The 57,671-nt window shown below is 39.8% G+C and carries 51 protein-coding genes (2 of these 51 cut by a window edge); 23 read left to right on the top strand and 28 right to left on the bottom strand.

From position 1 onward, the window contains the following. The 6 genes from metG to cmk form a co-directional block, all read right to left on the bottom strand. Nucleotides 1-418, bottom strand: the 5' end (the start) of a protein-coding gene (gene metG, locus ACYSN2_RS08210; protein WP_461749769.1) for a methionine--tRNA ligase. Its footprint begins 1,697 nt before the window's first position; the window shows 418 of its 2,115 coding nt (coding positions 1-418); it begins with the start codon at nt 416-418; the stop codon falls past the left edge of the window. 245 nt (nt 419-663) lie between these two features. Beyond that, nucleotides 664-1,137 carry a 2-C-methyl-D-erythritol 2,4-cyclodiphosphate synthase gene (gene ispF, locus ACYSN2_RS08215; protein WP_461749770.1) on the bottom strand — a complete coding sequence of 158 codons (474 nt, stop codon included), beginning with the start codon at nt 1,135-1,137 and terminating at the stop codon, nt 664-666. Then, entirely contained in the window at nt 1,128-1,898 is a 771-nt protein-coding gene (gene ispD, locus ACYSN2_RS08220) for a 2-C-methyl-D-erythritol 4-phosphate cytidylyltransferase (protein WP_461749771.1), read from the bottom strand. The genes ispF and ispD overlap by 10 nt, the downstream gene beginning before the upstream one ends. A 160-nt stretch (nt 1,899-2,058) precedes the next feature. Beyond that, nucleotides 2,059-2,364 (bottom strand): integration host factor subunit beta, encoded by a 306-nt coding sequence (locus ACYSN2_RS08225; RefSeq protein ID WP_461749772.1) that lies wholly within the window; start codon nt 2,362-2,364, stop codon nt 2,059-2,061. Nucleotides 2,365-2,595: 231 nt separating this feature from the next. Further along, the gene (gene rpsA, locus ACYSN2_RS08230; RefSeq protein WP_461749773.1) at nt 2,596-4,263 is read right to left on the bottom strand and encodes a 30S ribosomal protein S1; all 1,668 of its coding nucleotides are present in this window, start codon (nt 4,261-4,263) and stop codon (nt 2,596-2,598) included. 242 nt (nt 4,264-4,505) lie between these two features. Next, nucleotides 4,506-5,180, bottom strand: coding sequence for a (d)CMP kinase (gene cmk / locus ACYSN2_RS08235; protein ID WP_461749774.1), 675 nt, complete (start codon nt 5,178-5,180; stop codon nt 4,506-4,508). A gap of 284 nt (nt 5,181-5,464) precedes the next feature. On the opposite strand from cmk, the gene hemC reads away from it, so the two are divergent. The 4 genes from hemC to folP all read left to right on the top strand — a co-directional run bounded on the left by hemC (nt 5,465) and on the right by folP (nt 11,464). Beyond that, nucleotides 5,465-6,388 carry a hydroxymethylbilane synthase gene (gene hemC, locus ACYSN2_RS08240; RefSeq protein ID WP_461749775.1) on the top strand — a complete coding sequence of 308 codons (924 nt, stop codon included), beginning with the start codon at nt 5,465-5,467 and terminating at the stop codon, nt 6,386-6,388. Continuing rightward, complete coding sequence (locus ACYSN2_RS08245; RefSeq protein WP_461749776.1) at nt 6,381-8,732, top strand: uroporphyrinogen-III C-methyltransferase; 2,352 nt, start codon at nt 6,381-6,383, stop codon at nt 8,730-8,732. Before hemC ends, ACYSN2_RS08245 begins: the two co-directional genes overlap by 8 nt. Before the next feature lie 2 nt (nt 8,733-8,734). Then, on the top strand, nt 8,735-10,153 hold the full coding sequence (locus ACYSN2_RS08250) for a heme biosynthesis HemY N-terminal domain-containing protein (RefSeq protein ID WP_461749777.1): 1,419 nt from the start codon (nt 8,735-8,737) through the stop codon (nt 10,151-10,153). 369 nt (nt 10,154-10,522) lie between these two features. Beyond that, complete coding sequence (gene folP, locus ACYSN2_RS08255) at nt 10,523-11,464, top strand: dihydropteroate synthase (RefSeq protein WP_461749778.1); 942 nt, start codon at nt 10,523-10,525, stop codon at nt 11,462-11,464. Between the two features lie 139 nt (nt 11,465-11,603). Here folP and ACYSN2_RS08260 read toward each other — a convergent pair whose 3' ends face one another. Continuing rightward, complete coding sequence (locus tag ACYSN2_RS08260; protein WP_461749779.1) at nt 11,604-12,377, bottom strand: 3-oxoacyl-ACP reductase; 774 nt, start codon at nt 12,375-12,377, stop codon at nt 11,604-11,606. Between the two features lie 124 nt (nt 12,378-12,501). Between ACYSN2_RS08260 and ACYSN2_RS08265 the strand changes: the two genes are divergently transcribed. The 3 genes from ACYSN2_RS08265 to ACYSN2_RS08275 all read left to right on the top strand — a co-directional run bounded on the left by ACYSN2_RS08265 (nt 12,502) and on the right by ACYSN2_RS08275 (nt 16,696). Next, nucleotides 12,502-14,397 (top strand): ABC-F family ATP-binding cassette domain-containing protein, encoded by a 1,896-nt coding sequence (locus ACYSN2_RS08265; RefSeq protein ID WP_461749780.1) that lies wholly within the window; start codon nt 12,502-12,504, stop codon nt 14,395-14,397. 465 nt (nt 14,398-14,862) lie between these two features. Continuing rightward, nucleotides 14,863-15,609: an SDR family NAD(P)-dependent oxidoreductase gene (locus ACYSN2_RS08270; protein WP_461749781.1), complete on the top strand. Its 747-nt coding sequence runs from the start codon at nt 14,863-14,865 to the stop codon at nt 15,607-15,609. Nucleotides 15,610-15,769: 160 nt separating this feature from the next. Next, nucleotides 15,770-16,696, top strand: coding sequence for a dipeptidase (locus tag ACYSN2_RS08275; protein ID WP_461749782.1), 927 nt, complete (start codon nt 15,770-15,772; stop codon nt 16,694-16,696). Between the two features lie 143 nt (nt 16,697-16,839). On the opposite strand, the gene ACYSN2_RS08280 is transcribed toward ACYSN2_RS08275, so the two are convergent. The 3 genes from ACYSN2_RS08280 to ACYSN2_RS08290 all read right to left on the bottom strand — a co-directional run bounded on the left by ACYSN2_RS08280 (nt 16,840) and on the right by ACYSN2_RS08290 (nt 19,867). Next, a complete protein-coding gene (locus tag ACYSN2_RS08280) occupies nt 16,840-17,703 on the bottom strand; it encodes an outer membrane protein (protein ID WP_461749783.1) in 864 nt (287 codons plus the stop codon). A 172-nt stretch (nt 17,704-17,875) separates the two neighbouring features. Continuing rightward, complete coding sequence (alr, locus tag ACYSN2_RS08285) at nt 17,876-18,946, bottom strand: alanine racemase (RefSeq protein ID WP_461749784.1); 1,071 nt, start codon at nt 18,944-18,946, stop codon at nt 17,876-17,878. A gap of 261 nt (nt 18,947-19,207) precedes the next feature. Continuing rightward, nucleotides 19,208-19,867, bottom strand: a complete 660-nt coding sequence (locus tag ACYSN2_RS08290; RefSeq protein WP_461749785.1) for a glutathione S-transferase family protein — start codon at nt 19,865-19,867, stop codon at nt 19,208-19,210. A 203-nt stretch (nt 19,868-20,070) separates the two neighbouring features. Between ACYSN2_RS08290 and ygfZ the strand changes: the two genes are divergently transcribed. The 3 genes from ygfZ to ACYSN2_RS08305 all read left to right on the top strand — a co-directional run bounded on the left by ygfZ (nt 20,071) and on the right by ACYSN2_RS08305 (nt 22,423). Continuing rightward, the gene (gene ygfZ, locus ACYSN2_RS08295; RefSeq protein WP_461749786.1) at nt 20,071-20,763 is read left to right on the top strand and encodes a CAF17-like 4Fe-4S cluster assembly/insertion protein YgfZ; all 693 of its coding nucleotides are present in this window, start codon (nt 20,071-20,073) and stop codon (nt 20,761-20,763) included. An 8-nt stretch (nt 20,764-20,771) separates the two neighbouring features. Beyond that, nucleotides 20,772-21,803, top strand: a complete 1,032-nt coding sequence (locus ACYSN2_RS08300; RefSeq protein ID WP_461749787.1) for a 6-phosphofructokinase — start codon at nt 20,772-20,774, stop codon at nt 21,801-21,803. 230 nt (nt 21,804-22,033) lie between these two features. Further along, the gene (locus tag ACYSN2_RS08305; RefSeq protein ID WP_461749788.1) at nt 22,034-22,423 is read left to right on the top strand and encodes a RidA family protein; all 390 of its coding nucleotides are present in this window, start codon (nt 22,034-22,036) and stop codon (nt 22,421-22,423) included. A gap of 131 nt (nt 22,424-22,554) precedes the next feature. Here the strand turns inward: ACYSN2_RS08305 and ACYSN2_RS08310 are convergent, their stop codons facing one another. From ACYSN2_RS08310 to ccmC, 13 genes are all read right to left on the bottom strand, one after another. Further along, complete coding sequence (locus ACYSN2_RS08310) at nt 22,555-22,926, bottom strand: hypothetical protein (protein WP_461749789.1); 372 nt, start codon at nt 22,924-22,926, stop codon at nt 22,555-22,557. A gap of 231 nt (nt 22,927-23,157) precedes the next feature. Then, entirely contained in the window at nt 23,158-26,373 is a 3,216-nt protein-coding gene (locus ACYSN2_RS08315) for an efflux RND transporter permease subunit (protein WP_461749790.1), read from the bottom strand. A gap of 71 nt (nt 26,374-26,444) precedes the next feature. Next, a complete protein-coding gene (locus tag ACYSN2_RS08320; RefSeq protein WP_461749791.1) occupies nt 26,445-27,695 on the bottom strand; it encodes an efflux RND transporter periplasmic adaptor subunit in 1,251 nt (416 codons plus the stop codon). Nucleotides 27,696-27,794: 99 nt separating this feature from the next. Next, complete coding sequence (locus tag ACYSN2_RS08325; RefSeq protein WP_461749792.1) at nt 27,795-28,283, bottom strand: MarR family winged helix-turn-helix transcriptional regulator; 489 nt, start codon at nt 28,281-28,283, stop codon at nt 27,795-27,797. A 329-nt stretch (nt 28,284-28,612) separates the two neighbouring features. Further along, nucleotides 28,613-29,284, bottom strand: a complete 672-nt coding sequence (gene ccmB / locus ACYSN2_RS08330; protein WP_461749793.1) for a heme exporter protein CcmB — start codon at nt 29,282-29,284, stop codon at nt 28,613-28,615. Then, the gene (ccmA, locus tag ACYSN2_RS08335) at nt 29,277-29,921 is read right to left on the bottom strand and encodes a cytochrome c biogenesis heme-transporting ATPase CcmA (RefSeq protein ID WP_461749794.1); all 645 of its coding nucleotides are present in this window, start codon (nt 29,919-29,921) and stop codon (nt 29,277-29,279) included. The genes ccmB and ccmA overlap by 8 nt, the downstream gene beginning before the upstream one ends. A 3-nt stretch (nt 29,922-29,924) precedes the next feature. Then, nucleotides 29,925-31,373, bottom strand: a complete 1,449-nt coding sequence (ccmI, locus tag ACYSN2_RS08340) for a c-type cytochrome biogenesis protein CcmI (RefSeq protein WP_461749795.1) — start codon at nt 31,371-31,373, stop codon at nt 29,925-29,927. Nucleotide 31,374: 1 nt separating this feature from the next. Next, nucleotides 31,375-31,854 (bottom strand): cytochrome c-type biogenesis protein, encoded by a 480-nt coding sequence (locus ACYSN2_RS08345; protein ID WP_461749796.1) that lies wholly within the window; start codon nt 31,852-31,854, stop codon nt 31,375-31,377. Next, nucleotides 31,855-32,478: a DsbE family thiol:disulfide interchange protein gene (locus tag ACYSN2_RS08350; RefSeq protein ID WP_461749797.1), complete on the bottom strand. Its 624-nt coding sequence runs from the start codon at nt 32,476-32,478 to the stop codon at nt 31,855-31,857. Between the two features lie 9 nt (nt 32,479-32,487). Next, entirely contained in the window at nt 32,488-34,455 is a 1,968-nt protein-coding gene (locus ACYSN2_RS08355) for a heme lyase CcmF/NrfE family subunit (RefSeq protein ID WP_461749798.1), read from the bottom strand. A 50-nt stretch (nt 34,456-34,505) separates the two neighbouring features. Beyond that, nucleotides 34,506-34,997, bottom strand: coding sequence for a cytochrome c maturation protein CcmE (ccmE, locus tag ACYSN2_RS08360; protein ID WP_461749799.1), 492 nt, complete (start codon nt 34,995-34,997; stop codon nt 34,506-34,508). Next, a complete protein-coding gene (gene ccmD, locus ACYSN2_RS08365) occupies nt 34,984-35,154 on the bottom strand; it encodes a heme exporter protein CcmD (RefSeq protein ID WP_461749800.1) in 171 nt (56 codons plus the stop codon). The genes ccmE and ccmD overlap by 14 nt, the downstream gene beginning before the upstream one ends. A 255-nt stretch (nt 35,155-35,409) precedes the next feature. After that, nucleotides 35,410-36,186, bottom strand: coding sequence for a heme ABC transporter permease CcmC (ccmC, locus tag ACYSN2_RS08370; RefSeq protein WP_461749801.1), 777 nt, complete (start codon nt 36,184-36,186; stop codon nt 35,410-35,412). 241 nt (nt 36,187-36,427) lie between these two features. Between ccmC and ACYSN2_RS08375 the strand changes: the two genes are divergently transcribed. The 6 genes from ACYSN2_RS08375 (at nt 36,428) to ACYSN2_RS08400 (ending at nt 41,765) form a co-directional block, all read left to right on the top strand. Then, nucleotides 36,428-37,549 (top strand): NAD(P) transhydrogenase subunit alpha, encoded by a 1,122-nt coding sequence (locus tag ACYSN2_RS08375; RefSeq protein ID WP_461749802.1) that lies wholly within the window; start codon nt 36,428-36,430, stop codon nt 37,547-37,549. Between the two features lie 38 nt (nt 37,550-37,587). Further along, entirely contained in the window at nt 37,588-37,881 is a 294-nt protein-coding gene (locus ACYSN2_RS08380; RefSeq protein WP_461749803.1) for an NAD(P) transhydrogenase subunit alpha part 2, read from the top strand. Between the two features lie 3 nt (nt 37,882-37,884). After that, on the top strand, nt 37,885-39,282 hold the full coding sequence (locus ACYSN2_RS08385; RefSeq protein WP_461749804.1) for an NAD(P)(+) transhydrogenase (Re/Si-specific) subunit beta: 1,398 nt from the start codon (nt 37,885-37,887) through the stop codon (nt 39,280-39,282). A 226-nt stretch (nt 39,283-39,508) separates the two neighbouring features. Further along, nucleotides 39,509-40,198, top strand: a complete 690-nt coding sequence (gene yiiM / locus ACYSN2_RS08390) for a 6-hydroxyaminopurine reductase (protein ID WP_461749805.1) — start codon at nt 39,509-39,511, stop codon at nt 40,196-40,198. A 420-nt stretch (nt 40,199-40,618) separates the two neighbouring features. Further along, entirely contained in the window at nt 40,619-41,281 is a 663-nt protein-coding gene (locus tag ACYSN2_RS08395; RefSeq protein ID WP_461749806.1) for a hypothetical protein, read from the top strand. Continuing rightward, complete coding sequence (locus tag ACYSN2_RS08400; protein WP_461749807.1) at nt 41,274-41,765, top strand: hypothetical protein; 492 nt, start codon at nt 41,274-41,276, stop codon at nt 41,763-41,765. Before ACYSN2_RS08395 ends, ACYSN2_RS08400 begins: the two co-directional genes overlap by 8 nt. A 113-nt stretch (nt 41,766-41,878) precedes the next feature. Here the strand turns inward: ACYSN2_RS08400 and ACYSN2_RS08405 are convergent, their stop codons facing one another. From ACYSN2_RS08405 to ACYSN2_RS08420, 4 genes are all read right to left on the bottom strand, one after another. Continuing rightward, nucleotides 41,879-43,837 carry a DUF2207 domain-containing protein gene (locus ACYSN2_RS08405; RefSeq protein ID WP_461749808.1) on the bottom strand — a complete coding sequence of 653 codons (1,959 nt, stop codon included), beginning with the start codon at nt 43,835-43,837 and terminating at the stop codon, nt 41,879-41,881. 174 nt (nt 43,838-44,011) lie between these two features. Continuing rightward, nucleotides 44,012-44,647, bottom strand: coding sequence for a LemA family protein (locus ACYSN2_RS08410; protein WP_461749809.1), 636 nt, complete (start codon nt 44,645-44,647; stop codon nt 44,012-44,014). 228 nt (nt 44,648-44,875) lie between these two features. Beyond that, nucleotides 44,876-47,629 (bottom strand): DNA polymerase I, encoded by a 2,754-nt coding sequence (polA, locus tag ACYSN2_RS08415; RefSeq protein WP_461749810.1) that lies wholly within the window; start codon nt 47,627-47,629, stop codon nt 44,876-44,878. Nucleotides 47,630-47,880: 251 nt separating this feature from the next. Then, nucleotides 47,881-48,690: a sulfite exporter TauE/SafE family protein gene (locus ACYSN2_RS08420; protein WP_461749811.1), complete on the bottom strand. Its 810-nt coding sequence runs from the start codon at nt 48,688-48,690 to the stop codon at nt 47,881-47,883. Between the two features lie 880 nt (nt 48,691-49,570). Between ACYSN2_RS08420 and aspS the strand changes: the two genes are divergently transcribed. The 7 genes from aspS to ACYSN2_RS08455 all read left to right on the top strand — a co-directional run bounded on the left by aspS (nt 49,571) and on the right by ACYSN2_RS08455 (nt 56,432). Then, a complete protein-coding gene (aspS, locus tag ACYSN2_RS08425) occupies nt 49,571-51,349 on the top strand; it encodes an aspartate--tRNA ligase (protein ID WP_461749812.1) in 1,779 nt (592 codons plus the stop codon). Nucleotides 51,350-51,471: 122 nt separating this feature from the next. Then, a complete protein-coding gene (locus ACYSN2_RS08430) occupies nt 51,472-51,861 on the top strand; it encodes a hypothetical protein (RefSeq protein ID WP_461749813.1) in 390 nt (129 codons plus the stop codon). Nucleotides 51,862-51,940: 79 nt separating this feature from the next. Continuing rightward, nucleotides 51,941-52,291, top strand: coding sequence for an iron-sulfur cluster insertion protein ErpA (gene erpA, locus ACYSN2_RS08435; RefSeq protein ID WP_461749814.1), 351 nt, complete (start codon nt 51,941-51,943; stop codon nt 52,289-52,291). 166 nt (nt 52,292-52,457) lie between these two features. After that, entirely contained in the window at nt 52,458-53,378 is a 921-nt protein-coding gene (locus ACYSN2_RS08440; protein ID WP_461749815.1) for an SPFH domain-containing protein, read from the top strand. Nucleotide 53,379: 1 nt separating this feature from the next. Further along, the gene (locus ACYSN2_RS08445; protein WP_461749816.1) at nt 53,380-53,841 is read left to right on the top strand and encodes an NfeD family protein; all 462 of its coding nucleotides are present in this window, start codon (nt 53,380-53,382) and stop codon (nt 53,839-53,841) included. A gap of 26 nt (nt 53,842-53,867) precedes the next feature. Next, nucleotides 53,868-55,013, top strand: a complete 1,146-nt coding sequence (locus ACYSN2_RS08450; protein ID WP_461749817.1) for a DUF2868 domain-containing protein — start codon at nt 53,868-53,870, stop codon at nt 55,011-55,013. A 48-nt stretch (nt 55,014-55,061) separates the two neighbouring features. Next, entirely contained in the window at nt 55,062-56,432 is a 1,371-nt protein-coding gene (locus ACYSN2_RS08455) for a GTPase/DUF3482 domain-containing protein (protein WP_461749818.1), read from the top strand. A gap of 47 nt (nt 56,433-56,479) precedes the next feature. Here the strand turns inward: ACYSN2_RS08455 and ACYSN2_RS08460 are convergent, their stop codons facing one another. Further along, nucleotides 56,480-57,671, bottom strand: the 3' portion of a protein-coding gene (locus ACYSN2_RS08460; RefSeq protein WP_461749819.1) for a bifunctional 2',3'-cyclic-nucleotide 2'-phosphodiesterase/3'-nucleotidase. It continues 725 nt past the right edge of the window; the window shows 1,192 of its 1,917 coding nt (coding positions 726-1,917); its start codon lies beyond the right edge, outside the window; it ends in the stop codon at nt 56,480-56,482.

A 57,671-nucleotide genomic window follows, 5' to 3' on the forward strand; every position in this document is an offset into this window, starting at 1 on the left:
AGCGGTCCGGCAAGAACATTTTGCGTTCTTCATCATAGAACTGTTCAATCGTTTTAGTTTCGATTAAATCATTGGCTTGCAGTGCTAAATAGATCTCTTCAACGAGCGCTTGGTTCTCTTTGGAATGCGTTGTGTAGTAGTTATCAAAATCGATATGAAAGCGATCAAAGTCATGAAGATGCGCTGCATGTGCTTTTGCAATCAATTCTTCCGGCGTAATGCCTAATTGATCTGCTTTAAGCATGATAGGAGTACCGTGCGTATCATCTGCACAGATATAGTAGACATTATTTCCAAGCATTCGCTGAAAACGCACCCAAATATCGGCTTGTGCATATCCTAAAAGATGCCCAAGATGAATATCACCATTGGCAAATGGCAGTGCATTTGTGACAAAAATATCTCTCTGTTGTTGCATACTCTACTAATTCCTATCTTCGATTAGATGATTCAGGGAAATCCCTAACTCTACATTTTTCTATGTTTTTATATCGGCGTTCTGAATATTTAGAACACTGATTTCAATTCTTGTATTAATCTCTTAATATTGCTTCTTCTTGAAGCTTCTTATAAGTTGTCTGTATAAGTTTTTATATAATTCTTTATATAGTTCCTTTATATAAACCTCAGATCATGTATCACTGATATGATGAACGCTTTAGATTACTTGCGTTTTAAAAGGACTGCAACTTGCGCCGCAATTCCCTCTTCACGACCGACAAATCCTAATTTTTCCATCGTCGTGGCTTTCACATTAATATCATCTTGGCTAATTAAAAGATCGCCGGCAATCACACGCTCAATCGCTTCTCGATGCGGCAATATCTTTGGTTGTTCCGCCATAATCGTAATATCAATGTTCCCGATCTCATACCCTTTATTGAGCACCAATTGATAGGCTTCTACCAATAATTTACGGCTATCAATATCTTTATACGCAGGATCTGTATCTGGGAAAAGTGTTCCGATATCCCCAAGCTTTACCGCACCTAAAATCGCATCTGTTAACGCATGAAGCACAACATCGCCATCTGAATGCGCTTTAAATGATTTAGTGTAAGGAATTTTCACTCCGCCAAGCATCAGATGATCACCCTCTTTGAAGGTATGTACATCAAATCCAAATCCTATTCGCATTGTTTTCTCTCACTAAAATAGAGGTTCATTAATTGTAGATCTTCAGGATATGTGATCTTGAAATTATGATGATAACCTCGGTAAACTTTTGGGAAGAAGCCATTATACTCTAAAACCGATGCTTCATCCGTCACATTTGCACCTTCATCCATAATTTTTTGAGTCGCAGATAACAAAAGACTTAATGGCGCCATTTGCGGTGTTTGCGCAAGCCAAATATGATCGCGGTTTAAGGTTTTTTCAATATTGCCATCCGCATTGACTTGCTTAATCGTATCTTGCGCCGGCAATGCCATAATTGCGCCACCTTCAGGTGCATCTTCCACAACTTGCTGTAAAAAATGCGAAAGTTCCATTTCCCGAAGTCCCGGTCTTGCGGCATCATGAACAGCGATCCAAATATCTTCTAAGTTTTTTCCCTCAGAAGATAATTTCTCTGCCAAAAACTGTAAGCCATTAAACACCGAATCTGTACGAGTAGCGCCACCCACGGTTTGCCATAAACGTGGATGCGTAATTTCAAGCGACGTTTGATCTTCCGGCGATAACACCACAACGCCACCATTCACGGCTTCGCAATGAATCCATAAATTTAAGGTATGCGTTAATATCGTTTTGCCGGCAATCTCTAGATATTGCTTAGAAATCTCCGCTTCCATACGATTCCCAACGCCGGCAGCCGGAATAATAAAGTAGACTTCTTTCCCTTTCACGACATTTTCATTAGAAATTATTTCATCCGGCAATACTGCTTGATTCATGGTTCTTTTCGCTCATATATTTCATACAGAGCTCTATTCTACCTGTAATTTGTGATAAAAAAAGAGCGTTTAACAAAACGCTCTTTTTGATTTCTGTAATTTTTGTGATGATTCACATCCTGTGAAAGATCTTTTGATTACTGCTTTTACCGCTTTTTTACTATTTTGGTAATGGGTAGCTTGCACTACTGTCATCTACTCTTTCACGAAGTAATTTTCCTGGTTTGAAATGCGTAGTATATTTACCGCTTAATTCTACTGCATCACCAGTTTTTGGGTTACGACCAATTTTCGGCTCACGATAACGGACTGAAAAACTTCCAAAACCACGAATCTCAATACGACCACCTTCTCCAAGTGTATCTGTAATGTGCTCTAAAATTTTCTTAACACTCTTTTCAATCTCGGTAGATGAACAATGAGGATATTTAGCACTGAGTCTTTGAACCAACTCTGATCTAGTCACGATATTTTCTCCTTAAATCTAGACTTTGTTTGTAACTGTACTTCACCATTATTTGGTAAATAAATGTATATTTTGATAAATAATACAATCTATTAAGTCATTAAGCAAGAAGATCTCGTTTTATTTTTGTTTTTTAGTACTTTAAAATCAAAGGCTTTACAAAAAAACCGCAAGGACTATTCATCCTTGCGGTTTTCAACAAATACTTTTTTTACATATCGTAAAAATGGATTATTGTTGTTTCATTTGCTCTTTAAGAAGATCACCAAATGTTGTAGCTACTTGGCTTTCGTTCGCATATTCAGCTATATCTTGTTGGCTTACTTCGTCAACTGCTTTCACAGAAAGAACGATTGAACGGTTACGACGATCAACGCTCATGAAGCGTGCTTCAAGTTCTTCGCCCACTTTGTAGATGTTACGAACATCTTCAACACGATCAGAAGAAATTTCAGCTGCACGAAGGTTACCTTCAACGCCGTTACCTAAGTCAACTACTGCATATTTAGCATCAACTTCAGTGATAAGACCTTTAACAAGTGAACCTTTCTCGTGTTCTGCTAAGAATGAAGAGAATGGGTCTTGGTCAAGTTGTTTGATACCAAGTGAGATACGCTCACGCTCAGAATCAACTGCAAGCACCATTGCTTCAATCTCATCACCACGGCTGAATTCACGGATTGCTTCTTCACCAGGAACGCTCCATGAGATATCAGAAAGGTGAACAAGACCATCGATTCCACCGTCAAGACCAATGAAGATACCGAAATCAGTGATTGATTTGATAGTACCTTTGATTTTGTCGTTTTTGTTGAATTTAACTTCAAACTCAGACCATGGATTCGGCATGCATTGTTTCATACCAAGAGAGATACGACGACGCTCTTCATCGATGTCAAGAACTACAACACCAACTTCTTCTCCAGCTGTAACAACTTTTGAAGGGTTAACGTTTTTGTTCGTCCAATCCATTTCTGAAACGTGAACAAGACCTTCGATACCTGGCTCGATCTCAACGAAGCAACCATAATCAGTAATGTTAGTAACTTTACCTTTAGTTTGGAGGCTTGCTGGGAAGCGCATTGCGATATCTTTCCATGGATCTTCACCAAGTTGTTTAAGACCAAGTGAAACACGGTTACGCTCTTTATCAAATTTAAGAAGTTTAACTTCGATTTCTTGATTGATTTCTACGATTTCAGATGGGTGACGAACACGTTTCCACGCCATATCTGTGATATGAAGAAGACCGTCGATACCGCCAAGATCAATAAACGCACCGTAGTCTGTAAGGTTCTTAACGATACCTTTAACCACATCGCCTTCCTCAAGTGTTTTGAGGAGTTCTTCACGCTCTGCAGAATACTCTTCTTCAAGCACTGCACGACGTGAAACAACGATGTTGTTGCGCTTTTGGTCTAACTTGATCACTTTAAGCTCAAGTTCTTTACCTTCAAGGTAAGCAATATCACGAACAGGACGAACGTCTACTAATGAACCTGGTAAGAACGCACGCTCAGTACCGATATCAACAGTGAATCCACCTTTAACGCGACCTGAGATAATACCTTTGATGATTTCATCATTTTCAAGTTTTTTCTCAAGGAACGCCCAAACTTCTGCTCGTTTCGCTTTTTCACGAGAAAGACGAGTTTCACCGAAACCATCTTCAAGTGACTCAAGTACCACGTCAACTTTATCGCCAACCTGAACTTCTAACTCACCATTTAAATCTTGGAATTGATCAGCTGAGATACGGCCTTCACTTTTAAGACCAGCATCTACGATTACAAAACCGTTTTCGATTTTTACAACCGTTGCTTGGATAATTCCACCGATTTCACGCGCTTGTTCTTCGGCAATTGATTGTTCAAATAATTCTGCAAAACTTAATGACATATAATTAAAAATGCATAGATACTTTGGAGTTTAATATCAAAGCTACTTCAATTAAAACATTGGAGTAATCAACCTTTGATTTCCTACCTACGACTTGTTTAAAGTAAATAAAAAATTCACAAAGCTTTTTGAATCCTCATTGTTAGATGAGATTTTCAAAATTCAAACTTTGTGATACCAGAAAAATTCTTGATATTTTATCAGGTTTTCAAATAATTGCTTCTATTAAATTCGATTAAAATTTAGTTTTCTGCAAATTTCTCAAGAACCTCAGCCCATGCCTTTTCAAACACTTCATCAGCATTCAAATTGGATGTATCAATGATGATCGCATCCTCTGCCGGCACTAAAGGAGAAGCACTTCGAGTTCGATCTCTCTCATCTCTTGCTTCCACCTCGGATAAAATTTGATCTATATTAGCGTAAATACCGCTTTCTAACAACTGGTTATAACGTCTTTTTGCACGTACTTCGGCGCTCGCAATGAGAAATAATTTGAGCTTCGCTTCAGGAAAAACCGCTGTTCCCATATCTCTGCCATCAGCTATAAGCCCAGGCGCTACTGCAAAATCTCGCTGTCTTTGCAGTAAATTCTCACGAACCTTCCCATGTTTTGCCACAATCGATGCCAAATTACCGGTAGTTTCCGCACGAATGATTGCCGTGACTTCTTCATTATCTAAAAAGATCAAGAGCTCTTGCCCTTCTACTTTAAATGTCAGCGGTAAACGCTCAGCTAATTCAGCAACCTGAGGCTCATTCTCTAAATCTACCTGTTCTCTTTGTGCATACACCGCAAGCGCTCTATAAATTGCACCAGAATCTAAAAAGTGCCAGCCTTGCTGAGTGGCAAGTTTTAATGAAAGCGTGCCTTTGCCAACGCCACTTGGGCCATCCACTGTAATAATATTTTGCATCGATATCTTCCTATTTTAATTTGTATCTCTTTGGCTTTTAAATCCCTAACTCTTTAAAAGCTCTCAGGAAATCACTTTATGCTACGCTAATCCTGTAAGTTTCACCCAAATTATTATATATATAATAGGATTTTGATTAAACTATAGCGATGATTCAAAATTCATTGATCACCGCAGATCATTTCTATCGCTCACAAAAGGCGATATATAATACCCAATGCATTCATATCAACATGCAAAATGATCTACAAGAATCACTATTTCAGAATAACAGGATACATTGAATGAAATTAACTATTGCAACACGTGAAAGCCCATTAGCCCTTTGGCAAGCCAATCATGTTAGAGATGAACTTTTAAAGCATTTCCCAGAGATGAATGTGGAACTTCTAGGAATGACCACAAAAGGCGATCAAATGCTCTCTTCTCCCCTCAGTAAAATTGGCGGGAAAGGCTTATTCATTAAAGAGCTTGAAGTTGCAATGTTAGAAGGTCGTGCGGATATTGCCGTTCATTCGATGAAAGATGTACCGATGTCTTCACAATTGCCGGAAGGTTTCAGCGTGCCGGTCATCCTCAAACGTGAAGATCCTCGTGATGCATTTATTTCTCACAATTACGCATCGTTAGAAGATTTACCACAAGGTGCTGTTGTGGGTTCCTGCTCGCTTCGTCGCCGTGTTCAGCTTCTTGCGATCCGCCCAGATCTGCAATTAAAAGATCTTCGCGGTAATGTGAATACTCGTTTGAAAAAGCTCGAAGATGGCGAATATGATGCCATTATTCTTGCGGCTGCGGGATTAATTCGTTTAGGTTTTGAGGATAAAATCACGCAATATTTAAGTGATGATGTGTCTCTTCCGGCAGTTGGGCAAGGCGCGATCGGCATTGAATGTGTCACTGATAACAAAAAAGTGCGCGATATTATCGAAACGCTCAATGATACCGATACTTCCATTTGTGTCACGGCAGAACGTGCGTTTAATGCAAAATTAAATGGCGGTTGCCAAGCGCCGATCGCAGGATTTGCAGAGCTCACAGATAAAGGGCTTCGCTTACGTGGATTAGTGGGCGATCTTGACAATGGCACCATCATTTTCCATGAAATGTACGGCTCGATTGATGCGCCAGAAGCATTAGGAACGGCGCTTGCTGAAAACTTACTTTCACGTGGTGCGAAAGAGATACTAGAAAAAATTTATGGCTAATAGACAAGATACACCTTCCTCTTTAGGCAATATTGGCATTATTGTGACTCGCCCCAAAGGGCAGTCACAAAACTTTATCAATCGCCTGACAAAAAAAGGCTTTACGGCATTTGATCTTCCTGGCATTCATATTGCGCCGGCGATGGATCAAGCAAAAGCCATCGAAATGCTGAGTAACGCTTCGCAATATGACTATTGCCTTTTCACAAGTCCCAACTCTGTGAAATTTGCAAAACAGTTGCAACTCGATTTCCAAAAGATTCAGGCCTTTATCTCTATTGGCTCAGGAACAGAGCGAGCATTGAAGCCCTATATTGGTAAGCGAAAGGTGATCACAGCGCCAAAACCCTATACTTCTGAAGCACTCGTTAAAACACTTCAGAAAAAAGGGATGAAGGATCAATCCGTTCTCATTATTAGTGGCGAAGGTGGCAGACGCTTACTTGATACGGCGATTAATGAGATGGGCGGACAAGGTCAATATTGCGATGTTTATCGCAGAACCGCGCCGGAAAATCCAGACATTGAACCCATTGTAAAATGGCAAACTACCGATGCCGCACACAAACTATATCTTGTTGTTTCAAGTCAAGAATCCTTTACTAACCTCTTACCATTCATTGAGAATCATGGTTTAAAATCTTCAATCAATGGTATATTTGTCGGCAGTGAAAGATTAAAAAGCATTGTCGAATCAGCAGGTTTTAGCAATATTATTGTTGCAAAATCCGCATTAGAAAATGATCTTTGGCAAGCGATTGAAACCACATTCTCATCTCAGGCTGTCACTATTGACGCCCCTTTAACGATCACACCAGATAGCAATAAGGAGCTCTCCATGAGTCAAGAGCAAGAAAAAAATGAAGATATCTCTAAAGAGAGCGTTGTAGATTCTACAAACGCCGAAGAAACAGCTTCCAAAGCGACATCAGCGCCGGAAGAGACGAATCCTTCTTCTCAGAAACCTGATCGCAAGAATCGAAGAAATCATAAAAATCTTGCTAAGGTTGAAGAATCTGTCGAAAAAATAGAAGAAAAAATTGAAGAGACAGTAAAAGAGGCTGCACACGATATTAAAGAGAAAGCGACATCTCTTCATTCATCTCAAGATTCTTCATCTTCTAAAAAAGGCGGTCAATCCTTAACCTATTTAGCACTTATTTTAGCTTTAGGTGGATTGGGCTTAGGCGGCTTTGGTTACTATAAAGGCGTGATTGAGCCAAACCCACAAATCACGGCATTATCAAGCACCGTTGAGAGCGACAAAACAACCATCTCTAATTTACAAAATGAGATTTCAAAGCTTCAGCAATCGCTCAAATCTCTGCAAGAACAAACAGAAAAATCCGCGCAAGTGGATAATAGCAGTCTACAAAATCAAGTTGCTGTTGTTGCTCAAAACCACGATACCTTAAATAATGCGCTCGCAAGCTCTTCAAAAGGTTTACAAAGCCAAATTGATGATCTCAAAACAGCGCAACAAGCGCTTATCACTAAGAGTAATCAGATTGATAATATCGCTTCTGTGAGCAATCAAGCAATCACGATTGCCAATGGTTTTGATAAAAAACTCGCAGCGCAAGAGTTAGAGCAACAAGTTGTACTGAATCAAGCAAAAGAGCTTATTTCTACAATCAAAAACATCACCGATTTAGAGATGCTTCGCACAGCAGAAGTGGATTATCTCTTGAAAGTAGCCCTACAAAAAGTAGAATTTGATAACGACTATCAAACTGCCGAAACGCTTCTTTCTACAGCGCTTGATCGATTATCACAAATCAATGGCATTAACTTCAGCGAAACGAAAACATTGCTAGAAGCAAATATTGCCGAGCTCAAAACTCTGCAGCCCATCGATATTCCGGCAATTACCGGCAAGCTTGAAAAAGTGATGGCGCTCATGCAACAAAGCCCGCTGAAAAGCGATAGCGCATTGATCGATCTTAAGAATCAAATTTTCAAACAAGGGGCTGTTGAAGGCGAAACTTGGACAGAAAAACTGACAAGCTCCCTAAAACATCTCGTTGTAATTGAGGATAAACGCACTGAAGTACCGGAACTTATGGCAAAAGAGGATCGTTTCTTCTTATTGCAAAACATTCAGTTAGAACTGACAGCAGCGAAAGTGGCTCTGTTGCAAGATCAGTTCACAGTGTTTGATAACTCCTTACAAACGGTACAAACATGGGTAAAAACCTATTTTGATGAAGATAATGCCGATGTTCGTGAAGCAATTCAACAATTACAATGGTTATTAGATGCGAAATTAGATGTCACACCGCCCAATATTAAACGCACTTTAACAGACTTTGAAGCAACGCTTCGAGCATATAAAGGAGCATAATCATGGGAAAATTATTGAAATCAATTGGTTGGATTATCCTCATTCCCATTTTAGCTATTTTGCTCTTTTTTATGGTGAAAGATGATACTGGACAAGTGCTGATTACCGGCACTTTCCCCTTAATTGGACCAAAAACCATTCATACAACGATTATTGGTGGTTTGCTTCTTGCAGCAATCACGATCGCAATCATCTATGTACTTATCCGCGTGATTATTACCATCATTAGAACGCCAAGTATTATGCGTCATTTCACGCTCAATCGCCGTGCGAAAACTGCCGAAAAGCAATTTGCAAAAGCAGAGCTTGCGCTATTAGAGAATAAGCCGGCAGTTGCCGAGGATCTCTTCTTAACAGCAGCAAAAGGCAGTAAAAGCCCAAATCTTTGCTATGTTGGTGCGGCAAAAGCGGCGCAATTGCTACAGAAAACAGATCGCCGAGATCGCTATCTGCGTGAAATTGATCTTTCAGATTCGAAGCATGATCGTGAATTTGCCGAAGTAAAACGCGCCGAATTACTGCTGGAAGTGGGTGAAAATGATAAAGCAGAAACGCTTCTTAAAGATCTCTTAACACGCTACAAAAGCTATCCGGCAACGTTACTTCTTGCGCTCTCTTTACAGCGTCAAGGCAAACATGAAGCGCTTTTTAGATTATTACCGAATCTGCAAAAAGCCCTTCCTCGCTTAACACCGAGCGATGATATTACAAAATCTACGCAAGATATCTATAAAGCGCTCTTTGATTACGCAAGCAGAATCAGCTCGGAATCCGATCAGCTACGTTTAGTTTGGAGCAAGCTTCCAAAATATCTGCGCCAAGATCCTGATCTTCTCATTCATTACGCAAATCGTTTATTAGATGTGGGCGATACAAAACGTGCAGAAGAGATTTTACGAAAAGAGATCAATAAATCTCAAGATGAAAAGCTCATTCTTGCCTACGCGCATCTCTATCGTGGCGACCAACCGCAGTTATTAAAACATGCGAAAAGATTCCACGAAACGCAACCTGATAGCGCAATCACGCAATATACAATGGCGCATCTTCTCTTTAGAAGTCAGCAATATTCTGAAGCGAAAAAGCATCTTGAGAAAACGTTACAACTCGATCCTCGTTTTGCAAAAGCATATCGTTTATTAGGCGAAATCAAGCTCATTGAAAACGATGATAAAGGTGCATTAACGGCATTTAAAGAAGCGATGAGTTTAATGATGGATGATCGTCCGAAAGATGTTAAACCTGTCGATGGCGATCTCTTAATCGCTTCTACCGACAAAATCGGACAAAGTGCTCTTCAAGCAGAAGCTGTGGATGCCGAAATCGTGGAAGAAGTGGAGGAAGTGATTCCTGAAGTTGTCACAGAAACCATCGTTGATCCTGACAAACCCAACAATCCCGATCCTCGTAGAAATCTATAAGTGAGTATCAGAATACTTTCCTGATCTAAAAACAGGAACGGAAATAAAATAGATTAAGGATAAGTAAGAAGAGTTATTGAAACACGCTCTTTTTCTTATCCTTTTTTATTCCTTGTTATCTGCCGAAATATCTTATGGATAAATACGATTTAAGAAATTTCAATTGCATAATAAGGGCTGATTCATCGCTGGTTCGAATGCTTGCATTCTTCCACTAATCCCGCGCCAGCAATGTTGATTCATTTGAAATTTCCAATCTGCGGGCACTCGATCGCTAAATGAGCGAGAACATTCCCTCCCGCCATGAACTAAGCTTTCTTACGTTAGAAATTCAAAAAATACACAGATAAGCTTTCATCGATGCTTTCGATGAATCCGCCCTTTCCATTCCAATTTCAGTATAATTACTCAATCATTCCTCTCTATTTCACAACAAACACTGCAAAAACCATCATTATGAATATTACTTTCAATCAGAAAACGCTCGATCTTTCTCAACCTAAAATTATGGGAATCCTCAATTTAACGCCGAACTCTTTTTCAGATGGTGGCGATTATTTTGATCCAGAAAAAGCGTTAGATCGAGCGTATGAAATGATTGAAGATGGTGCGGATATTCTCGATATTGGTGCTGAATCCACGAACCCCAAAGCAGATCCCATTACAAGCGATGAAGAAACGGCTCGTTTATTGCCGGTGATTCAGAAACTTCGAAAGCATCTAGATATTCCAATCTCTATCGATACCTTTAGAGCAAAAACCATGGCAATCATGGTGCAAGAAGGGATTGATATTATCAATGATGTGACGGCGCTCAGCGATGAAGGTTCTTTGGAGGTTCTAATCAATTCCAATGTCGCTATCGTTCTTATGCATATGCTCGGCAATCATGAAAAAATGCATATTGATGGAAACCTCGAAGCGTATTATCAATCTCAAGGTGGAATTACGAATGCCGTAAAAACAAAGATTCAGGAGAAAGCAGAACTCTGCCTTGAACACGGCATTGAAGCTTCCCGTATTATTTTAGATCCCGGCTTTGGGTTTGATAAATCCCAAGAAGATCAGCTTCTCATGCTTCATGAGTTAGAACAGCTGACAACTTCCCCATTCCCCTATTTAGTCGGCGTTTCCCGAAAACGCTTAATCGGCGCTGTCACACAAGTAGACAATGCAAAAGATCGCCTTGCCGGCAATCTCGCCGTTGCGCTTTGGAGCATTCAAAAAGGTGCGAAAATCCTACGAGTCCATGATGTCAAAGCCACAAAAGAAGCTTTCTTAATGTGGGAAGCCATGCAGTCTGCAAAATGATTTCTCAGTAGTACAAAAGGCTTGAAATTGGTTTAAGAAAAGCTGATTTGTGGCGGGAGAGAAAGTTTGCATTCTTTGAAAAATTTCTCGCCCGCATTTAAATGAATTTATTCCAAATAGATATTTAGCTTTTAAACTATTAGTTCATCACTAAACCGCCATCGACAATGAGATTTTGTCCTGTAACGCCTCGGCTCCATGGAGATGCGAAATAGAGTACCGTATCGGCAACTTCTGCCGGCGTTGTGACTTTTCCAAGCGGTGTGTTTTGTTCAATGATTTGAAAAATCTCGTCAGAAGTCGCACTGCTTGCATCCGTTGTTTGTAGTAATCCACCGCTGACCATATTCACATTAATGCCAAATGCACCGAGCTCTTTTGCCATGTTTCTTGTGAAAGAGAGAAGCGCTGATTTTGCCGTATTGTAATCATGATAAGGAACCACAGGATTTTGCACTAAGTTCGTGCCGATATTAATAATTCTCCCAAATTGATGCTCTTTCATATCCGCCAATCCTGCCTGAATCACGTTTAAAGAGCCTTGTACTGCCCCTTCTAATTGTGCTAAAAAATCACTCCAATGAATCTCTTCGGCATTTTTACGATTGATTGGATCAAACTTAAAATGTACCAATGCATTATTCACAATCGTTGTGATTGGCGAGCCTAACATCTCTTTTCCTTTCGCAAATAACAGATCCACATCAGAACGCTGACGAATATCGCCTTGAAGCGCGATTACAGTTGTTTGATACTCGCTCGACAACTGCTTTGCCAAAGTTTCTGCTTGCGCTTCATTTTGATAATAATTAATAATCACTTTTGCGCCTTCCTTGGCAAAAGATCTCGCAATTTCTGCACCTAAACCGCGATTACCGCCGGTGACTAATACTACTTGTTCTGCTAATTTCATCTGATTCCTTTCTTCTTTGATTCTTATCTTATTATTTTTCGATTTTTCGGTATAATTCCCATCTTACTTCACTGAAAAACAAAATATCACTGCTATGATCGAATTCCAAGGCCTCACTGTCCGCATGAATGCTAACATCTTGATTGATGGCTTTAGCTTCTCCGTTACTCCCAAGATGCGTATTGGTCTTGTTGGTAAAAATGGAACGGGAAAAACTACGCTGTTCAACACTATTTTAGGCAGATTAGAGCCCGATAAAGGCGATATCCAAATCCCTAAAACAGCGGTAATGGCGGAAGTTGCGCAGGAGATCACAAATACGGAACTTACGGCATTTGAATATATCTTAAGCGGTGATGAAGAACTCGCAGAGCTTCGCCGTGATGAGCTTATTGCGCTTGAAGAAGGCGATGGCATGAAAATCAGTGATATTCATACGCGCTTAGAGCAAATTGATGGATATCGTGCCGATAGCCGAGCGTATCAGCTTCTTGCTGGCTTAGGCTTTAAGGCGGAAGATTATCATAAGAAAGTGAAGGAATTCTCCGGCGGTTGGAGAATGCGCCTGAATATTGGTAAGGCGCTCATGTGCCGTTCAGATATTTTACTGCTCGATGAGCCGACGAACCACTTGGACTTTGAAACGGTGGTTTGGGTTGAAGATTGGCTAAAACAATATGCCGGCATTTTAATTGTGATCTCTCATGACCGAGATTTCCTCGATAATATCTGTACGCATATCATTCATCTCTATCAACAAAAAGCGACGGCTTATACCGGCAACTACACCGGCTTCCTTCGCTTAAAAGCAGAAAAGCTTGCGCATCAACAAGCGCAGTTTGAAAAGAATGAAAAAACTCGCGCGCATCTCCAAAAATTTGTGGATCGCTTTAGTGCAAAAGCCACCAAAGCAAAACAAGCACAAAGCCGTGTGAAAGCGCTTCAAAAACTCGAAGATATTGCGCCGGTTGTTGCTGAAAACGAATTTGCCTTTAACTTCCAAGAGCCGGATCGTTTGCCGGATCCGCTCATTCGTCTTGATGAAGTATCGTTTAGTTATGACGGCGAGCACAACATTCTTGAGAATATTAATATGACCATTACGCCGGAAACGCGTATGGGCGTTTTAGGTCGAAATGGGGAAGGAAAATCCACGCTCATTAAGATGATCGCCGGCGAAAACAAGCCGACTTCCGGCATGATTATTGCATCCGAACATCTTCGTGTGGGATATTTCTCACAGCATCAAGTGGAATATCTCAACTTAGATGCCGATCCTGTGTGGCACATTTTACAGTTAGATAAAGCCATTACCATGCAGGAAGCTCGAAACTTCCTCGGTTCTTTTGGGTTCCACGGCGAAAAAGTGCTCGAAAAAATTGCACCTTTCTCCGGCGGAGAGAAAGCACGTTTAGCGCTTGCGATGATTGTGTTCCAAAAGCCTAATCTTTTACTTCTCGATGAACCGACGAACCACCTTGATATCGAAATGCGTGAAGCAATCGCTCTTGCCCTGCAGGAGTTTAGTGGCGGTGTGCTCATGGTTTCCCATGATGCTTCCTTACTCGAATTATGTTGTGATCAATTTACGTTAGTGGCGAATAAAGGCTTAACGGAATTTAAAGGCGACTTAGAAGATTATCGCCAATATCTGATTGAGCAAAATCGAGAAGCGAATCGATCAGAAAAAAAAAGTCCCACAAAAAAAGAAGAAAAAACAATCGAGAAGCCTAAACAACAAATAGATCGAGAAGAACGAAAAGCATTGCAAGCAGAGCTTCGCCGTTTAACTCGTGAAGTTGAGCAAGCGGAAAAGAAGATGCCAAAACTGGAAGAAAAGGTTCAAGCAATTGATGAAATTCTCGGCGATCCGGCAACCTACGATACAAAATCGCCGGAAGAGATTCAAAAGCTCAACGATGAGAAACAAGCATTCGAAACAGAGCAAGAAACCTTAGAAGAAACATGGCTCTTAAACTCTGCAAGAATCGAAGAGATCAACGAGCTCTTTGAAGAGTAAATGCTTAGACATATATCATCAGACGATATGATTAAACCATACGATTGATAATACCATCGGATAAGATCACTTCAATGATTTTGAAAGATTCAAAAAGGCTCTGTTCATTCAGAGCCTTTTTCTTTGCTTAAAATATTACTTCGAATCTTCTTTATTGAAATATCTTTCCTCAAGATATCTTTTCTCGGGATATTTTATTTATTCAATAATCATTCATGATAGTATGAATTTCTGACATTTTTACGGCATTTCAGAAACGCTTACAAGTGCCAAAATGCCGAATAAGTCACGATCTTTTCTTAAAGTGAGAAATTCGAAAACCTCGATTGCGGGCACGCACTTTTAATAATCGTGCAAGCATTACATCCCGCCACAAATCAGCTTGTAAAAGAGATTCAAACTCATTTTATAAAAATTTCAGAGATAACATTTAAATATAACAACTTAAGGACGGAAAACACCATCATGAATATTTTAATTACCGGCGCATCTTCTGGATTTGGCTTAGAAGCATCAAAACTTTTCATTCAACATGGCCATACTGTGATCGGCTTAGCAAGACGTACCGATAAACTGCAAGAGCTAAAAGCAGAACTCGGCGAAAACTTCTACCCGCTAACGGCTGATATGAGTAATCTTGAATCCATTAAAGAAGGGGTTGAGAATCTTCCAGAACCTTTCGATCAAATCGATGTGTTAATCAACAATGCCGGCCTTGCACTCAATTTGAATCCGGCATTTGACGTGGATTTTCAAGATTGGGAAACGATGATTAATGTGAATATCCGCGGGCTTGCGTATATTACGCATCTGATTTTGCCACAAATGGTAAAACGTGATGATGGTTATATCATCAATATCAGCTCCACTGCCGGCACTTATCCGTATTATGGTTCCAATATTTATGGCCCAAGTAAAGCGTTTGTTTCAAGCTTCTCACAAAACCTAAGAGCGGATCTCATTGGTAAAAATATTCGTGTCACAAACGTAGAACCTGGGCTTTGTAGCGAAACTGAATTCTCCAATATTCGCTTTAAAGGCGATGATGGCAAAGCGGCATCAGTTTACGCAAATGTAGAAGCTGTGACCGGCAAAGAGATTGCCGATATTCTCTATTGGTTAACAACACAGCCAAAACATCTGAATGTGAATCGCATTGAGATTATGCCAACCATGCAAACCTTCGCCGGCTTAACGGTTCATAAAGGTTAGTAGCACCCTTTCGGTTTGTCATTCTAAAGAATGCTAAAAAGGATTAAGATCACTGGCACGGAATATTCATAAGAATACAAACATTCGACCAGCGATGAATCAGCCTATAATTTAGAATTAAAATAATATATTGATCAAAATAGATTTATGAGAGAAAAATATGAAAATAATTGATCTTCATTGCGATGCATTAATGAAGCTTTCGGATGCTAAAGGGAAACTCTCCTTTAAAGATGCGCCGGAATTAGATGTGAACCTTCAGAAACTGCAACAAGGCAAGGTAAAACTCCAAGCATTTGCCATATTTGTTTCTCCTTCTATTCCATCGAATAATCAATTTCAGGAAGTGATCGATCAAATCCACTACTTTTATGCTGAAGTGCTTGCGAAAAATCCGGAGATGAAGCTCATTCGTCATTGGAATGAATTAGCACAATTAAAGGATGATGAAATCGGTGCGATTCTGACCTTAGAAGGCGTGGATGCCATTGGTAATGATCTTCATAAACTGACGATTCTCTATGAACTTGGCGTTCGTTCCATTGGTTTAACGTGGAATAATGGCAATCTTGCGGCAGATGGTGTTGCCGAAGCGAGTGGCAAAGGTTTAAGCCATTTCGGGAAACGATTAGTGAAATGGTGCAATGAACATGATGTGTTTGTCGATGTTTCTCATCTTCATCCCAATGGCTTTTGGGATGTGATGGAACTCGCAAAATACCCGATTGCGAGCCATTCGAATGCGACCACCATTTGTAATCATCGCCGAAATCTCACAGATGATCAGATAAAGGCCATGATTGCGAAAGATGCCATGATTCATATTGTCTTCTGCCCGCCTTTCGTCAAAGAAGGTGGCAATGCCGGCATTGAAGATGTGATTGCGCAAATTCAGCATATTATTTCTCTCGGCGGTCTTCAGAATATCGGCTTTGGTTCAGATTTTGATGGCATTGAATCTAAAGTTGAAAATTTGAGCGATGCTTCGATGTTTCCTAATCTCATTGAAGCATTAAAACCGCATTTTACTGAGAGTGAAATTGAAGGATTTGCGTACCAAAACTTCCTGAATCATTTACCGAAATAGCCGAAAAAATAAGAAAATCAGAATACAAAAAAAGACCGCTTTATTGCGGTCTTTTTTATTGTTTTTTCGATTAATGATAAATCTACTCTGATTTCTATTTTGAAATTCAATAGATCACTTCAAAGAGATCATTGCGCTGACGATTAGTAAGGAGCGGCTCTCCAGTCAACAAAGATGACTTCTCTTGGAACGCTCGTACCATCTGCTTTTTTAAGCGGTTGTTGTGCATGAGATTCTCTAAAGCTACCTGTTTCGTAATCTGTTTTCTCAAAGCTCTCTTTTAACTCAGGCGTAATGTGATCTGCGTAAATATTTTCAGAAGGTGCATTACCATCTTCTGTATACCATTCACCAAGCATATAACGTACACCTAATGTAATTTCATTCGTTGCGACTTTTGCGCGAAGTTGCCCATCATTACTACCAAATTGGCTCATACCTGTTCTAGCTTTCCCCATATCTACATGACGAATTCCTAAATCAACATAAGTATTATTAATAGGTTTAAAGGAAACTCCAGCACCTACTGACCACGCAAAGTTATTATTAGAGTGAGAATCATAATGCCCAAAGCTACCTAATGTTCCTGTAGATTTCAAACGTGCATAACCTAATCCCGCACTACCATATACAGAAAATGTGTCATTCACAGGATAGCTAGCATAAGCATTGACCATTAAACGTTGGCCTTTAATTTTATGCGAACTAAAATCATCGCCAATTGACGCTGTGAAATCATTTTTCTTTGGAATCACATATTCAAGCTCTAAACGGAAAATATCATCAAACTGATATCCTCCTGCAACTGATCCTGTTACATAACTTCTATGATCCTTATGCTTTGTAAATAACTCAGCTTGAGGATGAATTGAATCATCCATATCTTTGGCTTTCTGCTTAGCGCCGATTAAACTTGCTCCAGCGTAAAACCCTTTTGTAATCTCTGCTTCTGCGCTAGAAACTGCTCCAAAAAGCAGTGCTGACGCTAATAAGATACGGACTTTCATATTATCTTCTTCCCCTTTAATATTTACTGCAATAAATTGATCTGTTTTTACGATATATTCTATTTGATTCATTCATGATTATATTATGATATTTAAATTTTATAATCTAACCATGATCTTCTAATCCATTATTTTTGCTACTCATTTTAACTAAAAAAACTTAAAATCTAAACTATCTATTCAAAAAGTATACCCTTGAAGCGATATGCGTCAAAATTGTATAAGGGATTGTACCCGCCCATAAAGCCACTTTTTCAATAGGAAGATTTTCTCCAAAGATTTCTACAGGCTCATCCCACGCCTTTTTGGGCACTTCTCGAAGATCAATCATCATCATATCCATCGCTGGCCTTCCCAAAATCTTTGCTCGATGAGTTCCCACTAAAACATACGCATCTTCTGTGATTTCTCTAGGATAACCATCCGCGTAACCACAAGCAATAACGCCAATGGGCATTTTTTCCGGCGCAACAAATTTCGCACCGTAACCCACGCTCTCCCCTGCTTCGATTTCGGTAGAATGCACGACTCTTGACTCTAAGGTTAAAAGCGGTTGTAACTGAAAATCTTTACCGGTTGTTTGATCAATAGGAGAAATACCATAAAGAGAAATTCCCATACGCACAATATCATGATGGGTTTCCGGCCATGTTAAGAGCGCTGCAGAATTCGCAAGCGTTTGTGGCAAACCTAAAGCATCTAATGTTTGCATACGCTCAATTTGCTTGAGGAAAAGTGGCGAATCTTTCTCATCCGAAGTCGCAAAATGTGTCATTAGCGTGATCGATGAAACAGATGCTAAGGCTTGCAGTTCTTTGACAATACTAGGTGCTTCTTCTGGCGTAAATCCTAAACGGTGCATGCCGGTATCGACTTTCAAGAAAATCGAGATCGGTGTTGCTAACGGCATTTGTTTTAACATTGATAATTGCTGATGATTGGCTATGGCAACACAATAGTTGTTCTCGCTGGCGATCTGATATTCATCTTTTGAAAATACGCCTTCTAGAAGAAGGATCGGTAATATTCCACCCTTCTCACGAATCTCATCGGCTTCTTCTCGCATGGCAACTGCCATATAATCTACAGTACGATTAAGCGTGGGAATGAAGTTTTCGACTCTGTGTCCATAAGCATTCGCTTTAATAACAGCGCAATACTGACTATTAGGTGCCTTAGCTTTCAAGATAGTGAGGTTATTCTCTAATGCCGCTTCAGAAAAATAGGCAAATAACGGTCTCATAATGAATCCTTTTAACAAAGATAGTGCTCTTTAATAGATAATAGAAATTCTCAGTCATTAAACAAAAAATATTGCTAATGATGTCATAAAACATTATTAGCAATATTATGAATATTTATATGATCTTTGGAGTTCCTTATCACACTTTAAACTGTTTTTAATAAGTCCCTGATCAATAATAGGTAAGATCCTTTCATAACCTTTCCTATTACACGTTTTAATATCTTCTATATTAAAACATAAAATAAATAAATCTTTAGTTTATCTATCTTTAAAAATAATGCCGCCTCGTTGTTTCTGGGTTTCGATAAATACAGATTGCCAATCGCCGGCAATAATTTTAGACACAGAGTCATGGGTTAAAAGCTTATCGCTCAGAGCTTGAAGCTTTGGAAAATCTTCTAAAATATTACTGCCACGAACCGTTGTGACAACATCAAAGCGAATAAACATCGGTGCAAGCACAATATCGATTGCCGATAATGCTTCTCCACTAAAATAGGTCTTGCCACACTTCTCTTCTAGAATGCGTAAAGTCGCTTTCATGATGTCGAAATACTTCGTCACTTCTTCTTCGCTTGTTGCCGCCATACTCATATATTGCGGCCCATAGAGATCCCCGGCAACGCTAGCCCAAGCTCTCTGCAGTGCCTTTTTAGGTGCAGATCTCGCAAAAATAGAAGGAACTTTATTCTGCTCTTCGATATATTCCACAATCGCCATGGATTCAAAGAGCACTTCTCCTGTTGTGACTTTCATCACAGGCACTTTTCCAAGCGGTGACCATTCTTGAAACCATTCCGGCAATTCTCCATGCGGATCGAGCCAAATTTGCTCATAATTGACCGCTTTTTCATTCAACGTAATCAACACTCTCTGTACAAATGGGCATAACGGATACCCCACAACTTGATAGCTCATATCATTCTCCCCCTTTGAGATAATCTTGAGATACATTCGCAGTAAAATCTGCCGAATCAATAGGTATATAACCTCATTTAGTCTATCATAAGGTATCTGAAATAAGCGATGATCGCTATTTTAATAAAGAATTCGCAACATCCTGAATCCTTTATTTATCCCATCACTTATTGCCCACTTTATTCATTAAGGAGAATGATGTTATGTCTATTCAATTAAGCCGATTAGTCGTATCTGGAAAAGATGCCGCAAACTTTCTGCAAGGGCAGACAACCGCAGATATGAACAAACTTTCATTCATCAACAATGATGGCTCAGATTGCGGTCTTTCGGCAATTTGTAATCGTCAAGGTCGAGTGATTTCTCTTTTTTGGGCGATTAAAGTGGATGATGAAACATTTCATCTCCTTTTGCCGGAATCTTTAGCGGAAAAAATCCAAAAACATCTTGCGATTTTCATCTTTCGATCAAAAGTGACCATCACGCTTGATCAACCTTCTGCTGAAGATCTTGCCACATTACCAAAAGAACTCATCATTCCCTGGATTACTGCTGAAAACAGCGAAGAATATGTGCCGCAAATGTTAAGCCTTGATCTGCTGCAAGCCATTAGCTTTAAAAAAGGCTGTTACACAGGTCAAGAAATTGTGGCTAGAATGCAATATTTAGGAAAACACAAAAGACGTTTGGCATTAATCACAACTGAAATGCCGGAAGAATTATCAATTAATGTCAAGATTCTCAATGAAAATGACCAAGATGCCGGCACAATCGTATATAGTGAAGGCAATCATGCGCTTGCCGTCATTCGTTTAGAACATCAAAATAGCGCTTTAAAAATTGCACATCCGATTCAAATTAATCACATTTGGCACGAAGAAGACACAGAGGAGTAACGATTAAAATGTCACAAAAACATATTGGAATTTTAACCGCCGGAGGAGATTGCCAAGGACTCAACGCAGCACTTCGAGGAGTCACTCTTTCAGCGCTTAATCAAGGTTGGAAAGTTACAGGAATTCACGACGGTTTTGTTGGATTAGCTGAAAAATCGCATAATGAATTAACCTTTGCAGATGTTTACGGCATTGCCGGCATTGGTGGCACAATTTTAGGAACAGGTCGCGGTGGCGGTAGAGCGAATAATACGGAAGAAGCAGTGGATGCTTGTGTAATTGCATTCGAAGAATTAGAGCTCGATGCGCTCATTTGCCTTGGTGGAGATGGCACGCAACGCTTTGCTTCTTATCTTCACGATAAAGGCATTCCGGTCATTACCCTTCCAAAAACCATTGATAATGACATTGCGCATACGGATATTACCTTTGGTTATGATACGGCTGTTCAAGTATCTGTGATGGCGCTTGATAGACTTCGCACAACGGCGGATTCTCATCACCGCTTAATGATTTTAGAAGTCATGGGCAGAGATGCCGGATGGCTTGCTGCTGGTGCTGCGCTTGCTGGATCTGCGGATATCTGCTTGATTCCTGAAATTCCTTACTCTTTAGAAGCCATTGTGGATTACATTCGTAACAATATCCGTAATCGCCGCTCTGCGCTGTTAGTTGTGGCAGAAGGGGCAATTTCTCAAGAAAACCATAAACTCGGATTAACGCCTAAAAAGCATGCTGAAGCTGTAAAACTTGTGGATAGTATTCCAGAACTTACCGGCATGCAATCACGTCTTACAACGTTAGGTTATGTGAGCCGAGGCGGGTCTCCTACGGCAACTGACCGCATCTTTGCAACGCAATGTGGTACAAAAGCCGTGGAGTTTATCAAAGAAGGCCGCTTTGGTGTGATGGTTGCAGAGCAAGGTCGAGTGCTTGTGCCTGTTCCACTTTCTGAAGTTGCCGGCAAACCTCGTTTACTGCCGATTGATCATCCGCTTATTAAAACGATGCGTGCGACTAATATCTGCATGGGTGTTTAATTCCCCAAAAATTCCAAAAATGACAATCCCCGATACAACCGATCGGGGATTATTAATACGATAAAACGAAGATCAATGCGGTAAAAACTGCTAAGATAGCTTCCCTTTGAAAAATCGTGGATACAGCTCTGTTTAAATAAATTGGTGTTAAGAAATTAGTTTAGGTAAATTGATTTAGGGTTATTTGTTTAAATAGATTCATTTATATAATTGATAGAGTTGAAAAAATTATGAAAAAAATCATCAATACTGATCATGCGCCAGCAGCAGTTGGTCCTTACTCACAAGGAAATGCATTTGGGAATCTCGTATTTACTTCAGGACAATTACCTTTAAATCCTGAAACAATGAAGTTTCCAGAAGGTGGCATTAAAGAGCAAGCAGCACAAGCGCTCTTAAACCTTAAAGCGATTTTAGAAGCTGCGGATGCGGATTTTTCAACAGTCCTTAAAGTGACTTGCTATCTTGATGACATCAATGATTTTGCACACTTTAACGAAGTTTACACAGAATTCTTCGGCACAGAAAATGCACCTGCACGTTCATGCTTTGAAGTAGGAGCATTGCCAATGGGTGCTTTAGTAGAAATCGAAGCAATCGCATTTCGTAAAGAAGCTTAAGCTCTAAAAGTCAGCCCAATAAAAATTCAAAAAAACCTCTGATATGATCCATTATCAGAGGTTTTTTTTGATCTACCAATCTCAATGTGAATAGTTTCTGGAATAAGTTCTGTTATAACTACTTTGTATTTCTACTTTGTATTTGCTTCAACAACCGTAATCGTACACTGTTTCTGTGTTGCTCTTTTTTTCAATAGATCTAAGCGCTCAGAATAATTCACAATAACAACTTCTAAATCTCCTGTTCTTGTGTGATCAAGTGCTGCCAATGGATTAAGGCTTAATAAACCTCCTGCAGTGTTCATCGCATTTCCTGCATCAGCTCCCAACTTTTGAGTATTTAGATCAGCCAATTTAGTAGAAGTATCTTCAAATGCATTTTGAATCTCTTCACACTGATTCAATAACGCAATATCACTATTATCCATTACTTCATGTCGTGGTTTAACATTACTGCATCCCGCAATTACGACAACCATCAGCCCAATAAAATATTTTTTCATAAAAACCTCCCTGCCTTTAAGTACGATCAACAATAGATCAATAAATATCTGTTAAATATTACAAGATAATATTAATTAAATAACATATTAATGTTATTAAAAGAATACTTCTCTAGTAATAAAATTTTTATATGGGAGATTTATTGGTAAATAAAAACCCCAATATCTTTTAGGATATTGGGGTTTTGAATATTTATAAGCTTCTTATGTATAAACTTCTTTTAAAGAATCTTATGAGGCAGAAGAAGCTACAGATTCATCTATCTCTTTAGGTTTATCCTCACCTTGAGTTTTCTTCTGTTCTTTATTTAAAAGCATGAAGAATACTGGCGTATAGATGAGAACTAACAACGTTCCTCCGATCATACCCCCCACAACAATTCGACCTACAACGTTTTGCGCACCTGAACCGGCACCCGTTGATAATGCTAACGGTAAAACACCGATACCGAATGCGAGAGATGTCATTAAGATTGGACGTAAACGCTCATTCGCTGCCTGAATTGCCGCTTCTGTAACGCCTAATCCAGATCTCACCAAGTCTCTTGCAAACTCTACGATTAAGATGGCATTTTTCGAGGTTAAACCGATCGTCGTTAACATTCCTACTTGGAAATAAACGTCATTTTCAATACCTAATAATCTTGCCGTAATCACTGCTCCGACTAATCCCACAGGAATTGTTAAGAGAACAGAAATTGGAACTTTCCAAGATTCATAAAGCGCTGCTAAACTTAGGAAGATAATGAAGATAGATACCAATAACAATGCTGTTTGTGAATCGCCTGATTCACGCTCTTCATAGGAAGTATCTGTCCATGAAACGTTAATGCCTTGTGGTAAGTTTTCTGCCACAATCGCTTCAATTGCCGCCATTGCATCACCGGTACTTTTACCCTCTGCTGCTTCAATCGAAATTGGGAATGATGGGAAACCATTAAAACGGTTTAACTGTGGTGGACCATAACTCCAACGACCACTTGCAAACGCTCTAAACGGTACCATTTCTCCTTTTGCATTTCGGACATACCAGCTATTAAAGTCATCCGGCATCATTCTATATGGCGCATCTGCTTGTACTTGAACGTGCTTAATTCGACCACGATCGATAAAGTCATTCACGTACATTCCGCCCCAAGCGATGGATAATGCTTGGTTAATATCGCCGATAGAAACCTGTAAAGCCTGTGCTTTCTCACGGTCGATATCAATATGATATTGCCCTGAGTCAAACTGACCGCCCGGTCTTAACGTTGCCATATTTAAGTCTTCAGAACGCGCAGCGTGACCAATAAAGGTATTCACTGAGTTCACCAATGCATCATGACCTAAACCGAGCGTATCTTGCAGTACAAAACTTACGCCCGTTGCATTTCCAAGCTCAATAATCGGCGGTGGACTGAATACGAACATTTGCGCTTCTGGAATTGTTCTAAAGAATGCCTGAATACGTCCTGTTAACGCTTCGATTGATTGCGCTTCAGTGGTACGTTGATCCCAAGGTAATAACTGAATAAAGAAGAGGGATTGCTCACTTCCTTGTCCGGCAAAGCTAAATCCACCGATTGTCATTACTGCTTCAACAGTATCTTTCTCTTCTTCCATTAAATATTTCGTCACTTTTTCAAGTGGAATATTTGTTTGTAAAAGCGATGTACCATTTGGGTTAATCCCCATTCCAATCAAGATACCTTGGTCTTCATCTGGTAAGAAGCTCTTCGGCAATTGCATAAACTGCTGTCCGATCACGCCTAACCCTACGACCAAAATCACGATTGCCATAAATGGATGTTTCAAGATACGGCGAATCATCACTGAATAACCGCCACTTAACTTATCAAATCCTAAGTTGAAGTATGTGACGACAACAAATACCACTTTCGTAATCGGTGCGAATAATTTACTGAAGAATTTACCAATCAATGATGTTGGCTCAGAATGATCATCAGGACGACGAAGAATCGTTGCACAAAGTGCTGGCGTAAAGATAATCGCTACCAATACCGAGAGCAACATTGCCGTAATAATCGTAATGGAGAACTGACGGTAAATAACCCCAGAAGCTCCGCCAAGGAATGCCATTGGTACGAATACTGCAGAGAGTACAACCCCGATTCCGATTAAGGCGCCGGTAATTTGTGTCATTGATTTACGAGTTGCTTCTAATGGTGATAAACCTTCCTCTTCCATTAAACGCTCAACATTTTCTACAACAACGATCGCATCATCTACGAGTAATCCGATGGCGAGAACTAATGCAAACAGCGTCAATGTATTGAGGTTAAACCCAAACATATTAAGGATTAACATCGTTCCGGCAAGTACATAAGGAATTGCCAATAATGGAATAATCGTTGCTCGTAAGTTCTTCAAGAAGAGGAACATTACGATAAATACTAAGATGATCGCATCAATTAACGTCTGCACAACCCCATCTACCGATTGCTCAACGAATGGCGTTGTATCATACGGATAGGTGTAATCCATTCCCGATGGAAAATTGAGTTTCTCTTTTGCTAAAAACTCTTTAACGGTATTCGCCGTATCTAGTGCGTTCGCACCTGATGCTAAGTTAATCCCGATACCCGATGCCGGCATGCCATTATAGTTTACGCTGAAGTTCTCATTTTCAGGAGAAAGCTCCACTCTTGCGACATCCGATAATAACACCTCACTTCCATCTTCATTTACACGAAGCTGAATCGCTTTAAAATCTTCGGCATTCGTTAACAGAGATTGTGATGTGACCGTATAGCGAATCAACTGCCCTTCATCTGCCGGCAATGCCCCTAAGTTTCCTAAAGTTGCCTGAGAGTTTTGCTCACGAATCGCATTCACAACATCAATGGTTGTCATGTTGTATTTGTGCAATTTAATTGGATCAACCCATACATTCATCGCGTAACTTGCACCGAAGAATTGAACATCTCCAACGCCCGGCAATCGGCTAATCTGATCCTGCAAAGTAGAAGAAACATAGTCTCCTAAATCTCCGGAACTCATCGAACCATCCGGCGAGAAGAATCCTGCAACCATTAAGAATGAACCACTTGATTTCGCAACTGTCACACCTTGTTGCTGAACGACTTGCGGTAATTTTGATAAGGATTGCTGAATCTTATTTTGCACCTGAACTTGGGCAATATCTGGATCAACCCCTTGTTCAAATGTGAGGTTAATTTGGAATACTCCCACACTTGAGCTCAGCGCATCCATATATCTAAAGCCTTCAAGCCCAGAAATACTCTGCTCAACAACCTGCGTAACGCTCTCTTCAACGGTTGCCGCACTCGCTCCTGGATAAACCCCTGAAATAGAAATCTTCGGAGGTGCAATCTCAGGATATTGTGCAACTGGCATGTTTCGGACAACTAAAAGTCCGATAAACATTGTTAAAATCGCCAAAACCCATGCAAAGATCGGGCGATCAATAAAAAATCGTGCCATATATACAATTATTCCTTACTTATTAGGTATTAATAATTTTCTCTATTTAATTCTCTAGTTAAAATCATGGATTACTGAATAAACATATCATCTGCTTGTACATTAACGATCACATCTTGACCACCACTACGTTGAAGTGCAGATTGAACGGTTTGTAAACCTTTCACAACCACTCGCTCATTCTCTTTTAATCCACTTTCAATCACCCAGTTTTGCTCATAAGCACGAGAAATGACGACAGGGCGCATACTTGCAACATTATTCTCATCAATCACAATCACCATACTCACGCCGCCCGGTCCTTGTGTGACAGCTTTTTGAGGAATCACTAATGCGCCTTCCTCAATCCCTTGCTCAACAACCGTTCTTAAGAACATTCCCGGCAATAGAGAACCATCATTTTCAAATTGCGCTTGAAGGAAGATCGAACCTGTTGTTGGGTTTACCGTTAAGTCAGAGAATTTAATGTAACCTTGCTTGTCATAAAGTGTGCCATCATCCATATACACACGAACTAAATGCACATCTTCCATCTTTCCTGTTTGAGGATTTTCAATCTGCTGCGTGGTATAAATGCCGGCATTAACTTTTTTCTGAACTTCCGCAAATTCCGCAGCTGAATAAGTAATATTAACCTTCATCGGATCCAATACTTGAATCACCGCCATCTCTTGCGTTTGCCCCGGCGATACTAATGCCCCTTGCGTAAAGCTACTACGACCGATTTGTCCTGAAATAGGTGCACCCATTTTGGTATATTCAAGGCTGATTTTTGCAGTAGAAACTTTTGCTTCTTCACCTAACACATCCGCATTTGCTTGAAGAAGCGCTGCATTTGCATCATCAATATCTTGTTGGCTGACGGCTTTAGAGTTTCCTAAAGCTTTCAAACGATCTGCTTTGAGTTTTGCCGCACTTTGATTGGCTTTCGCTCTTGCTAAGCCGGCATTTGCTTGAAGTAATGCTGCTTCAAAAGTGGCTGGGTCAATTTGATAAAGTGTTTCCCCTTTTTCAACCATGCTTCCTTCAGTAAAGTTTTGAGATAAGATAATCCCGCCGACTTGTGGTCTTACTTCCGCAATAATGGATGCTTCTGTTCTACCTGGCAACTCTGCTTTTACCGTAATATTTTGACGTTCCACTGGTTGAACAACTGCGACTGGCGCATTCATGCTCACCTGAGCCGCAGTGCCTTCTTCACTAGAACCTGTAATTTTATCAAGGCTTCCTTTAATATCATCGACACAGCCAACCATAATCATACTGAAACCGACAACTCCTAAAGCATTTCGCAATTGTCTTAAATAGTTACTTTTTTTCATTTTTTATCTCATACACTCAAGTTAATTTTGAACTTACTATCTCTAACTGATACTGAATTATTAGCTCGATAAATCCCTATAAATCTTTACTCTCATTTCTTATTTAGATGGCTCTCTATTTTTACTGACCTGATTCAAAGCATCATCTAATTGGCGGATCGATGCAAGCATCTGCTCGCCACCATCTGTTCCCATAATCTCCGCAATATCATCAAGCCAAGGTCCATAAATCTTCTCACTTAAGTTCTTGTGATACGTTGCGCCCTTTTCTGTTGTTTCATAAAGATATGAGCGCTTATTATGAGGATTATCCACCGCTTGAATATAACCATAATCGAGTAAAAGACAGATTTGTCTTTGCACTGCTTGTCTTGATGTCGAACGGAGATCCGCAATTTGTGGCACTGAAAGCGGTTTCTTTTCTCGATTAATAATCGACAAAATAACCCAGCAAGAGTGAGTAATCTCACTATTTGCTTCTGCTAACAAGTCTTCGCTAATGCGATTAACCTTCGGCAAGAAAGAAAAAATCTCTTGGAAGATCGATACAAATAGCGGATTATCAGAAATATTTTTATTTTCAGCCATAACACTCTTTCTAAAAAGTGAAACAATTAGTCAACTGTAGATAGTAAATCTTGACAACAATGTTGTCAATTGTTTTAAAGACCATATTTCTAAAAAAACCACTTGACTGATCAGCTTCTTACTTTAAATAAAGATATGATAAATCCACGAGTAACGTACTTTCTTTCTTCTATTATCCTGTTAAGGATGACTGTTTCATGACAGAAAAATCCTTTTATTACCTTACTTTTATTGCCCTAATAATCATCATATCTACAAATATCAAAAACCCCGAAAATAGCTGATCTATCTCGGGGTTTTCACATCCATTATATTTATGGGGAATAACGTTAATCAAGGCTCATTCGAATCGCAAATGCCGTCACAATGGGCGCAATAATAATGACTGCAACATCACTTCCCAAGAAAATCAAAAGTAAGCTCGTTAAAGAATGTCCTTCCTGCAATCTTGAGATAAGTTGCACGCCTACCAATAATACCGGCACATAGAGCGGCAATGTGATCACGCTCAACAGCAATCCCGCTTGTCGTAAGCCAACTGTTAAAGCAACGCACATTGCGCCAATTAAGCTAAGTAACGGCGTTCCTGCCAATAAAATCAGTGCCACATAGCAAGATTCTGTCAGCGTAAATCCTAGCATGACCGCTAAAATGGGTGAAAAAATCACCAATGGTAAACCTGTTAATAACCAATGTGAGAAAATTTTTCCAAGTACAATGATATAGAGTGGCGAGCCACTAATTGCCATCTGCTCTAAGGTTCCATCTTCAAAATCATTTTTAAACACACGATCGAGCACTAATATTGTTGACAGCAGTGCCGCAATCCAAAGAATTGCCGGCGCTGACGCTTTCAGTAATTGCTGATTTTCTAAACCTAAACCTAAAGGAAAGAGCGAAATGATAATCAGAAAAAAAATTAACGGCATAAAAATTTCAGAACGATTTCGCATTCCGACTTTAAAATCCCGAACCATCACTGCCGAAAGTACCTTAAACATCTCGTGAAAATCCCTCAATGGTAAATTCTTTCGTAAACACATTCTCTGCCGGCATTTGATGAGATGTAAAAATAATCGCACCACCATTTTGGCAATGCGCAATCATTTTCGCTTCTAATAACGCAATAGAATCCACATCTAATGCCGTAAAAGGCTCATCTAATATCCAAATGTTCGCTCGTGTTTCGAGCCATAATCTCGCTAAAATCACACGGCGTTTCTGCCCTGCAGAAAAGTAACGCACAGGACGATCTTCTAACGGCAAACTCAATAACCCAAAGACTTTTAATGCTTCTTCCCGAGAAACCGATTCTCCCCGAAGAGAGAGAATAAACGAAAGATTTTCCCAAGCCGTAAGATCGAGATTCAGACTTAGTTGATGGCCAATATAAATGAGCTCTTTCGCATAATAGTGTAAAAGCTCTTTTCGATCATCGCCGTTAAGAAAAATTGTTCCCTGATAGCGCTGACTTGCACCCGAAAGTACGCGTAAAGAAGTGGTTTTTCCTGCACCATTTTTTCCTTTCAAATAGAGAGATTCTCCATTTTTTAAAGAAAAAGAGAAAGGCTGAAAGATCGGACGATAATTTCTCGTCACGCTCAAATCAACCACTTCTAATAAAAACTCAGGGCGCATTTACTACTCCACAACGCGATCTAAGATGATTGTAATCGGTGCAGAAAGATCTTCTACCACAATCGTTTCCGCTTCAATATCCCCAGCTTTCGTAATAGGATCGCCATTCATACTGATCTTTGCTGCAATCGTTAATTTCTCATGACCTGATAACGTCATTCCTGGCATTAAAACATCTTGTTCTGTGATATTTAAGCCTAAAGGAAATTCTGAAATAGAACCTAATGGAATGCGTTTTGCCGCAAGCGGTGGCCCCATTTCCATATTTCTCACGAAAAGGAATAGAATCGCATTTTGTGGCATGTTATTTAAAGAAGCATTTGGAAGTTGAATTTCCACATTAATCGCCGTATTAGCAAGCGCAGCTTCATTTTTCATATCTTCTGTTTCTTGCCCTAATAAGCCGGCAATCATATTTAAGATTAAACGGCGATTCTCCGATCCTTCAGGATAAATTTCTGCTAACTGCGAGAAGTAATATAACGCTTGATCTAACTCCCCTTTCTGCAACAAAATCGTCGCATAATAGAGAAGCAGACTATCATTTGAAGGATTATTACGAATATAATCTTCAAATAAGGATTTTAAGCGCTCATCTGCACTGTTGCCCGCATAATTACTCGCAGCTTGTGAGAAAAAGGCAATGGCCTTTTCCATCTTCTGGTTTTCAAATAACACCGTTGCATAATAGAAAGCGAGCTCTTCATTATCACGATTTCCCATTACGAACTGATCAAATAGCCCTTCTAATCGAGGATTAAGCTTATAATCATTCATCGCTAGTTGAATATTCAATAATGAATAATAGACATTATTATCCTCAGGATTGATGCGATAGAGATCTAAATAGACTTTTTCAGCTAATGGTAACTGATTCATATTGAGATACATCTTTCCAAGAAGATGAAGCTCTTTTGCATCTGTATGATGATCCGCAGAACTTAAAACATTCAGCGCCGTTAATGTGCCGAGCAGGTTTTCTTGCAATTCAACTGGCGGATTCAAATCCATCATATTACTGCTTCGTTGAAGATCTTCAACCGTTAAACTTGCCAACCATTTTTGCACATAAGGCATTGCCGCAGTTCTCTGTGTATCAAGCTCTTTCGCTTCCTCTTTGTAACCTGTATCCCAAAAATAAACGCCTGAAAGCGTGATCAGCGCTCCGGCAAATAACACTAAAATGAATTTTGTAACATCATTTAACTGACGATCAGGATGTGCAACGGCAAGAAGATCTTGTACTAATTCAACTTTCGTCTCTTCATACTCTTCTTCCGTGATTTTGCCACGCTTGAGATCATCATCTAACGTTTCTGCTTCATCGATATATTTATCTCGATATACGGTTTGTAATCGAGAGAATTTTTCAGAACCTTTTCCCCAAAATGCGATCACGAGTATTAACATCGTCGCGACGATAAAGAGTATTGTATATATTAATCCCATCATCTTAGTTATCTTTTCTCTGTAATATCTGATTTAAACGTGCTTTATCAGCATCTGTTAAGCTTTTTGGTGCAGCCTTCGCCGGCTCTGTATTTCGTCTTTTCGATTTTGTAACAAAAACAATGCCAAGGATTATCACTAAAAGTGCAAAAGGACTAAACCACAATAACCATGTCACAGGTTTTACCGGCGGATTATACATTACGAAATCGCCGTAACGATCTACCATGTAAGCAATAATCTGCGCATCTGCTTGACCATCAATAATCATGTCATAGGTTAAATCTCGCATATCTTGTGCTAAGGGCGCATCTGAATCGGCGATATTTTGATTTTGACACTTCGGACAACGAAGCTCTCTTGTTAAGCTCTGAAAGCGTTTCTCTTGAATCGGATGCTCAAACTCATACAGATTCACAGAAGCAACGCCGTTCTGTAGAAACAGCGATAAGAAAATAGTACATGCTATTAAAAATCGTCTCATTTACTTCGCTCCTTCTCTCGCCGCAGCTTTCGCAACTTCGATTGCTTTAGTCGCATTATTAATCGCTGCTTGAAGTGCTTTAGGATTATCACTATCAAAACTCGCTTCGTAAATGCCTTTGAATCCATTGTTCCAAAGATCTACCGTCATTTCTCCAACATGACGGTATACGATAATATTGTTCGCATCTAAAAAGTATGTTTCCGGTGCGCCATAAACTCCTAAGTTTAAGCCGATTTTCCCGCTCTCATCGGCAACCGTAAAGAGATATGGATTCCCAAGATCACGCAACCATTCATAGGCTTTCAACGTATTATCTTTATAATCCACACCATAAATCGGTACACCTGTTGCACCAATTGCTTTGAGTGCATCATGTTCCGCTTCACACGTTGGGCACCATGTTGCCCAAATATTGAGAAGTGCCGGTCCTTTAATATCTTCATCCGTTAAGATTTTTGCCGACATTCCCGGCGCAACCACTTCATAGGCACTAAAAGAAGGTAACTGTTTTCCCTTTAAAGCGGAAGGCAATAGGCTTGCATCATTTTCTAAACTCATCGACAAAAACACTAAAAATCCGACGATAATTACAACAATACCTGCAATAATTCCTCGTAACATATTTTCCCCCTAAGCTTTTTGTGTTGCGCCATCAGTTTGCAACTGTTTACGACCGATGCGATAACGGCGATCAAGAATCGAAAGTAGTGCCGCAAATGAGATGATCAAACCGCCTAACCAAACCCAACGAACAAAAGGTTTCACGTAAAGACGAATAGCCCATGCATTTTCCGCACGCTCTTCTGCCATCGCCACATAAAGATCATCAATCAGTGACGATCTTAAAGCCACTTCACTTAACGCCATGCCACTTACCGTATAAGTACGCTTTTCTGGATACATCATTCTAAGAGGTTTATCATTTTTATAAACCTGAATAATGCCGCGTGTTCCCACGTAGTTAGAGCTCTGAACATCTTCTAATGCAAGCAGCTCAAAGCCATATTCACGAACTTGTACGGTTTCTCCTACACGCACCAAGCGATCTTGCTCATCACTGTAATGAGACGTGAGCGTAATGCCGACAATTGTAATAATAATCCCCAAATGCCCAAGATTCATCCCCCAACGCGATAGCGTTTGGTTTTTCAGCGCTTGGAAGAAATTATCTGTTTTACGGCTATTGAGTTTGATTTCAAACAGAATGCCAAAGAACACCCAATAACTAAGAATCAAACTGATCACAACCCACGGATCTAAACGTCCTACATAGAAGTAGTTGGTGCCGATTCCTAAAATCACCGACAAAATCGCCATAATGATTAACGGCTTTTTAATCCGGCTAATTTTATCTTCTTTAAAGCGAAGGAGTGGCGTAACACCTAAAGCCGCTAAAATAAGCAATGAGATAGGAACGGTATATTCGTTGAAGTACCCTTCTCCTACCGAGATTTTTCCGATCTGTAAGATATCCACGATTAATGGATAGAGCGTTCCGAGTAACACCACGAAACACGCAACGGATAAGAAGATATTATTGAATAAGATACCGGTTTCTTTCGATACCAAGCTTAAATGTGATTCTTGGCGAATTTTATGAGATCTGAAAAGTAGTAAAACAAATCCAAACAGTGTGATGATCGCGAGAAGCATTAAGATAAACTGTCCTCGTGATGGATCTGCCGCAAATGAGTGCACCGATGTTAAAACACCTGAACGCACCAAGAACGTCCCAAGTACACTTAAACAGAATGCCAAGATGGCAATAATCACGGTCCAAAGGGTAAATGCTTTACGTTTTTCTGTTGCTGCTAATGAGTGAATTAACGCTGCACCAAGAATCCACGGAATCAATGACGCATTTTCTACCGGATCCCAGAACCACCAACCGCCCCATCCGAGCTCATAATATGCCCACCAGCTACCAACGGTAATACCTAATGTTAAAAAGCCCCAAGCTGCAAGCGCCCAAGGACGCACCCAGCGAATCGATAAACGGTCGATATGCCCTGTGAGTAAAATCGCACACATAAATGCATAAGGCACCGCAAAACCTACATATCCCATATAGAGAAGTGGAGGATGAATAATTAAACCCACATCTTGCAGCAATGGATTTAAATCACGGCCATCGTAGAGATCAAATGTCAGATTTCGTCCAAAAGGATCGGAAGTGAAGATCAGGAATGCAATAAAACCAAGAGTAATTGCGCCTAAAACCGCTAATGTGGCTGCCGATAATTCAAGTGGCATTTTACGCGTAAAGATCACCACTGCTAACATCCATGCGGTTAACGTTAATACCCACAGTAACATTGAGCCTTCATGTCCGCCCCAAATTGCCGTTAATTTATAGATATCCGGCAGTTTTGTATTGGAGTTTTGGAAAACGTACGCATAGCTAAAATCACTAATCCAAAACAGATGTCCCAAATAGATAAAGGAGAAGAGTATCAACACAAAAAGCCATATGGTTAATGGCCTTGCGCTATACATCAATTGTGGACTTCGTAATTTAATGCCTATCAATGGCAGTATAAATAGTGCTAATGAAACACCGAGCGCAAGATAGAGCGCGAGTTGACCTAACGGAAGCATAAAAACCCTTCATTCAATGTGTATGATTAGTGTATGTTCTTTTAATCAGTTTAAATATCTTTCTCTTTAAACGGATGACCTTGCGACTCTAAAGTTGCCGCTACTTCTGGTGGCATATACTCTTCATCATGCTTTGCTAAAATTTCTTCAGCCACGAATTGGTTGCCTTCGATTAATTTACCGCGTGCAATAATTCCCTGCCCTTCTCTGAAGAGATCCGGCAAAATACCTTCGTAGCTCACAATAATTTGCTCAGATGATCCATCAACTAATGCAAACTCAACGGCAAGTGATTCTGTCCCTTTATGCAACGTTCCAGGAACAACAAGACCACCTACGCGGATTGTCTTATCAAGTGGCGCTTCGCCCTTTTCTACTTGTTCTGGAGAATAGTAGAGATTTAAGTTATCTCGTGATGCAAACATCGCAAAACCAATCACCACAAATGCCGCAACAATCACAGCAATCACAACATACATACGTTGCTTTTGTCTTGGTGACATCATCCCGCGTTTTTTCATATTCATATTACTTTGACTCATTTAATAAACCCTCCTTGATCATTGCTCGCTTCAAGCTTCTGCCTTCCGTGAGCAAAGAGATGATTAACCCCATTAAGCAAATTCCGACAAAACCATAACATGCCCAAACATAAGCAGTATGTTTTCCCATATCTAATAGACTTAAAAAATCTGCCATTTAAATAACCTCTAATAAAATAATTATATAACCTGTTTGTGACTGTATAAAACAGTCAAATCATAAACATGTTGTCATCATTCATATCTATAATTTTATAATCGTTTTTTAATCGCTCTATATTTCACCATCTGTACCTTAAAGATACCTTAATCGTTTTTCTTTTAGATGAAACATCGCTTTCATCTCAATCTCGTTAATCAAAATGCCTAAGCGCACAAGAGAAGCCCGAAGGCTTCTCTCTGAGTTCTGATCTTAATTTTTAGTGTAAGCTTGCAGTAACTGCTCTCGATAAATCAGATGCACACTCTTTAGTAGAATATACCCGACCGTAAAGAGGATATATGCGCCCATCATTAGAGCTAGGGGTTTTAGCATCGCCGGATCCAAACTGGGTCCTCCCGATGCAAAAATTGTACTTTTTTGATGAAGGGTTGCAAAGAGATATACCGAAACCTTAATGATTGGAACAATTACCACGCCGATAATCGCTAATATTGAAATCCCCATATTCGCCGTTTCTCGATCTTCAAACGCATTATCAAGTGCAATATAGCCAAGATAGAGAAAAAACAGGATTAAAACAGAGGTTAAACGGACATCCCAAACCCACCAAGTCCCCCAAGTAGGTGCGCCCCAAATTGCACCTGTTACTAATGTAATCAAGGTATAAACAGCACCGAGAACAGCTGTTGCTCTTGCAATAACGGGGAAAAGTTTAATTCTAAAGATAAGATACATGACACTACAAAAGGCCATGAACATATAGAGTCCGGAAGATAAAATCGCTGCGGGTACATGAATATACATAATTCGAACCGTATTACCTTGTTGGTAATCTACCGGCGAATCAAATAAGCCGTAATAAAGTCCTACGACTGCTGTAATAGCACTCAGCACAAAGGCCCAGGGAATAATTTTCTTGGCTAACGCTACAAAATATTTGTAACTGATTAATCTTTTAAAAGCGATAAATCTTGGTTTTTTGTTTTGTTGTGCCGAAGACTTATGGGATTGATCTATATTAGTCACAGTAACCCTTTACTCAAAATTTCTAAGATCTCTATCTTTTTATATTGATTGAGTATATCAAATCTTCCTCCGTCGGCAGTAAAAGAAATTGAATCTCCTTGATAAAAAAAGGCAACAGATCAAACTTATTGCAAATTTATTTCAAAACCGACTTCAATTCAGATACAAACTACCGCATGATACTATTGGAGTTTATAAGTTTTTCACCATGTGGAGTCACAATTTGGAGTAAGAATTAATTATGATTAAAACTATCATTGTATTGAAAGAAACGCATCATTTAGAGAAACGCGTTGCGCTCGATCCTAAGAATACTGAACGATTTGTCAAAGCAGGCTTTAAAGTCATCGTGGAACCGGATGCCGGCATTCACGCTTATTTTAGTAATGAATCTTATGAAAATGTAGGGGCAATTGTCGAAAAACCGACATTTGATAAACCTGCGATCATTCTTTCGATTCATGCGCCGTCTAAAACGCTCAGTCATCAATTCAAAGCAGGATCTCTCACCCTTTCTTTACTAGATCCTTTTAATCATCTGCCACTCATTGAAAGCTTCGCGCATCAAAAAATCGATAGCATTGCCCTCGAATTTATCCCAAGAATTACTCGTGCACAAAGCATGGATGTGCTCTCTTCTCAAGCAACGGCTTCAGGTTATCAATCTGCGCTCATCGCGGCTGATCTTTCCCCTCGCTTTTTTCCAATGCTCACAACAGCAGCTGGTACCATTCGTCCTGCAAAAGTACTCATTATTGGTGTTGGGGTTGCCGGCTTACAAGCGATTGCAACAGCAAAACGATTAGGTGCGCAAGTGGAAGCCTACGATATTCGCCCGGATGCTAAAGAACAGGTTGAATCGCTCGGCGCAAAGTTAGTAGATACCGGCGTGAATGCCGCAGGCGAAGGCGGGTATGCTAGAGAACTCACGGAAGAAGAGAAAGCGAAACAGACAGAAGCGTTAGCAAAGCATGTGAAAGAAGCACACGTCATTATCACAACTGCGGCGATTCCAGGAAAACGCGCACCGATTATTATTACGAGCGACATGGTGGAATCAATGGCAGCAGGTTCTGTCATCATTGATATGGCAGCGGAAACTGGTGGCAACTGTGAAATGACAAAACCGGGAGAATGCTTTATTCACAACGGCATTACCATTAATGGACCACTGAATCTTCCATCACGAGTGCCGATTCATGCTTCTGAAATGTTCTCGCAAAATATCTATAACTATCTTAGCCCATTTCTAACAGAAGAAGGTTTAGCGCTAGATTTAGAAGATGAAGTTGTGAAAAATTCCCTTGTGACGTATCAAGGGGAAATCGTTTCTGATCGTATTAAAACAATTATGACGGCTTAAGCTATAACTTAGAGCATCACTTTTAAGGAGATATATTTATGATTACAGGATTTGCAGCGCTCTATATCGTTGTGCTTTCCGCGATTTTGGGATTTGAAGTCATTTCCCGTGTTCCGGCGATTCTTCACACGCCATTAATGTCCGGCTCGAACTTTATCCACGGCATTATTTTAGTAGGCGCCATGATCGCACTGGGTCATGCAGATGGTTTCTTTCAAACATCCCTTGCGTTTATCGCCGTTGTGTTTGGCGCCGTCAATGCCGTCGGCGGTTATTACGTGACGGACAGAATGCTTGAAATGTTTAAATCTAATAAAAAAGAGGAGCAATAATTCATGGGCGCAATGATTGTTAATCTCGGCTATTTTCTTGCCGCAATTGTTTTTATCTATGCTCTTAAAAGCATGAGTCATCCTTCAACAGCGCGTAAAGGCATTCGTTTTGCCGGTCTTGCGATGCTATTTTCAGTCGTTATTACCCTTTTTCATCCCGATATCATGCATAAATCGTACTTCACCAATCTTGTGCTGATCCTTCTCGCTTGCGGTATTGGTTTTGTGATCGCAAAACGTTCCGCGCTCAAAGTTGAAATGACCAACATGCCACAAATGATTGCGATCTATAATGGCGTTGGCGGTGGATCTGCGGCGATTATTGGTGCAATTGCGCTATTGCAAACAGGATCTGCAGAGATGGCGTATAACTCAAGAGTGCTACTTCTTGCGGCAATCGGTGGATTTATCGGCGCCGTATCTTTCACAGGATCGATTGTGGCTTGGGCAAAACTCGATGGCAGAATGAAATCGACCATTCGTTTTAAAAACCGAAATATCGTTAATCTCTTCCTCTTCATCTTCTCAATCCTATTAGCAATGCTCTTAGCATCAGAGTCCACACCGCATTACACAATGCTCTTCATCTTCTTCTTACTGACCCTTGCACTTGGTGTATTAATTGCGATTCCTATTGGCGGCGCAGATATGCCGGTGATTATTTCGCTCTTTAATGCATTAACGGGTGTGGCAGTTGCGTTTGAAGGAATTGCGATGGATAACGGCGGTTTAATCGTTGCCGGAACCGTTGTCGGAGCTGCCGGAACGCTCTTAACACTCCTTATGGCAAAAGCGATGAACCGCTCTATCAGTAATGTTCTATTCTCGAACTTTGGCGATGCAAGTAGCGAAGAGAGCGAAATCGAAGGTTCCATGACAGAAACAGATGCCGCAAATGCCGCAATGACAATGGCTTATGCGGATCGAGTGATCATCGTGCCAGGATATGGTTTAGCAGCAGCACAGGCGCAACATAAAGTAGCAGAGCTTGTAAAAATCTTGGAAGCTCGCGGTGTTGATGTTCGCTTTGCCATCCATCCTGTTGCCGGAAGAATGCCAGGACATATGAACGTACTTCTCGCAGAATCAGGCGTTCCTTACGAAAGTATTTTTGACTTAGATGAAATCAACGGCGAATTTAAAGATACGGATGCGGTTCTTGTGATCGGCGCAAATGATGTTGTAAACCCTGTGGCAAGAGTAGATAAATCAAGCCCAATTTACGGCATGCCAATTTTAAATGCCGATGAAGCGAAACAAGTGTTTGTCGTGAAACGTGGACAAGGTTCAGGATTCTCTGGCATTGAAAACCATCTCTTCTATTTAGATAATACCGATATGGTTTACGGCGATGCGCAGAAAGTCATCAATGAGATGATCACAACGCTAAAATCGTTGTAAATCATCCTCTCAAAAAGGCAGCATTGCCTTATCCAAAAGCGTTAATATGATTCATATTAACGCTTTTTAAATATCTACTTTCTATGTGAATTAACTGCCCTACCTTTTCTGCCTTTAGAATACAAAAAAGGTTCCACGTTAAACATCTCACTGCTTTGTCAACATTCACACTTCGCTCTAAAATTAAGAAATCCAGCCATATCCCATTGCTCTATAAGGTTCATCTATGCAGTTACCTAATATTCAACTTCTCAATCTTTTTGCCGGAAAAACCCAAGAATACCAAGATCATGAACCGAGTGCGATAGCGAAATCTCCGCTCACGCAACCTGTGCAACTCACCAATCTCGGCATTTTTGGTGATGAACAATATGAGAAGCGATTTCACGGTGGAATCGATCGAGCACTTTGCCATTATCCAAGTGAGCATTACTCTTATTGGCAAACGCAATATCCGGCACTTTCTCATCTTTTCAAAGCACCTGCATTTGGTGAAAATATCTCCACATTAGGATTAACAGAAGAGAATGCATTTATGGGCGACATCTACCAGCTTGGCGATGCAATCATCCAAATCACGCAACCTCGCTCTCCTTGTTATAAGCTCAATTACCATCTACAAATTCCGAATCTTTCTCAGGTCATGCAAGATACCGCCTATTGCGGTTGGCTCTATCGCGTCATTAAAGAAGGAACGATTGCGCCCGATTCCACAATGACCCTTCTTTCAAGACTGGGAACGCTTTCTGTAAAACGCGCCACTAATATTGCTTTTAACGAGCCTTTCAATGAAGAAAACACCCTTATCCTACTTTCATCCCCAGGGTTATCCACAAGTTGGACGCGCACCATGCAAAATAGATTACTCACAAAAACCATCGAGCCATTTCATTTTCGGTTGTTTAAACAAAAATAGATAAAGACAATATCTGAATGAATGCCTGTTTAGTTCTGAAATTTACAAATTAAATATAACTGATTAATAAAAATCCCAATCTAATGATAATATTGAATTACTTTAGATTAACTCAATTTAATGAATCAGATAAAACTTCAAGAATAACAGGCTCATACAATGACAAATGTCGGTAACAAGTATATCTCCCAATCTCCTATTCGTTCATGGGTTCTTTTATTCAAAATCATCAAAACAATAGCTATTTTTACCTGTATCTTTACCCCTTTACAGCTGCTTTTACAGCATGGGCTTAGGAGAGAATCTCAAAGCTTTCAGGTCATCTTTATTATTCTCTTTTTTACGATATTTCTAGCAATCTTAATCGCTATTTTTCGCAGTAAATGCATTAAAAATACGATGGCAAGAATCCTGTTATATATGATTGCATTTGCCATTCAATTCGTATTATTTCATGAAATATATGGCTTTATTTCCCATTGGTATGATTTCAAAAATTTACTGCCATATCGCCTTGAAAGACTTGGTAATCCATCGAAGTGGGAATATACATTCCGTGATATTGGTCTCATTTTTAAAAACTTTAATTCCTTCTTTAATTATTTATTAATGATATTCAGTGTATCTAATGCTTTTATCATCAATGTTGCTACTTTTACAGAGTTAACTTGGAGAAATAACTCCCAGAAACTGACTTCTCAAAACTCTTTTCTAAACATGATTTATTTCTTAATCATTTTGGCAATTCTTGGCTTGTCTGGATCAATATTGTCATTAGAATTTTTTGAAAGCATTCTTTTATCACTCACTTTTATCATCAGCAATATCATGATTATGGGTGGCTTAACATATGCTTTCTTTAAAATCGTTCAAACAAAATATATCCCCTTTATTCTCTATTTCAGCTTAGGTGTCTTTGGAAGCTTAGGTCTTGCCTACCTTTGGTTTCCTTTCACCAAAGATTACTTATTACCTTATGGAGAAAAATTCTCTTTGCTCGCATTAGTAGGACAAAGCTGGCTATATCCACTAATTTTCTCTCTATTTTTCAAATCCCGTATTCAAGGAGTTAATCATGACTAACACGATCAATGTGTACCAGAAAATTTGGACAGAACAAGATTTCGAGAAAATGACTTGGCATGACAATCAGCTTCATGGTTTTGCATTCGAATTCATTGAAGAAGAATATACCAATAATATGATGCTCGATATCGATACTATTCTGCTATGGAATGCACCAGAAAATGGCCGCTTTAGTTTTTGGATTGCACCAGCAACGCTTATTTTTCAAAATACGTGGGATATCAAGTTTAATATCCACTATAAATCCTCCATTACGCTTCCTTTAGAAATATATGAAATAGAGCTCCTCGAAAAAATAGGAACCCCACAAGGAGGATTCCAATATCTATGGAAAATTATTTTAACGGACGGCGATATCACACTATCTTCTAGCGGTTTCAAACAAATTATTCGTAAAAAACCAATCCTATCCCATCAACAATGCCTTGATAAAAAAGATCGAGGAGAAATTACTTTTAGTAAAATTCCTTACGAAGATTAAACTTCTTTAATTCCCATAAAAAAGAGAATCTAAACGTTTAAAACACATCTAGATTCTCTTTTCTGTTCTCTTTCTATTTAAATAGTTAAGAGCTATTCAATTTCGTGGAAACCTTATCGGCCTCCACCTCCGCCACCGCCTGAACCTCCGCCGGATGAGCCGCCGCCTCTTGAGCCTCCGCTACTGCGTCCAGCGCCACCACTTCTCCCGCTGGAACTTCCGCTACTTTTGGGTGCTGACATAGAACGAGAAAAACTGGAGGAGCTCATGACCGCAACGCTGGCAATACTTCCTGTACGGCGACTCGCTTCATATGCTTCAGGATATTTTTCTTTAAATAGCGCTAACCATTTTTTTTCTAAATTAAAAATGATGGCATATGCTAAATACTCCTCGAAAATCTCCGGACGCAAAATCGTATATTCTTCTTTTTTGGTATATCGCAAAAAGTGTTCAAACTCTAAAACATCTTGTTGCTCATCCACATATTCAGTACGAATCGTTTTCCCAAATCTTGAATAGAGCGAACACACAGAACTCAGTAGAACAATGCTCGCAATCATTACGGCCCCATTCAGAATGAGCTGATCTGTAATTCCCCTTTGTGGAAGACCAAATAAAATATCGGGTGCCCATGTAATCGGAATTAATGTGAACACACTTCCAAATAGAAGGAGCATCGGAGTTTGGAAGATGGCGCCAAATATTTCTGAAAATTTCCCGGAATAGAGTGCTTTCAAAAATAGCAATACTCCTGTTAAAAATACGCCGATACCAACAATCATAAAGATCAAAAAGAAATAGGTAATCACGGATATTGCTTCAGAGAAAACTACGCAATACCCAACAATGAGAAAAAATGCCGTCCACTTAAATAAGGTCATCGGCGAGCGATAAAACTTCCGCATCAGCGCATGAATCGGCGACAGTGCTTTATTTCGCATGGCTTCAATACCGGCATTATAGCGATGATAATAGATCTGCCCACCTTGCTCTTCCATGGTTGACACAACATCTTTTTCTGATTGAGAAAGATCTGAAAAATCGCCCTCGCCTGTCAAAATAATTCTTTTATTCTCCGGCGTAATCTTAATAATATTGCGCCGAATCAGCTCTACTAAAACAGCTAATAGATATTGAGTATCATTTTGTTTTTTAGAAGGAAACAGTCCAATAATCTTCTCTAACGGAAAATTAGGCGGTGTGAATCTTACGTTAAATGTTCTGTGGCTTTTAGGGGTAATGATCCGAAAAATGATACATCCAACACACCAATAGAGAAACAGAACAATGGAGGCTCCCAACATAAAAATCGGGGTTAAGGATAACTGAAAAGGCAGTGCATTTTGAATCGATTCCAATAATTTTGTCGTCCAATCCCTTTCAACACCTGCCACTTTACCCGGTGTAAATCCTGTGGAAACGGTTAAACCTTCATATCTTGATAATGATCTCGGCGCCGTAAATCGAATCTCTGTAGGAGAAACCACTTCAACTTTCGCTCTAGCAGTGCTTCCCCCTTTCCCAAAATAACCTGCCGATTGAATCTCTTCCACTGAATCTGGCAGAAAAATTGTGGCAGAAGCTTTATCAATTGGTAAACGCCAATTAGTGCCTATCGCATTAATATAGATTTCATCATATTCTCCGAACTTTCGAATATGATTCTCACTTTGCCAATGAATTTGATAAGTATGCTCTCCAAATGCGAGAAAATATTCTGCTAAGTTCTTCTCTTCGCCGGTTAAAATCTGTAAATTATTGGATCTTCGAACTGTCCAATAATTTTCAGGTTTTCCATTTCGTGTCACACTGATAATCTTGACTGGCGTATAGACTTCTTTCTTCCCCAAAGCATAATTAATTGGTATTTCTCTCGTGATACCTAGTCGAATCTCTTCAAGCTTTGTTTCGATCTTAATGGTTTCCACCACATCAATACGTCCATTCTCTAAGATCGTAATGTCTACATGATAATCTTGGATTTTGTCTGCCATTGCGGTAGACAAACTAACAAAGAGCAACCAAATACTACACATCCATAAATTTCGAAAATATTTTATAATCGCCATTTAGATACCTTTACTCATGTAATGTAAAAGTGTTGCAATAACTGTTTACAAGCAGAGCAACACCTTAAAAGACTATAATTGCTCTCGATGATACGTTAATAAAGATAAATATATTTAAAGATAATAATTATATTAAATAAAAACTAAACAATTAATCACTTTTCCTCAACCTACTCAACGAGTATTGTCACTCATTTTCCCTTTTCCCATACCTTCCTGATAAAAATAGTGACCTTGCGGAAATTTTCCGACAACAGCAATAAAGATATTAGGGAATTTTGAAAAGTACGTCATATAATCTCGCACCGTTGCATTGTAATAACGCCTTGCTTGGCTAATCTCTTTCTCTACGTCTTGAAGGGATTGATAGACCGCTTGTAACCCTTGATCTGACATCAAATTTGGGGAAAGCGTAGCTGTTTTTAAAAATAGCGCTAATTCTTGTTCCGTTTTCTCGGCAAGCTGAATTGTCTGATCGATAGCTTGCGTCGCTGAAAGCTCTAAATCATGATTCGTTTCCTGAGAATGCCGGATATGCCGATGATCAGATTCAATTGCAACACTATTTTTCGGCGCTAATTCCATCAATTTCTGCAAACCTTCCATATTCATATCAAGCATCTTCTGACTTGCGGTAATCAATGCTGGAATTAACTCTTGTCGTTTCGTCAAAAAGACATTCATCATCATAAATGCTTCGCTCATGATCTGCTGTTTTTTGACCAACGTATTATAAATGGTAATGCCGTAGAACAATATCATGAGCAACATCATTCCTATTATGCTCAAACTGATGATCCATATTGTCATGATGATTCCCTATTTCGATGATTTCAAAGATGATTCAAACATTGCCTTCCCCATAAAACAGAATCTACTATATCAACAAATGATCATATTCAAAATAGCGCTAAATCCGATAAGAAGCAGACACAAAAAAAGCATTAGTCGTTATTTACTAATGCTTTTTCAATATGTCATCAATGCTTCTAAAGTTTTATCGCAGATGAAATCAGTTTAAGAAATCGACTTAGGAAATTAGCCCGCTGTTTCATCCCAGTTTTTGCCTCGACCAACTTCTACAATCAGTGGCACATCAATTTTTAGAACATCGGTCATTGCATCAATCAACAAGGTTGTTGCTTCCGCTTCTGATTCGAGTGTGGATTCCAAGATTAATTCATCATGCACTTGCAGTAACATACTGGCATCAATCTCCGGCTTTGCCATTAATGACGCATCGACTTTCAGCATCGCAAGCTTGATAATATCGGCAGCCGTTCCTTGTAAAGGCGCATTAATAGCGATACGCTCCGCGCCAGAACGCGCGATTGCGTTTGAGCTATGAATTCCCGGCAAATATAGACGTCTGCCTAAAAGCGTTTCCACATATCCAAGATCTTTCGCTTTCTCTTTCGATTGATCCATATAATTTAAAACGCCGGGATAACGGCTGAAATAGAGGCTGATATATTCTTGCGCTTGTGTGCGAGAAATCCCTAATTGCTTCGCAAGTCCAAACGCGCCCATGCCGTAAATAAGTCCGAAGTTAATCGCTTTTGCCGCCCGACGCTCTTCGCTCGATACTTTTTCTAACGGCAAACCAAATACTTCCGCTGCAGTTGCGGCGTGAATATCTTTGCCATCTTGGAACGCTTTGAGCATCGCTTCATCTTGTGAGAAATGTGCCATTAAACGAAGCTCAACTTGTGAATAGTCCGCTGCTAATAGGATGGAACCTTCTTTTGCGATAAACGCTTCACGAATTCGGCGACCTTCTTTGGTTCGAATCGGAATATTTTGTAAATTTGGATTGGAAGACGATAATCTACCGGTACTTGTTTGCGCCTGATTAAAGGAAGTATGCACACGCTTTGTTGCAGGATTAATCTCGGCAACGAGCGAATCTGTGTAAGTGGATCTGAGTTTTGAAAACTCACGATATTCCATAATGATTTTTGGTAATGGGTAATCTTCAGCAAGTTTGACTAACACATCTTCCGCCGTTGATGGTGCGCCTTTTGGCGTTTTTTTAATCACCGGCAATTCTAACTTTTCAAAGAGAATTTCGCCTACTTGTTTCGAAGAGCTCATATTAAATTCTTCGCCGGCAAGCTCATACGCTTCCGTTTCTAGCGCCGTAAGGTTTTCGCCAAATTCTGCACTTAATGCTTCTAAATGCGCAGCATCGACCATAATCCCTTCATGCTCCATCTTCGCAAGCACCGGCACTAACGGCATTTCAATCTCTTCATAAACCTTGTATTGGCTCGCTTCTGCTTTTAATCTCGGCACAATACTGTGCTGTAATTGCAGCGTAATATCCGCATCTTCACAGGCGTAAAAGCTCGCCGTTTCAATATCAATTTCATCAAATGTTTTTTGAGATTTTCCTTTGCCGGCAATTTTCTCAAAAGGCGTTGTTTCAAATCCTAAATAGAGCTCGGCAAGCGCATCCATATTATGACGATTGCCGGTGGGATTATAAACGTAACTCGCAAGCATTGTGTCATCTTGAATGCCGCGAATTTCAGAGCCGTAACGCTTTAAAATATGCCAATCAAATTTAATGTTTTGCCCAACTTTAGGAATTGTTTCATCTTCCAAAATCGGCGTTAATAACGGCATTACATCTTCAATCAAGAGTGGATTTTCTAAACCCGCTTGTTTAAACGGAATATAGATGCCGGTTCCCGGCGCAACGGAGAGCGAAATTCCCACTAAATTGGCGCTCATAAAATTCAAACCATCGGTTTCCGTATCGAGCGCTAAAATCGCAGATTGTGGAATCAAGGCGATAAATGCTTGAAGCGCTTCAATCGTAGTAATGGTTGCATATTCAATCGTTTCAGGAAGTGCCGGATTCACCCAACCATCTTCGTCATCACTACTTTTCGCCGCTTTCGCAACCGGAGGCACAAAGCTTGGTGCATCTGTTTTCCCATTTTCAAGACCGATGAGTAATTGACGGAAACCCAAATCTTGATAAATATCTCGTAAACGATCCGTAAAAGGGTCTTTGAGTTGTAATTCTTCCACCGTTACCGGCAATTTTGCGGTCGTGAGAAGCGTTGTGAGTTCTTTTGAAAGCGCCAACATTTCTAAGCTATCACGAAGACGTTCACCCACTTTCCCTTTAATACCGCCGGCATTTTCGACGATTTCGTCTAATGTACCCCATTCATGAATCCACTTTGCCGCTGTTTTCGGGCCAACACCTTGAACGCCGGGAATATTATCGGCGCTATCGCCCATAAGTGAAAGATAATCTCGCACTTGTTCTGGATATACGCCATATTTCTCAAAAACCTCTGCACGCCCGAGCATTTCATTTTTCATGCCGTCATACATGGTAATTACCCCGTCTTCCACGAGTTGCGCTAAGTCTTTATCGCTGGAAGCGATAATCGTACGAATACCTTTCGCTTTCGCTTCTAGCGCTAACGTTGCGATCACATCATCCGCTTCAATGCCGGGAATGGAAATTCTTGGATATCCCATGAGATCAATAATTTCATAGAGTGGTTCAATTTGCTCACGCAAATCATCTGGCATTGGCGGACGATGTGCTTTGTAATCTTCATAAAGATCACTTCGGAAGCTTTTACCGCTTGCATCAAAAATCACGCCTAAATAATCCGGATTAAATTCTCGCATGAGTTTCTCAAACATATTAATCACGCCACGAATCGCGCCTGTAGGTCTTCCATCAGGGCTTTTCAGCGGTGGCAGTGCGTGGAACGCTCGAAAGAGAAAATTAGAGCCATCAACGACTAAAAATGTTTTCGACATGTTTTATGAACCTTTATGATCAACAGGATTTTAAAAATGAATGTTTGTAAGATTATACAAAAAAAGCAAGGGAAACGCCCTTGCTTATCTCTCTTGCTTCTCTTTTTCTAGTGGAATCGCTTAAAAAGCTAGATCCTATAATATAGGCCGGTCCACAGCTGAGTCGAATACGTGCATGCTTTTAAATATCATGCGCTAGCTTCTACAGTAGATTTTAAACCGAAATATCCATAAATAATCTCAATCTCATATTACGCTACAAAATTATTGTAGATAAAAATTACGAGAACAATGGTTAAGAATCCCGCTAAAATCTGACGAATGCGTTTTACCGGCAATACATATACCAATTTTGCGCCAAGCGGTGCAAAGATCACGCTTGTAATAGATAAACCAATCACCGCCGGCAGATAGACAAAACCGACTGAGCCTTCCGGTACTCCCGCAACATCCAAGCCGTTAATCAACGCACTAATCGCGCCTGACGCTGCCATTAACATGCCAATCGCCGAAGAAGATGCGATCGCATTTTTCATCTTATACCCAATTTTACTCAATGCCGGCACGATCATTACGCCACCACCGATTCCGACAAAGCTCGAGAGAAAACCGATAACCCCACCAATCCCAAAATACGCAGGTTTTGGAATATGCGATGCGGAATCTGCTTCTTTTTTCGAAGCCGTTCTCAGCATATTAATAATGGTGTAAGCCAAGAAGATACTGAACAGAAGCTGAAGCGCAAAATCACTCATCATCGTGACCACTCTGCTTCCTACGGAAACGCCGATAACGGCACCAATTCCCATAATCCAAACTATTCCCCACATCACAGAGCCTCGGCGTTGATGTGCAATTACTGATGAAAGACTCGTCATCGCCACAACTGCAAAAGAGGTTCCGAGCGCGACTTTCATAATCAGATTAGGATCCATTCCGAGCGACACTAAAAAGAATACCACTGCCGGAACAACAACGGTTCCACCACCGACTCCTAATAAACCGGAGATTAAACCAATAATACATCCCAACGATAAAAAAAATACTAACTCAATTCCCATGATTTCTCTTTTGCCTTCGCTACTGTAATTAGATCAAACTATGTAATGCCATCAAAGACAATATCCCTCTACAAATGTTATGGCAATATTTCAACTAAAATATTCCTTGATTTGCTCTATTTTATCGTAAAATCTTCGCTAAATATGGCATACCAGTATTGCAAAAGAGATTCCTGCTATTATCTTTAAAACCTTGATGAACTTAGTCTACACCACATTTTTCATTAAAAAATCATCCCATCATTCTATTTGTCTTATTATCCGTAATATCGGAATATTACATGCAACATAATCATGACAAATATCAATGATTTATATTTTTATTTGTGATTAAAATTTGCAATTACATTCGTAATGGGATAATCATAGTCAGGTTGTTGTAACAAATTTTGTTCTTAGATTGATAAAAAATATTAAAAAAGTATCACCACAATCTAAGCGCATTCAAAGGAGGACTAAGCTAAAGAAAGAACTATACTTTCACGGTTTAGTAAATATGGTGAGTAGATGTATCTAGTCTCAAATAATAAAAAAAATAGAGACACGATAGGCTTAAACTCTAGGGACCTATGCTTTGTAAGGCGTAGGTTCCTAGATTATTATTCAAGATCGCTCTGCGGTAAATTCACATATAATTTACACGAGGGCGCATCTTGAAAGCGGTTGGCAGCAAGTGCCTACCTGTCATCACATCTTGCAACAGAGTGATAAATGAATTTTGAAATGTTCCCTGAATAATATCTACCGCAATAGCGGACAAAAACATCTCATCTTCGTCTGAAAAGTTTCGTAAAATACCCTATAATTGTATAATTTGGTTTTCAAACGACAATTCATAATACGTGACAAACCGTATTACCAATTTAAGGATTCAATTATTATGCGATCACATTATTGCGGATTAGTGAGCGAGGAGCTTCTCGACAAAACTGTAACACTTTCTGGTTGGGTACATCGTCGTCGTGACCACGGCGGGATTATCTTCGTGGATCTTCGCGATAGAGAAGGTCTTGTACAAGTAGTAATTGACCCAGCATATTTAACAACACCATTTGCAGAAGCTGAAAAAATTCGTAACGAATTTGTGATTCAAATTGAAGGTAAAGTTATTGCTCGTCCTGAAGGGATGATCAATGAAAATATCGTTTCTGGAAAAATTGAAGTGATTGCCACTGAGGTGAAAATCTTAAACGCAGCAGCACCACTTCCTTTCCAATTGGGTGATGATAAAACTTCAGAAGAAGTTCGTCTTAAATATCGTTATTTAGATCTTCGTGATTCACGCATGCATAAAAACATTATGCTTCGCTCAAAAGTCACACGTTATATCCGTGAAGCACTTGATAACCAAGGTTTCCTTGATATCGAAACACCTTTCTTAACAAAAGCAACGCCAGAAGGCGCGCGTGACTACGTGGTTCCTTCACGTGTTCATCATGGTGAATTCTTCGCACTTCCACAAAGTCCACAGCTCTTCAAACAGCTCTTAATGGTGAGTGGTTTTGATCGTTATTACCAAATCGTTCGTTGTTTCCGTGATGAAGATTTACGTGCAGATCGTCAGCCTGAATTCACACAAGTGGATATCGAAACATCATTCCTCTCATCTGATGAGATTATGGATCTTGCAGAAAACATGATTCGTAACGTTTTCCAAGCATCTATCAATGTTGATCTTGGGGATGATTTCCCACGCATGACTTGGCATGAAGCGATGGCTCGCTTTGGTTCTGATAAGCCGGACCTTCGTATTCCACTTGAATTCACAGAAGTGACTGAAATCATGAAATCATGTGAATTTAAAGTATTCAATGATGCTGCAAACCGCGAATACGGCCGTGTTGTTGCATTGAACATTCCTGATTCATCTGACAAATTCACACGTCGTCATATTGATGAGTACACAGAATTCGTCGGTCGTTACGGCGCGAAAGGTCTTGCATATATTCGTGTCAACGATGTTGCAGCAGGTCGTGAAGGTTTACAATCTCCAATTGTGAAATTCTTAGATGACGCAACATTAACAGCGCTTCTTGAAGCAACGAATGCGAAAAACAACGACATCATCTTCTTCGGTGCGGATAAAGCAACGACTGTGAATGATGCAATCGGTGCACTTCGTGTGAAAATCGGTAAAGATTTAAACCTTTTAACGCGCAAATGGGCACCAATGTGGGTCGTTGATTTCCCAATGTTTGAATATGATGAAGATGCAAAACGTTATGTTGCAGTTCACCATCCATTCACAACGCCAAAAACAGGTATCGAATCTCTCAGCGATCCTGCAAACTCTATCGCAAATGCCTATGACTTAGTATTAAACGGTACAGAGTTAGGCGGCGGATCAATCCGTATCTATAAACACGATGTTCAAATGAAAGTATTTGAACTTCTCGGCATTGATAAAGCGGAAGCAGAAGAGAAGTTTGGCTTCTTATTAGATGGTCTTAAATATGGTGCACCTCCACATGGTGGTATCGCATTCGGTCTTGACCGTTTAGTCATGCTTATGGCAGAACAAAACTCTATCCGTGATGTAATCGCATTCCCTAAAACACAATCAGCGGCATGTTTACTCACAGATGCACCAGCATCAATCAGCCAAGCACAATTAGATGAACTTGCAATTGAAGTTGTGAAAGAGGAAGAAGAGAAGTAATTTCATTCTTTCTGCATTCTCTTTGAATCAAAACTTTAAAACAAAAAGCTTAACTCACAGGAGTTAAGCTTTTTTTGATATTATGTTTTCATATCAATTCTTAATTTTTGAGAGGACTTATAATGGGGACGTTTATTTTAATAGTAATTGGTTGCATTGTTATCTATATATTATTAGCTTCTTTCTCCCGCGCTAATAAAAGGATGTATTATGCAGATAAGCAAGCATCTCTAAGACAAATTTCTGAAGGTTCTGGGCGTTTGCCAAGTTGGGTTCATACAAGTGAAACAGATATATTCATAAATGCAATTCACCAATTACTCATTAGAAATGGAATCCCCTCAAACAAATCTAAACTTTTATTAGCTAACGAAAACACTCAGTTATTGATACTATATGTTGCAGGAAATATGGAAGAAAAAGGCGCTTCTTTCGTTCAACAAGAAATTGCAGCCATGGAATTAGTATTAGATATATGGCATAGCGATAATCGCTCTCGCTTATTCGAATAATTTCTTTGAGAATTGTGAAAGAAACTTGACCAAAGTGGTATAATGTTTGACATATTTTACTGTTTTCACTTAGGGAGAAATGAAGATGTCAATGATCGAAGAAACAGGAATTAATTTCACAGATTCAGCTGCATTAAAAGTGAAAAGCTTAATTGAAGAAGAAGGCGATGCAAGCCTGAAGCTTCGTGTATATATTCAAGGCGGCGGTTGCTCTGGTTTCCAATATGGTTTTGCGTTCGCCAATGAAGTTGAAGATGGCGACGTGGAAGTTGTAAACCAAGATGTTACACTTTTAGTTGATCCTTTAAGCTACCAATATTTAGTAGGCGCTGAGATTGATTACGTGAATGACTTACAAGGCGAACAATTCGTGATTAGAAACCCAAATGCAACAACAACTTGTGGCTGTGGGAACTCTTTTAGTGCATAAGTCGTTAGCAAATAAGACCCATTAAAATTAGTTATGTGGGTTATTATTAACAAATGTTTTCGTTTATACTATCAATAGTATTAATGAGATAAAGCATCTATCTCTTAGGATTTAGATGCTTTTTTTAAACCTATTTTCTTCCAAATAAACAACTGAAGGTAAAATAATGTTATCTACCAGCGCTATTTTAGTCTTAATTATTGCGGCAATTGCTGTTTTACTCGTGTTCTCCGGTATTAAAATGGTTCCGCAAGGAAATGAATATACCATCGAACGTTTCGGAAAATACCGTAAAACCATCACACCAGGTATCTCTTTCATCGTTCCATTTTTTGATCGTATCGGTCATAAAATTAATATGATGGAAAACGTGACAGATGTTCCTTCGCAAGCCGTCATCACGAAAGATAATGCCATGGTTCGTGTCGATGGCGTTGTCTTCTTCCAAATCAATGATGCAGCGCGCGCCGCTTATGCCGTCAATGATTTAGGCTCGGCAATTTTAAACCTGACCATGACAAATATCCGTACTGTAATGGGTTCCATGGATTTAGATGAACTTCTCTCTAAACGTGATGAAATCAACGCAAGCCTTCTCTCTGTAGTGGATCACGCAACAGAACCTTGGGGCGTAAAAGTAACTCGTATTGAAATTAAAGATATTGAGCCACCAAGAGATCTCGTCGATTCAATGGCTAAACAGATGAAAGCAGAACGTGAAAAACGCGCGGCTGTTCTTGAAGCTCAAGGTGTGAGAGAAGCAGAAATTCTTCGCTCTGAAGGGGAAAAACAATCGGCAATTTTAACAGCTGAAGGAAAACGCCAAGCGGCATTCTTAGAAGCAGAAGCTCGTGAAAGAATGGCGGAAGCGGAAGCGAATGCAACATTAATGGTTTCTAAAGCCATTAGCGAAGGGGACATCCAAGCAATCAATTACTTCGTCGCACAAAAATATGTGGAAGCATTTGGTAAAATTGCAGAAAGTGATAATGGCAAGATTATTATGATGCCAATGGAATCTTCCGGCATGATTGGTTCAATTGCCGGCATTGCAGAGCTTGTAAAGTCTGCCGGCAAGGAATCTTAAAATGATGTCGCTGTTTTCTAATATGGATCCGATGATGATTTGGCTCATCATCGGCGCTTTATTGATACTGTTAGAACTCTTTATGCCCGGCGTTTATCTTTTTTGGCTTGGGATTGCGGCATTGGTTACCGGATTTCTGCTTAAAATTGTCGATTTATCATTAACGATGCAGATTCTCAGTTTTGCGGTGTTTTCTATTATTAGTGTGCTTGTCGGCGTTAAAACCTATAAAGACAAGAATGCCGATATTAAAACTAAGCATCTCAATCAAGTTCGTGGCAGTGAATATGTGGGGCATAAATATACGCTCACTGAAGCTGTGATCGATAATAATGGTCGTTTACCACTTGGAGATTCCGTTTGGATTATTCATGGGGAAAATCTTCCTGCCGGCACAGAGATACAGATCACGAAAGTTGTTGGCAATACGCTCCATTATATTAAAACAGATCGTCCGGAGTAACCTTTCACTGCGAAGCACCTTATTACATGACAGAAAATATTGAAACGGCATTGCCACATTCGATTCAAAACAATCCATCATCGCCTTTTTCAAAAGGCGTTTTTGGCTTTTGTGGAATCCTACTATTTTTGGTCACAATCATTAGTAGCACTTCCCTTCTCTCTTCCCCGATTCATCCCATTGCGCTTGTGCTTGGAATATTAGTGCCGGCATATTTCTTCCTGCTCTTTGCGCTGATTCGAAAGCACTCACTCTTTACAACGCTTCTGCTCTTTTTTCAAAAGTGGATCCATCGCTTTCAAGAAAAACAAGATTCCCTCAAAAAAGCGCAAAATCTAAAATTAAATACAACCTTTGATCCTCAATTATTATTGCTATTATCCAAAGTCATTATGCATAGCGCTTGGATCATTGTTTTTACGGCAATCACGCTCAGTTTATTTTTTCAATTTACCTTACAGCAATATCATTTCAATCTTACAAGCACGCTCTTTCCCGAGGATAGCCGAGTTTATCAGCATATCATTCAAGTCTTAAATGCCATTCCCGATTTAATATTTGGAGAACTGATTTCGCCGAAAATCATTGATAATAGTTTAAAATCAAACATTGCCGATAACAATATATCCACTAATGAAGTTTCCAATGATAAAGCTTGGGCCATTTGGGTCATTGTGATGATTATCTGCTATGGCTTATTGCCGAGAATAATTCTGGCATTATGGGCATTTCGTAACTACAAACGGTATCAAACAACACTATTAACGGCGGAAACACCGAAAGCGCAAATCATCGATCCTGCGGCAAAACGCCCGATTCAAGAACGAGCGCCTAAAACCATTACGAAAGGAAATGGAAGCAACCAAGTTGCGCTCGATTTTGCACATGAGCTTCCCGAGAATATCCTGATTATTAATGATCGAAATGCGTTTAATCATTTCAAAGATCAGCTCACGAAACATCCGCTTCACGATCTTATCCTTTATATTGATGGCAATTTAACGCCCGATAGAAGCTTGCTTCGAAGAATTTATACGTTGATGAATCTCTCTATCAATAATACGATTATCCTTGTAGAATCTTCCCAAAGTCGCACGGATGAATGGCAACGAAAACTCGCGCCAAATCTCTATCCTAATGAGTCGATCATCCTGCAAAAATCTCCGATGTAGATTGAGCATTATAAATCATCGAAAAGATCATCTTGAAAAGGAATTTCCATGACAGCTAAAACTCTCAAAATCGCCATTGTTGGACATACGAATACCGGAAAAACATCGCTGATTCGTACGATTACGAGAGCGAGAAATTTTGGAGAAATCCGAGATGAAGCATCTACGACTATTGATGTTTCTGAGATTCAGCAAGCATCAGAAAAGCTCATTTTTACCTATATCGATACGCCCGGCATGGAAGATGCGATGGGGATTTTAGATTTTTTAGAAGAGAAATATCCGGCAAACTCACGTCTAAAAGAAGCAGAAAACCTGCAAAAACTCCTTGATAATCCCGATGCCAACCTTGAATTTGAGCAAGAAATCAAAGTCATCAAACAGCTCTTTAGCGCAGATTTAACCTGTTATGTGGTGGATTGCAGGCTTCCTTTTCTACCAAAATTTGATGATGAATTAACACTGATTTCAAAAACACATCATCCAATTCTCCCGATCCTCAATTTTGTGCAAGGAGAATATTTGGACACTTGGAAACAGCACCTTAAAGCGCATGGCATTCATCATTATTTAGAATTTGATACGGTAATTCCGCCACAGAAAAAACGCTTTTACGAGCAAATTGCGATTATGTTTCCGGAATATTATTCCGAAATCATGGCATATATTCAGTTAGAAACCTTGCAAGAAAATGCCCGCTTACAAGAAGCAATGAAAGTGACGGCAAATTTTTATCTCAATTTAATGACCTTACAAATTAAGGAAAAACGTACCACAAATCCCGAGTTTATTTTACAAAAACTCAATCAACAGATTGAAAAAATAGAGAAACGTGCGATCCAAGCGCTTCTCAAAATCTATCAATTCAACGAGGAAGATATCGCCTACTTTGCACTTCTAGCACAAGGCACGCAATATGAAAAAGAGCTGTTTACGAGCGATAATCTCATCGATTTTACCGTGCAATTTAGTAAAGGTGCCGGCGTGGGTGCGGGATTAATGGTAGGAATTGATGCGTTGGCAGGCTTTACAACGCTTGGCGCGGCTTCTGCAACCGGCGCTGTGATCGGCGGATTAGCAGCATCTTTTAAACATCTCGGAAGTAGCGTCATGGATAAGCTTCAAGATTTAGAAATTTTCTGCGTAAATGATGAAGCCATCCAACATTTTTTAGCAAGAATGCTCTATATTGTCGGCGCACTCAATGGCAGAAGTCATGCACAATTAACGCCGATTTACTTGGAAAGCGCGCATACTGTTTCTCATGAAATGAGAATGCTCATTCACGACACGAAATCCCTCAGAGCGCATCCTGAATTTTGCGAGAAAGATCATCTCATTATGGATCAAAAACGAGAAAAACAGCTTCTTCAGCTTTCAGAAAAAATTACGCAGTTATACGAGAATCATCAAAGCTAGCAGTTACTAATTAGCTATCGTTCATTATGTATAATTAATATGTTTCGTTAAGAAGATATTGTTGCATCAATATCTATTTCATAGAGCGCAAACTTCTCGGCATCAATGCCGACTTTCTGCATCATATATTTCGAATCTTGATCAATCACGCTGTGCGCTCGCTCGCTATTTGCCGTTTCCAACAGTAACTTCGTGCCTGTTAATGCCGGCAAATCTAAGCCCCAATTATCATCCGGCGAGATCGTTAATAACGAATCTTCCGTCATTGCCGTAATGTAAGAGAGGATTACTTCCGGAATCTCTTTTGTCGTTCCACAAACCACATTACTACTGCCGGCGCCGGGGAAACGATCCACTAAAGCACGATAACTATTTGTCGCTAAATAAAATTGATCCATTGGCTGAATAGCTTTCCCCTTAAACGTCAGCGAAGAAATACGCTCACTTTCCGCATTACAGAGCTCTAAATCAGGGCTATATCTCGGCGGATCTGTGGGATCAATCGTATATTCAATGCCTTTAATAATATCGAAATTATAAGGTCGATATTTTTCCCAATGAATGAGATGTTGCGGATTTTCATCATTTGGATCAATTGCATGATAAATACTCGCACAACATTCCAACCACTCTTTGAGATTCTTGCCGGTAATTTCTAAAACTACCAAGTAATTAGGATAAACATAGAGATCGGCAATATCTTTAAAGGATAATTCGCCGGGAGCAATCTCGGTAAAATAAGTGGGATCATCCTTTCGGCTGCCGACTTTAAAGAGCGGCACTACCGACAGAATCGGATAATCTTCCGAAATCCCCCGTTCCAACAATAGCTGCTCTGCATAATAACGCTGCGCATCTGCCACAATTTGAATGCAGTTATCATCTTGAATCAGAGAAAGATAACTATAAAATCCCGAATCGGTTTGGCAAATCGGTACGTTCATCGTTTCTCGTACTGCTTCATGTGCCGGCAACATGAGAGATTGAAGCTCGGCATTTACCGGCAAATTCTCTTCCAGATAATCTTCAACATACCGAAGATGAGAATTCCCTGATTTTACTTGCCATTTTCCGGCAACTTTCGTTAATTTAAGATCAATAACGCCTAACCATCTTGCCCAAGATCCCGGCATTACAGTAGGTGTTCCGCAGATAGTTCCTTCTGTAATATCCACCTGTTTATGCGCCATATCTTCAAAAGAGTTTGATGGGAAACGGCGATGTTGATGTCCGGTAATA

It is taken from the genome of Ignatzschineria sp. LJL83 (genome assembly GCF_054871845.1).

Coding starts and splice junctions, on each gene's coding strand:
- ACYSN2_RS08420 (WP_461749811.1), bottom strand. CDS start 48,690: ATGGGAATTGAGTTAGTATTTTTTTTATCGTTGGGATGTATTATTGGT.
- ACYSN2_RS08445 (WP_461749816.1), top strand. CDS start 53,380: ATGATGTCGCTGTTTTCTAATATGGATCCGATGATGATTTGGCTCATC.
- ccmD (WP_461749800.1), bottom strand. CDS start 35,154: ATGGCAGATTTTTTAAGTCTATTAGATATGGGAAAACATACTGCTTAT.
- polA (WP_461749810.1), bottom strand. CDS start 47,629: ATGTCGAAAACATTTTTAGTCGTTGATGGCTCTAATTTTCTCTTTCGA.
- ACYSN2_RS08275 (WP_461749782.1), top strand. CDS start 15,770: ATGAAAATAATTGATCTTCATTGCGATGCATTAATGAAGCTTTCGGAT.
- ccmI (WP_461749795.1), bottom strand. CDS start 31,373: ATGATGGGATTAATATATACAATACTCTTTATCGTCGCGACGATGTTA.
- aspS (WP_461749812.1), top strand. CDS start 49,571: ATGCGATCACATTATTGCGGATTAGTGAGCGAGGAGCTTCTCGACAAA.
- ACYSN2_RS08245 (WP_461749776.1), top strand. CDS start 6,381: ATGGCTAATAGACAAGATACACCTTCCTCTTTAGGCAATATTGGCATT.
- ACYSN2_RS08410 (WP_461749809.1), bottom strand. CDS start 44,647: ATGACAATATGGATCATCAGTTTGAGCATAATAGGAATGATGTTGCTC.
- ccmE (WP_461749799.1), bottom strand. CDS start 34,997: ATGAGTCAAAGTAATATGAATATGAAAAAACGCGGGATGATGTCACCA.
- ACYSN2_RS08320 (WP_461749791.1), bottom strand. CDS start 27,695: ATGAAAAAAAGTAACTATTTAAGACAATTGCGAAATGCTTTAGGAGTT.
- ACYSN2_RS08375 (WP_461749802.1), top strand. CDS start 36,428: ATGATTAAAACTATCATTGTATTGAAAGAAACGCATCATTTAGAGAAA.
- ACYSN2_RS08260 (WP_461749779.1), bottom strand. CDS start 12,377: ATGAAATTAGCAGAACAAGTAGTATTAGTCACCGGCGGTAATCGCGGT.
- ACYSN2_RS08430 (WP_461749813.1), top strand. CDS start 51,472: ATGGGGACGTTTATTTTAATAGTAATTGGTTGCATTGTTATCTATATA.
- ACYSN2_RS08325 (WP_461749792.1), bottom strand. CDS start 28,283: ATGGCTGAAAATAAAAATATTTCTGATAATCCGCTATTTGTATCGATC.
- ispF (WP_461749770.1), bottom strand. CDS start 1,137: ATGCGAATAGGATTTGGATTTGATGTACATACCTTCAAAGAGGGTGAT.
- ACYSN2_RS08265 (WP_461749780.1), top strand. CDS start 12,502: ATGAATGCTAACATCTTGATTGATGGCTTTAGCTTCTCCGTTACTCCC.
- rpsA (WP_461749773.1), bottom strand. CDS start 4,263: ATGTCATTAAGTTTTGCAGAATTATTTGAACAATCAATTGCCGAAGAA.
- ACYSN2_RS08270 (WP_461749781.1), top strand. CDS start 14,863: ATGAATATTTTAATTACCGGCGCATCTTCTGGATTTGGCTTAGAAGCA.
- ACYSN2_RS08395 (WP_461749806.1), top strand. CDS start 40,619: ATGATTGCATTTGCCATTCAATTCGTATTATTTCATGAAATATATGGC.
- ACYSN2_RS08355 (WP_461749798.1), bottom strand. CDS start 34,455: ATGCTTCCGTTAGGTCAACTCGCGCTCTATCTTGCGCTCGGTGTTTCA.
- ccmA (WP_461749794.1), bottom strand. CDS start 29,921: ATGCGCCCTGAGTTTTTATTAGAAGTGGTTGATTTGAGCGTGACGAGA.
- ACYSN2_RS08290 (WP_461749785.1), bottom strand. CDS start 19,867: ATGAGCTATCAAGTTGTGGGGTATCCGTTATGCCCATTTGTACAGAGA.
- erpA (WP_461749814.1), top strand. CDS start 51,941: ATGAAGATGTCAATGATCGAAGAAACAGGAATTAATTTCACAGATTCA.
- ACYSN2_RS08315 (WP_461749790.1), bottom strand. CDS start 26,373: ATGGCACGATTTTTTATTGATCGCCCGATCTTTGCATGGGTTTTGGCG.
- folP (WP_461749778.1), top strand. CDS start 10,523: ATGAATCCGCCCTTTCCATTCCAATTTCAGTATAATTACTCAATCATT.
- ACYSN2_RS08380 (WP_461749803.1), top strand. CDS start 37,588: ATGATTACAGGATTTGCAGCGCTCTATATCGTTGTGCTTTCCGCGATT.
- ygfZ (WP_461749786.1), top strand. CDS start 20,071: ATGTCTATTCAATTAAGCCGATTAGTCGTATCTGGAAAAGATGCCGCA.
- ccmB (WP_461749793.1), bottom strand. CDS start 29,284: ATGTTTAAGGTACTTTCGGCAGTGATGGTTCGGGATTTTAAAGTCGGA.
- ACYSN2_RS08440 (WP_461749815.1), top strand. CDS start 52,458: ATGTTATCTACCAGCGCTATTTTAGTCTTAATTATTGCGGCAATTGCT.
- cmk (WP_461749774.1), bottom strand. CDS start 5,180: ATGCAAAATATTATTACAGTGGATGGCCCAAGTGGCGTTGGCAAAGGC.
- alr (WP_461749784.1), bottom strand. CDS start 18,946: ATGAGACCGTTATTTGCCTATTTTTCTGAAGCGGCATTAGAGAATAAC.
- ACYSN2_RS08455 (WP_461749818.1), top strand. CDS start 55,062: ATGACAGCTAAAACTCTCAAAATCGCCATTGTTGGACATACGAATACC.
- ACYSN2_RS08280 (WP_461749783.1), bottom strand. CDS start 17,703: ATGAAAGTCCGTATCTTATTAGCGTCAGCACTGCTTTTTGGAGCAGTT.
- ACYSN2_RS08400 (WP_461749807.1), top strand. CDS start 41,274: ATGACTAACACGATCAATGTGTACCAGAAAATTTGGACAGAACAAGAT.
- ACYSN2_RS08450 (WP_461749817.1), top strand. CDS start 53,868: ATGACAGAAAATATTGAAACGGCATTGCCACATTCGATTCAAAACAAT.
- ACYSN2_RS08310 (WP_461749789.1), bottom strand. CDS start 22,926: ATGAAAAAATATTTTATTGGGCTGATGGTTGTCGTAATTGCGGGATGC.
- ACYSN2_RS08405 (WP_461749808.1), bottom strand. CDS start 43,837: ATGGCGATTATAAAATATTTTCGAAATTTATGGATGTGTAGTATTTGG.
- ACYSN2_RS08385 (WP_461749804.1), top strand. CDS start 37,885: ATGGGCGCAATGATTGTTAATCTCGGCTATTTTCTTGCCGCAATTGTT.
- ACYSN2_RS08350 (WP_461749797.1), bottom strand. CDS start 32,478: ATGTTACGAGGAATTATTGCAGGTATTGTTGTAATTATCGTCGGATTT.
- ACYSN2_RS08250 (WP_461749777.1), top strand. CDS start 8,735: ATGGGAAAATTATTGAAATCAATTGGTTGGATTATCCTCATTCCCATT.
- ACYSN2_RS08345 (WP_461749796.1), bottom strand. CDS start 31,854: ATGAGACGATTTTTAATAGCATGTACTATTTTCTTATCGCTGTTTCTA.
- ispD (WP_461749771.1), bottom strand. CDS start 1,898: ATGAATCAAGCAGTATTGCCGGATGAAATAATTTCTAATGAAAATGTC.
- hemC (WP_461749775.1), top strand. CDS start 5,465: ATGAAATTAACTATTGCAACACGTGAAAGCCCATTAGCCCTTTGGCAA.
- yiiM (WP_461749805.1), top strand. CDS start 39,509: ATGCAGTTACCTAATATTCAACTTCTCAATCTTTTTGCCGGAAAAACC.
- ACYSN2_RS08300 (WP_461749787.1), top strand. CDS start 20,772: ATGTCACAAAAACATATTGGAATTTTAACCGCCGGAGGAGATTGCCAA.
- ACYSN2_RS08305 (WP_461749788.1), top strand. CDS start 22,034: ATGAAAAAAATCATCAATACTGATCATGCGCCAGCAGCAGTTGGTCCT.